The organism is Microcoleus vaginatus HSN003, assembly GCF_022701255.1.
GTDB classification, from domain to species: domain Bacteria; phylum Cyanobacteriota; class Cyanobacteriia; order Cyanobacteriales; family Microcoleaceae; genus Microcoleus; species Microcoleus vaginatus_B.
On sequence record NZ_CP031705.1, the window covers coordinates 4,100,168 to 4,157,294 of the forward strand.

General features: G+C 46.5%; 57 protein-coding genes, 1 tRNA gene and 1 pseudogene (2 of these 59 cut by a window edge). 28 read left to right on the top strand and 31 right to left on the bottom strand.

All coding sequences use genetic code 11. The annotated features are described in order from the left end of the window. Positions 1-1,259: the 3' portion of a transglycosylase domain-containing protein gene (locus D0A37_RS17825; RefSeq protein WP_242725596.1), read on the top strand. 997 nt of this gene lie to the left of the window's left edge; only the last 1,259 of its 2,256 coding nucleotides appear in the window; its start codon lies beyond the left edge, outside the window; its stop codon occupies positions 1,257-1,259. Positions 1,260-1,709: 450 nt separating this feature from the next. Here the strand turns inward: D0A37_RS17825 and D0A37_RS17830 are convergent, their stop codons facing one another. From D0A37_RS17830 to D0A37_RS17850, 6 genes are all read right to left on the bottom strand, one after another. Then, a complete protein-coding gene (locus tag D0A37_RS17830) occupies positions 1,710-2,291 on the bottom strand; it encodes a cytochrome b (RefSeq protein WP_242716317.1) in 582 nt (193 codons plus the stop codon). 649 nt (positions 2,292-2,940) lie between these two features. Beyond that, positions 2,941-3,750, bottom strand: a complete 810-nt coding sequence (gene cobA, locus D0A37_RS17835) for a uroporphyrinogen-III C-methyltransferase (RefSeq protein WP_242716319.1) — start codon at positions 3,748-3,750, stop codon at positions 2,941-2,943. Further along, entirely contained in the window at positions 3,747-4,490 is a 744-nt protein-coding gene (locus D0A37_RS17840) for a sirohydrochlorin chelatase (RefSeq protein ID WP_242716321.1), read from the bottom strand. The genes cobA and D0A37_RS17840 overlap by 4 nt, the downstream gene beginning before the upstream one ends. Positions 4,491-4,730: 240 nt before the next feature. Next, on the bottom strand, positions 4,731-5,414 hold the full coding sequence (locus D0A37_RS17845; RefSeq protein ID WP_242716323.1) for a manganese catalase family protein: 684 nt from the start codon (positions 5,412-5,414) through the stop codon (positions 4,731-4,733). A gap of 190 nt (positions 5,415-5,604) precedes the next feature. Beyond that, positions 5,605-6,021 (bottom strand): GUN4 domain-containing protein, encoded by a 417-nt coding sequence (locus tag D0A37_RS29500; RefSeq protein ID WP_445242413.1) that lies wholly within the window; start codon positions 6,019-6,021, stop codon positions 5,605-5,607. Between the two features lie 81 nt (positions 6,022-6,102). Beyond that, entirely contained in the window at positions 6,103-7,140 is a 1,038-nt protein-coding gene (locus D0A37_RS17850; protein ID WP_445242414.1) for a protein kinase domain-containing protein, read from the bottom strand. 622 nt (positions 7,141-7,762) lie between these two features. On the opposite strand from D0A37_RS17850, the gene D0A37_RS17855 reads away from it, so the two are divergent. From D0A37_RS17855 to D0A37_RS17870, 4 genes are all read left to right on the top strand, one after another. Further along, positions 7,763-7,835 (top strand) — tRNA-His (locus D0A37_RS17855). A gap of 304 nt (positions 7,836-8,139) precedes the next feature. Next, entirely contained in the window at positions 8,140-12,444 is a 4,305-nt protein-coding gene (locus D0A37_RS17860; RefSeq protein ID WP_242716325.1) for an AAA domain-containing protein, read from the top strand. After that, a complete protein-coding gene (locus D0A37_RS17865; protein WP_242716327.1) occupies positions 12,422-13,312 on the top strand; it encodes a hypothetical protein in 891 nt (296 codons plus the stop codon). Before D0A37_RS17860 ends, D0A37_RS17865 begins: the two co-directional genes overlap by 23 nt. Before the next feature lie 209 nt (positions 13,313-13,521). Continuing rightward, a complete protein-coding gene (locus tag D0A37_RS17870) occupies positions 13,522-13,857 on the top strand; it encodes a XisI protein (RefSeq protein ID WP_242716329.1) in 336 nt (111 codons plus the stop codon). Between the two features lie 69 nt (positions 13,858-13,926). Here the strand turns inward: D0A37_RS17870 and D0A37_RS29100 are convergent, their stop codons facing one another. The 4 genes from D0A37_RS29100 to D0A37_RS17885 form a co-directional block, all read right to left on the bottom strand. Next, the gene (locus D0A37_RS29100; RefSeq protein WP_278187082.1) at positions 13,927-14,055 is read right to left on the bottom strand and encodes a hypothetical protein; all 129 of its coding nucleotides are present in this window, start codon (positions 14,053-14,055) and stop codon (positions 13,927-13,929) included. Between the two features lie 68 nt (positions 14,056-14,123). Beyond that, positions 14,124-14,465, bottom strand: coding sequence for an S-layer homology domain-containing protein (locus D0A37_RS17875; protein WP_242716331.1), 342 nt, complete (start codon positions 14,463-14,465; stop codon positions 14,124-14,126). 70 nt (positions 14,466-14,535) lie between these two features. Continuing rightward, the gene (locus D0A37_RS17880; RefSeq protein WP_242716333.1) at positions 14,536-15,297 is read right to left on the bottom strand and encodes a DUF3747 domain-containing protein; all 762 of its coding nucleotides are present in this window, start codon (positions 15,295-15,297) and stop codon (positions 14,536-14,538) included. Between the two features lie 433 nt (positions 15,298-15,730). Further along, positions 15,731-16,723 (bottom strand): ribose-phosphate pyrophosphokinase, encoded by a 993-nt coding sequence (locus tag D0A37_RS17885; RefSeq protein ID WP_242716335.1) that lies wholly within the window; start codon positions 16,721-16,723, stop codon positions 15,731-15,733. A gap of 908 nt (positions 16,724-17,631) precedes the next feature. Here D0A37_RS17885 and D0A37_RS17890 point away from each other — a divergent pair. From D0A37_RS17890 to D0A37_RS17905, 4 genes are all read left to right on the top strand, one after another. Then, positions 17,632-18,090 carry a GatB/YqeY domain-containing protein gene (locus D0A37_RS17890; RefSeq protein WP_242716337.1) on the top strand — a complete coding sequence of 153 codons (459 nt, stop codon included), beginning with the start codon at positions 17,632-17,634 and terminating at the stop codon, positions 18,088-18,090. A 375-nt stretch (positions 18,091-18,465) separates the two neighbouring features. Then, on the top strand, positions 18,466-20,172 hold the full coding sequence (locus tag D0A37_RS17895; protein WP_242716339.1) for a serine/threonine-protein kinase: 1,707 nt from the start codon (positions 18,466-18,468) through the stop codon (positions 20,170-20,172). A gap of 60 nt (positions 20,173-20,232) precedes the next feature. Further along, complete coding sequence (gene bioD, locus D0A37_RS17900) at positions 20,233-20,940, top strand: dethiobiotin synthase (protein ID WP_242716341.1); 708 nt, start codon at positions 20,233-20,235, stop codon at positions 20,938-20,940. 279 nt (positions 20,941-21,219) lie between these two features. After that, positions 21,220-22,434, top strand: a complete 1,215-nt coding sequence (locus tag D0A37_RS17905; protein ID WP_242716343.1) for a M20 family metallopeptidase — start codon at positions 21,220-21,222, stop codon at positions 22,432-22,434. Between the two features lie 69 nt (positions 22,435-22,503). On the opposite strand, the gene D0A37_RS17910 is transcribed toward D0A37_RS17905, so the two are convergent. Together D0A37_RS17910 and D0A37_RS17915 are read right to left on the bottom strand one after the other, a co-directional pair. Continuing rightward, positions 22,504-22,728 carry a hypothetical protein gene (locus tag D0A37_RS17910; protein ID WP_242716345.1) on the bottom strand — a complete coding sequence of 75 codons (225 nt, stop codon included), beginning with the start codon at positions 22,726-22,728 and terminating at the stop codon, positions 22,504-22,506. A gap of 139 nt (positions 22,729-22,867) precedes the next feature. After that, complete coding sequence (locus D0A37_RS17915) at positions 22,868-23,848, bottom strand: aldo/keto reductase (RefSeq protein ID WP_242716347.1); 981 nt, start codon at positions 23,846-23,848, stop codon at positions 22,868-22,870. 309 nt (positions 23,849-24,157) lie between these two features. Between D0A37_RS17915 and D0A37_RS29105 the strand changes: the two genes are divergently transcribed. Next, positions 24,158-24,289 (top strand): hypothetical protein, encoded by a 132-nt coding sequence (locus tag D0A37_RS29105; RefSeq protein ID WP_278187083.1) that lies wholly within the window; start codon positions 24,158-24,160, stop codon positions 24,287-24,289. Positions 24,290-24,404: 115 nt separating this feature from the next. Here D0A37_RS29105 and D0A37_RS17920 read toward each other — a convergent pair whose 3' ends face one another. Next, a complete protein-coding gene (locus D0A37_RS17920; protein ID WP_242716349.1) occupies positions 24,405-25,805 on the bottom strand; it encodes a glycoside hydrolase family 10-like protein in 1,401 nt (466 codons plus the stop codon). A gap of 229 nt (positions 25,806-26,034) precedes the next feature. Here D0A37_RS17920 and D0A37_RS17925 point away from each other — a divergent pair, with 229 nt between their 5' ends. The 3 genes from D0A37_RS17925 to D0A37_RS17935 all read left to right on the top strand — a co-directional run bounded on the left by D0A37_RS17925 (position 26,035) and on the right by D0A37_RS17935 (position 29,059). Further along, complete coding sequence (locus D0A37_RS17925) at positions 26,035-27,282, top strand: FAD-dependent oxidoreductase (RefSeq protein ID WP_242716351.1); 1,248 nt, start codon at positions 26,035-26,037, stop codon at positions 27,280-27,282. 131 nt (positions 27,283-27,413) lie between these two features. Continuing rightward, positions 27,414-28,073 carry a DUF2834 domain-containing protein gene (locus D0A37_RS17930; RefSeq protein WP_242716353.1) on the top strand — a complete coding sequence of 220 codons (660 nt, stop codon included), beginning with the start codon at positions 27,414-27,416 and terminating at the stop codon, positions 28,071-28,073. A gap of 236 nt (positions 28,074-28,309) precedes the next feature. Next, positions 28,310-29,059, top strand: a complete 750-nt coding sequence (locus D0A37_RS17935) for a gamma-glutamyl-gamma-aminobutyrate hydrolase family protein (protein WP_242716354.1) — start codon at positions 28,310-28,312, stop codon at positions 29,057-29,059. 7 nt (positions 29,060-29,066) lie between these two features. Here the strand turns inward: D0A37_RS17935 and D0A37_RS17940 are convergent, their stop codons facing one another. The 7 genes from D0A37_RS17940 to D0A37_RS17970 all read right to left on the bottom strand — a co-directional run bounded on the left by D0A37_RS17940 (position 29,067) and on the right by D0A37_RS17970 (position 34,074). Further along, positions 29,067-29,255, bottom strand: coding sequence for a CPXCG motif-containing cysteine-rich protein (locus D0A37_RS17940; RefSeq protein WP_006635525.1), 189 nt, complete (start codon positions 29,253-29,255; stop codon positions 29,067-29,069). Next, positions 29,239-29,700, bottom strand: a complete 462-nt coding sequence (locus tag D0A37_RS17945) for an SRPBCC family protein (RefSeq protein WP_242716355.1) — start codon at positions 29,698-29,700, stop codon at positions 29,239-29,241. Before D0A37_RS17945 ends, D0A37_RS17940 begins: the two co-directional genes overlap by 17 nt. Positions 29,701-29,713: 13 nt before the next feature. Further along, positions 29,714-30,436 (bottom strand): helix-turn-helix domain-containing transcriptional regulator, encoded by a 723-nt coding sequence (locus D0A37_RS17950; protein ID WP_242716356.1) that lies wholly within the window; start codon positions 30,434-30,436, stop codon positions 29,714-29,716. Positions 30,437-30,447: 11 nt separating this feature from the next. Further along, positions 30,448-30,861 (bottom strand): helix-turn-helix domain-containing protein, encoded by a 414-nt coding sequence (locus D0A37_RS17955; RefSeq protein ID WP_242716357.1) that lies wholly within the window; start codon positions 30,859-30,861, stop codon positions 30,448-30,450. A 20-nt stretch (positions 30,862-30,881) separates the two neighbouring features. Next, positions 30,882-32,522 (bottom strand): B12-binding domain-containing radical SAM protein, encoded by a 1,641-nt coding sequence (locus D0A37_RS17960; protein WP_242716358.1) that lies wholly within the window; start codon positions 32,520-32,522, stop codon positions 30,882-30,884. 211 nt (positions 32,523-32,733) lie between these two features. Then, positions 32,734-33,249, bottom strand: coding sequence for a signal peptidase II (gene lspA / locus D0A37_RS17965; RefSeq protein WP_242716359.1), 516 nt, complete (start codon positions 33,247-33,249; stop codon positions 32,734-32,736). Positions 33,250-33,495: 246 nt separating this feature from the next. Continuing rightward, positions 33,496-34,074 carry a biotin transporter BioY gene (locus tag D0A37_RS17970; protein WP_006635529.1) on the bottom strand — a complete coding sequence of 193 codons (579 nt, stop codon included), beginning with the start codon at positions 34,072-34,074 and terminating at the stop codon, positions 33,496-33,498. Positions 34,075-34,456: 382 nt separating this feature from the next. Here D0A37_RS17970 and pstS point away from each other — a divergent pair, with 382 nt between their 5' ends. The 4 genes from pstS (at position 34,457) to pstB (ending at position 39,161) form a co-directional block, all read left to right on the top strand. Next, positions 34,457-35,632: a phosphate ABC transporter substrate-binding protein PstS gene (pstS, locus tag D0A37_RS17975; RefSeq protein ID WP_242725599.1), complete on the top strand. Its 1,176-nt coding sequence runs from the start codon at positions 34,457-34,459 to the stop codon at positions 35,630-35,632. A 715-nt stretch (positions 35,633-36,347) separates the two neighbouring features. Then, complete coding sequence (gene pstC / locus D0A37_RS17980; protein WP_242716361.1) at positions 36,348-37,304, top strand: phosphate ABC transporter permease subunit PstC; 957 nt, start codon at positions 36,348-36,350, stop codon at positions 37,302-37,304. Positions 37,305-37,338: 34 nt separating this feature from the next. After that, the gene (gene pstA / locus D0A37_RS17985) at positions 37,339-38,232 is read left to right on the top strand and encodes a phosphate ABC transporter permease PstA (protein ID WP_242716363.1); all 894 of its coding nucleotides are present in this window, start codon (positions 37,339-37,341) and stop codon (positions 38,230-38,232) included. 128 nt (positions 38,233-38,360) lie between these two features. Beyond that, on the top strand, positions 38,361-39,161 hold the full coding sequence (gene pstB / locus D0A37_RS17990) for a phosphate ABC transporter ATP-binding protein PstB (protein WP_242725602.1): 801 nt from the start codon (positions 38,361-38,363) through the stop codon (positions 39,159-39,161). Positions 39,162-39,392: 231 nt separating this feature from the next. Here the strand turns inward: pstB and D0A37_RS17995 are convergent, their stop codons facing one another. After that, on the bottom strand, positions 39,393-39,563 hold the full coding sequence (locus tag D0A37_RS17995) for an NblA/ycf18 family protein (RefSeq protein WP_242716365.1): 171 nt from the start codon (positions 39,561-39,563) through the stop codon (positions 39,393-39,395). 228 nt (positions 39,564-39,791) lie between these two features. Between D0A37_RS17995 and D0A37_RS18000 the strand changes: the two genes are divergently transcribed. Further along, entirely contained in the window at positions 39,792-40,388 is a 597-nt protein-coding gene (locus D0A37_RS18000) for a phycobiliprotein lyase (RefSeq protein ID WP_242716367.1), read from the top strand. A gap of 23 nt (positions 40,389-40,411) precedes the next feature. Here the strand turns inward: D0A37_RS18000 and D0A37_RS18005 are convergent, their stop codons facing one another. Next, positions 40,412-40,693: a hypothetical protein gene (locus tag D0A37_RS18005; RefSeq protein ID WP_242716370.1), complete on the bottom strand. Its 282-nt coding sequence runs from the start codon at positions 40,691-40,693 to the stop codon at positions 40,412-40,414. Between the two features lie 126 nt (positions 40,694-40,819). Here D0A37_RS18005 and D0A37_RS18010 point away from each other — a divergent pair, with 126 nt between their 5' ends. Then, positions 40,820-41,578: a phycobilisome rod-core linker polypeptide gene (locus D0A37_RS18010; protein WP_242716372.1), complete on the top strand. Its 759-nt coding sequence runs from the start codon at positions 40,820-40,822 to the stop codon at positions 41,576-41,578. Between the two features lie 142 nt (positions 41,579-41,720). After that, a complete protein-coding gene (locus D0A37_RS18015; protein ID WP_242716374.1) occupies positions 41,721-42,578 on the top strand; it encodes an NERD domain-containing protein in 858 nt (285 codons plus the stop codon). A gap of 248 nt (positions 42,579-42,826) precedes the next feature. On the opposite strand, the pseudogene D0A37_RS29505 reads toward D0A37_RS18015, so the two are convergent. After that, positions 42,827-42,964, bottom strand: a pseudogene (locus tag D0A37_RS29505) (RluA family pseudouridine synthase); the annotation flags it as partial. A gap of 38 nt (positions 42,965-43,002) precedes the next feature. On the opposite strand from D0A37_RS29505, the gene D0A37_RS18020 reads away from it, so the two are divergent. Beyond that, on the top strand, positions 43,003-44,040 hold the full coding sequence (locus D0A37_RS18020; RefSeq protein WP_242716376.1) for a protein-L-isoaspartate O-methyltransferase family protein: 1,038 nt from the start codon (positions 43,003-43,005) through the stop codon (positions 44,038-44,040). 53 nt (positions 44,041-44,093) lie between these two features. Here the strand turns inward: D0A37_RS18020 and D0A37_RS18025 are convergent, their stop codons facing one another. From D0A37_RS18025 to D0A37_RS18040, 4 genes are all read right to left on the bottom strand, one after another. Continuing rightward, positions 44,094-45,056: an RluA family pseudouridine synthase gene (locus D0A37_RS18025; RefSeq protein WP_242716378.1), complete on the bottom strand. Its 963-nt coding sequence runs from the start codon at positions 45,054-45,056 to the stop codon at positions 44,094-44,096. Between the two features lie 195 nt (positions 45,057-45,251). Continuing rightward, positions 45,252-46,700 (bottom strand): RecQ family ATP-dependent DNA helicase, encoded by a 1,449-nt coding sequence (locus D0A37_RS18030; protein WP_242716379.1) that lies wholly within the window; start codon positions 46,698-46,700, stop codon positions 45,252-45,254. 37 nt (positions 46,701-46,737) lie between these two features. Beyond that, a complete protein-coding gene (locus D0A37_RS18035; RefSeq protein WP_242716380.1) occupies positions 46,738-47,103 on the bottom strand; it encodes a DUF4087 domain-containing protein in 366 nt (121 codons plus the stop codon). 175 nt (positions 47,104-47,278) lie between these two features. Further along, positions 47,279-47,662 carry a hypothetical protein gene (locus D0A37_RS18040; protein WP_242716381.1) on the bottom strand — a complete coding sequence of 128 codons (384 nt, stop codon included), beginning with the start codon at positions 47,660-47,662 and terminating at the stop codon, positions 47,279-47,281. Positions 47,663-47,677: 15 nt separating this feature from the next. On the opposite strand from D0A37_RS18040, the gene D0A37_RS18045 reads away from it, so the two are divergent. Further along, complete coding sequence (locus tag D0A37_RS18045; protein ID WP_242716382.1) at positions 47,678-47,968, top strand: hypothetical protein; 291 nt, start codon at positions 47,678-47,680, stop codon at positions 47,966-47,968. Between the two features lie 177 nt (positions 47,969-48,145). Next, on the top strand, positions 48,146-48,700 hold the full coding sequence (locus tag D0A37_RS18050; RefSeq protein WP_445242552.1) for a M23 family metallopeptidase: 555 nt from the start codon (positions 48,146-48,148) through the stop codon (positions 48,698-48,700). Between the two features lie 162 nt (positions 48,701-48,862). Here the strand turns inward: D0A37_RS18050 and ftsH are convergent, their stop codons facing one another. Beyond that, positions 48,863-50,797 carry an ATP-dependent zinc metalloprotease FtsH gene (gene ftsH, locus D0A37_RS18055; protein WP_242716384.1) on the bottom strand — a complete coding sequence of 645 codons (1,935 nt, stop codon included), beginning with the start codon at positions 50,795-50,797 and terminating at the stop codon, positions 48,863-48,865. 444 nt (positions 50,798-51,241) lie between these two features. Here ftsH and D0A37_RS18060 point away from each other — a divergent pair, with 444 nt between their 5' ends. Then, positions 51,242-51,787: an NADPH-dependent FMN reductase gene (locus D0A37_RS18060; protein ID WP_242716386.1), complete on the top strand. Its 546-nt coding sequence runs from the start codon at positions 51,242-51,244 to the stop codon at positions 51,785-51,787. A gap of 173 nt (positions 51,788-51,960) precedes the next feature. Here D0A37_RS18060 and D0A37_RS18065 read toward each other — a convergent pair whose 3' ends face one another. Further along, a complete protein-coding gene (locus tag D0A37_RS18065) occupies positions 51,961-52,191 on the bottom strand; it encodes a hypothetical protein (RefSeq protein ID WP_242716388.1) in 231 nt (76 codons plus the stop codon). 132 nt (positions 52,192-52,323) lie between these two features. On the opposite strand from D0A37_RS18065, the gene psb32 reads away from it, so the two are divergent. Then, on the top strand, positions 52,324-53,046 hold the full coding sequence (gene psb32, locus D0A37_RS18070; protein WP_242716390.1) for a photosystem II repair protein Psb32: 723 nt from the start codon (positions 52,324-52,326) through the stop codon (positions 53,044-53,046). 59 nt (positions 53,047-53,105) lie between these two features. On the opposite strand, the gene D0A37_RS18075 is transcribed toward psb32, so the two are convergent. Then, positions 53,106-53,489 (bottom strand): DUF4346 domain-containing protein, encoded by a 384-nt coding sequence (locus tag D0A37_RS18075; RefSeq protein ID WP_242716392.1) that lies wholly within the window; start codon positions 53,487-53,489, stop codon positions 53,106-53,108. 28 nt (positions 53,490-53,517) lie between these two features. Here D0A37_RS18075 and D0A37_RS18080 point away from each other — a divergent pair, with 28 nt between their 5' ends. From D0A37_RS18080 to D0A37_RS18090, 3 genes are all read left to right on the top strand, one after another. Beyond that, positions 53,518-53,751, top strand: coding sequence for a hypothetical protein (locus D0A37_RS18080; RefSeq protein WP_242716394.1), 234 nt, complete (start codon positions 53,518-53,520; stop codon positions 53,749-53,751). A 76-nt stretch (positions 53,752-53,827) separates the two neighbouring features. Then, positions 53,828-54,880: a DNA (cytosine-5-)-methyltransferase gene (dcm, locus tag D0A37_RS18085; protein ID WP_242716396.1), complete on the top strand. Its 1,053-nt coding sequence runs from the start codon at positions 53,828-53,830 to the stop codon at positions 54,878-54,880. An 88-nt stretch (positions 54,881-54,968) separates the two neighbouring features. Beyond that, the gene (locus D0A37_RS18090; RefSeq protein WP_242716398.1) at positions 54,969-55,409 is read left to right on the top strand and encodes a DUF29 family protein; all 441 of its coding nucleotides are present in this window, start codon (positions 54,969-54,971) and stop codon (positions 55,407-55,409) included. Between the two features lie 118 nt (positions 55,410-55,527). Here the strand turns inward: D0A37_RS18090 and D0A37_RS18095 are convergent, their stop codons facing one another. After that, positions 55,528-57,127 carry the 3' portion of an aspartate kinase gene (locus D0A37_RS18095; RefSeq protein WP_242716400.1) on the bottom strand. The gene runs 209 nt beyond the window's last position, so 1,600 of the gene's 1,809 nt are visible here — the last part of the coding sequence; its start codon lies off the right edge, out of view; it ends in the stop codon at positions 55,528-55,530.

The following is a 57,127-nucleotide window of genomic DNA, read 5'->3' on the forward strand; positions in this document are numbered from 1 at the left end:
GCAAATCAGCGAAGGATTTAACTTTGTCAGAGGCGGCAACTTTGGCGGGAATTTTGCCTGCTCCCAACAGTTTTAATCCGATTCAAAATTATCAGTTAGCGGTGCAGTATCGCGATCGAGTAATCGAACGAATGCGCGCTCTGGGGACGGTTTCTCAGGAAGAAGCCGATCGCGCGAGGCGATCGCGAATTGAGATCAATCCCAAAGCCCGCCAATATCTGCAAAGTACGATCGCTCCTTATTTCTACAGTTATGTATTTGACGAATTGGAGTTTTTGCTGGGGGAACAGTTAGCCCGAGAAGGCAATTTTATTGTAGAAACAGGTTTGAATCCCGGGTTGCAAAAGTTGGCGGAAAGTTCCCTCAGAAATGCTGTTGAAAATGTGGGAGCCAGTGCAGGTTTTTCTCAAGGAGCCGTGGTTACTCTCAATAGTACAACCGGGGAAGTCTTAGCTTTAGTTGGGGGCGTAGATTATTTAAAAAGTCAGTTTAATCGGGCTACTCAAGCTTTGAGACAGCCCGGTTCTACATTTAAGATTTTCACCTATGCAGCCGCCCTAGAACGGGGAATCTCACCCGATAAAACTTATTCTTGCGCCCCCCTTTCCTGGGGAGGACAAAGTTACAGTGGTTGCGAAAGAAGCAGCGGCAGTGCTGATATGTATCGGGGTTTAGCACAGTCGGAAAATGCAGTTGCTTTGAGAATAGCGCAACAAGATGTCGGTTTAGAAAATGTAGTGCAAATGGCTAGGCGTTTGGGGATTACTTCTGAACTGCGTTCTAACCCGGGTTTAGTATTAGGTGAAAGTGAAGTTAATGTGTTGCAATTAACCGGGGCCTTCGGGGTTTTGGCGAACCGGGGTTTGGGAAATCGCCCCCACGTCATCAAGCGAATTATTGACAGCAGCGATTGCAAAGATCGAAATGATTTTAACAGTTGCCGGGTGATTTATGACTATCAAAAAGATGGCATTGCCAATCGGCAGTTAGTTTCTGAAGCGGTAGCGGATACGATGACTGATATGCTGCAAGGTGTGGTGCGCGGAGGTACGGGTAGCAGTGCTGCTTTGGGGTTAGGAGAAGCTGGAAAAACAGGCACAACTAATGATAATAGAGATTTGTGGTTTGTCGGTTATATTCCGAGTCAGCAACTGGTGACAGGAGTTTGGTTGGGAAATGATGATAATTCTCCGACTGCGGGAGGTAGTGGAAATGCCGCTCAGTTGTGGGGGGAGTATATGCGGCAGGTGGCGCGTTGAAATCATTAGTCATTAGTCATTAGTTAGTAGTTAGTAGTTAGTAAGGTGTGGTGCATTTAAATTGTATGTGGAGGGCTGGCTTTCCTGCCCAACCTCTACTTCTCATATCGTTTCCGGCTGCATCGGAATGATAAATTAGACGGCAATTTATGAATGATTTTTACAAGTCGCCACCTATCTCGGCGCAATTTTCAGTTGTTCGATTCACAGTCAACAGTCAACAGTCAACATCATTCCGGTGCAACCGGCATTGATATCACAAGAGTAAAAGTTTATTTGACCATGCAATTTAAATGCGGAGTAGCTTAGTCATTTTACTTATGACTAATGACTACAGATGCAATATTTAAATTTATTCTACAGTCTGAGAAACTGAGCTAAAGCTAAGGCTCCCCGCGAGCAATGAAATCAATAGGTTATTGATTTCCAGGCTAATTAGGGTTAACTGAGCTATGATTTTTTCATGGCTTGGGTTGTTCGTCTCCAAAGCGATCGCACATATTTTCGTTGGTCGATCGTGTGCAGTACAATAAAGGCCAGGAAAGTATAAGCAATCCAGAAATGTAAATCTCCTGCAAAATCTACAACCGCTGCATTTTTAGGAAAGATATCTGGCAACGTTGCAACCCAGAAGAAAGGGACATTCCCGCTCTTATATGAATTAGAGAGGAAAAATCCGCTCAGAGGAACCGCTACCATGAACAGATAAATTGCCGTGTGCAATAGAAACGTGCGAATCCACTCGCCTGTAAACTTGGGAAGCCGGCGCGTGTACTTACGCCACCAAACCCGCTGCAAAATGAAAATCCGCCAAGTTAGCAATGCCATTGTCAAGACTCCAATCGATTTGTGGAAAGTATAAGCGTTACCTCGTAATGGTATAGTGTCTGGCATTTTTACCATCCCAAACCCCCCAACCCACAGCAGCAGATAACAGGTTGCCATCACCGCGTGCATTGACCATAATTGCTTGAAGGCTGAATTTGCTCTAGGCTGGGGCTTTGTTTCTTGGGGAACTAATTGGGAACTCATCGAATACCTGCTAAACATTGAATGGTGTTTGGGTTCTGTCAGTCGATTTTAGATTTTAGATTTTAGATTTTAGATTTACTCCACAGATGAATTTGAGAGCTGGAACTAGGGTCTAAAATATTTATATCTCCACGATTTAAGTCGGAGGCTTGTATCCATTTTTGGGCGGAGTCATTCAATATATGCAAGTTCTATCAATCTGAGATCAACTATTGATTAAGATTCTGTAGGTTTCTGGTGACCAAGGCGAAGGAGAAAATACTCTATCTTGCAGTACAGGAATCGAAACCCACATTTATGCAACCGGAACTCAGGAAGCAAAGCCTCAAAAAACGTCCCAGAAAAATACTATCAAATTATCCCCCAACAACACGCGATGATTGCCCACAAACCGCGAGATTTTCCGCCTGCTTGCGGTGACATCCAGTGCTGGAGGCAAAACCCATGAACAACAGATGCTGCGATTGCTTTCCGTCGCCACGCGAAAGCTAACGCTCAAGAGTGAGCTATGACATCGATATGTCATTGATGCGTCCTGGAATGACATCGGAATGACACCGGCGGGCCCTGATCCCCGCTGGCGAGCCAAATCAGAGGGAGCGAAATCAAAGCGATCGCAATTAGATCGCTTCTGACCCCATCCTCCCCCTTATTCTACAGTCTGAGAAACTGGCCGACAGCCAGACAATATTGAATGCAAGTTGACGACGTTTCCGATTACCGCGATCGCAGGTGCTGCAAATCCGGCCGCCTCAACTTGCTCTACAATTGTACCCAAAGTTCCGATCAATTCTTCTTGTTCCGGCCGCGTTCCCCAGCGCACTAATGCTATGGGCGTTTCTGCACTCAATTCGGCCGCGGTCAACTGACCGATAATGTAAGGCAAATTGTGGATTCCCATGTATACTACAATGGTTTCGGAGCCACGGGCGATCGCCTGCCAATTTACCTCCGGCCGATATTTTCCCGCTGATTCGTGACCGGTGACAAAGGTGACAGAGGAACTGTACGATCGATGTGTTAAAGGAATTCCCGCATAAGCAGGGGCCGCAATCCCAGAAGTTACGCCGGGGACGACTTCTACCGACACTCCAGCTTTTACCAACTCTTCCATTTCTTCGCCGCCGCGGCCGAAGATAAACGGATCGCCGCCTTTGAGACGAACTACGATCGCATTATCTCCAGCTTTTTCTATCATTAACTGAGTTGTTTCATCTTGCATTAACGAGTGACGGCCTTTGCGTTTTCCGGCATCAATTCGTTCTGCTTGGGGGTTGATTGCTGCCAAAATTTGAGGGCTGACTAAAGCGTCATAAATCACCACATCCGCACACTCTAACAGAGCTTTTCCCTTCAAGGTCATCAAACCCGGATCTCCAGGCCCCGCACCTACTAAATACACTTTTCCTAAAGACATTTTTCTTTCTTCCTTTACCTCTTCTGTGCCTCGGCGGTTCATTTTTGAATTAAATCCCTAATTAAGTCTGCTAATTCTACACTTGGCCCTAGAGGATTTGCGAGATGAAGTTCCGCGGCAGGAAATTGCTGCTTTAGCTGTGCGACATTTTTGGCGATCGCATCTGTAATTCCTCCATTAAATAAGAAGTATGGCACAATTCCTATTTGCTGCTGTCCACCACGAACCAAACTCTCAATTTGCTCTGACAAACTCGGCTTTACCGACCAATACGCTGTTTGTACACCGAGTTGGCTGGCGATTTCCTCAACAATCGAGTTACCTCCGGGGCGACGGCTGCCGTGAGATAATAAAATCCATTTTGGCAATAGCAGATTGGGCAGAAAAGTCACCTCTTGCATCTGACTTTTTACCAATTGTGTTAAGCCTGCTTTCTGGGAACCTAAATGCGGGCGCAATTCAATTTTTAGCTTGTCACCAAAAGTTTTTTGGGCAAGTTCCACCTCTGCCGGTATGTCTTCGGCGACGTGAACTCCCGGCAATAAAAATACAGGCATGATTTGCAATTCTGTCACTCCCAGCGACAGGGTACGTTCGCCAAAACTGCAAATTTGTTCGTGCAGCGGTGCGGGCCCGAGCTCTAAGGTGGCGGTTGCTACTGCGGGGAACGATTCAGCCGAATTTTGAGACAGCAGTTGACCTAGGTTTTCCAAAGCTTGTTGGGGTCTGGGGTCGCGGCTGCCGTGAGAAACTAATAAATAGGTGGATGATCGCAATTTCAATATAGATTGGATGTTAATGTTCGATCCGGATTTCAAATAATTATAACACCGTGGGGCGCGTCACTTAAAAATTACTCAACACAAAAGTTCGATATCCTAGGGTGCGCGGCTTAAAAATTACTCAACACTGGGCTTAAAATTTATAAGCCGCACACCTTACAAAAGAAGGTGCGCGGCTTAAAAATTACTTAACACTGGGCTTAAATCTTCACTCGCCACCCAGGTTACACAAATCTTAAATTAAGCTTTGGGAGCGGGATCGGCAATGTATTGGAAAGTAGGTTCCGAGTTCCAAGGCCCGCGTTCATCCTTGCCATTTGTGGACAAGTTAAAGTAGAGATCCACAGTGGAATCGGGGGGAATATTGCCGAACATCGGATCGGTGAGTTTGCCCACCGATTCCAAAGCTTTCATGAACATTTGAGTGTGAGAAATTTCGCGAGTCAGCAGGAACTGCAGCGTCTTTTTCGTTCCCATATCCGGTGCTAGTTTAATCAACTCTTCGTAGGTTTGGCGAGCTCCTCCTTCGGCAGCGATATTAGCGCGCAAATCGCGCACCACTTCTCCGCCTTCGTTGATATAAGCAGCCGTCCAAGCTTGACCTTGGCTGTCTAACAAGTGTGGGCCTACGCCGCGCACCGCAAACAAAGTGCTTTTATAAGCTTCTGTTTGGTCAGAGTTTTTGGTGTGCATTTCGATGAGTTGACCCACCATTTCTAAGTGGCTGAATTCTTCGAGCGCAATATCTTGAAGCATATCCTTAATCCCTGCATCTTCACAGTGGAATGACTGCACCCAGTATTGCAGAGCTGCTGTCAGTTCTCCGGTTGCTCCGCCAAACTGTTCTAGGAGCAATTGGGCAAAACGGGGATTGGCTTCGTCTACAGTCACCGCCGCCATTAATTGTTTTTTGTGAAAAAACATGGATTGATACCTCTCTTTAATTCTGTTGTGTCTCAGGATCGCAGACTTTATCTGTGTTCGCCTTCAGCATCCATTGTGCGACAAGCGATCGCACCGAGCCTCGGTCAATGGATACATCTCTCGCGACAAATTTCTCTGCTTTCAGGTAGAGTTTAAAGTTAAAATTTTAGTTAGTTAGTCGGTACAAATACTACAATTTACAAGCTGCATTATTGTCGCACTCGGTTAATTTTGCCGATAAAGCATCGAGATGCCGCAGCCACTGAATGCCACCAACCCAACTGCGAGAGGGGAGGTGTCCGATTGGTGCTTGCTGATTAAATTTAATCGGCCCTAAAGTAGTAGTAGAATTGTAGGTTTGCCAATTGACCCGATCGCAAAATCTGATATAGTCTCCCTTAACGCTTTCGTAAATCTGCTTTTGGACGCTGAAGCCAAACCGACCTTGACTGTAGTGCAGCCACAGGCGATCGACTGTTTGCAAATCTTCGCAGGGTATCTGGTAAATTTGGCTTATTTCTAGCTGAGTTTCCGGTGGCTGGGAAAGAGATTGACACATCAAGCCCCAAGTTTCGCGATCGGCTTCTTTCCACTTTTTGTTAGACAAAAAATCGCGCAGTTTGGTATAATCAACTCCCCATGCAGAAATTAGGGTGGGCTCGATATTTGAAGTATTTGAACTAACCGATTAGGAAAAATGTTCTGCACAATGGGCGACGGCATTGGTCGGTAAAATTGGGGAATCAGGAGCTTGTAGTGCGCTGATATCGGTTGAGTTGTCGCTATTACCGAGAGCAGGAGCGATCGGTTTTTGGGGCGACAGCAAATTTTGATGACGAATATCTAAAGCTGCTTGGATATCTTGCAAAACTTCCGCAGCCAAACTGTACCGCTGATTGAGAGGAGTTTGCAGCAATTTATCTAAAATTTCGCCTAACTCATCGCTAATACTCGTGGCTTTGGGGAGAAACTCGCGCCACCACCAGCGCTCGTTGTTGCAGTCGTACATATCCAAGGGAGGAACTTGCGTCATTAGGCGAATGCAAGTAACACCTAAACTGTAAAGGTCGCTAGCAGGAAATACTTTGCCACGCATTTGTTCGGGAGCTACATAATCTTGACTGCCAATGAGCGTTGCTGGACGAAGCATGGCTGAATCAGTCAGCAGTTTGGCAATGCCGAAATCGATCAAGACGAGTTTGTTGTCCGATTGGCGGCGGATAATATTTTCTGGTTTGATGTCGCGGTGAATGACGCGCTTGTCATGGATAAATTGCAGCACTGGCAATAAGTCTTGCAGCAGTTGCCAAATTTGCTCTTCATCGTATACACTGTTGTCTAATTCTTGTTTAAGAGTCGATCCCCCTATAAACTCTTGAACTAAATAAATATGACCTTCTTGTTCAAAGCAGGCTAATAATGTAGGGATTTGCGGGTGTTTTCCGAGTTCGTCTAAACGGACGCCTTCTTGCCGAAATAATTCAACGGCTTTGTTAAAAATTTTGGGATCGCGGTCGTAAAAATAAAATTGCTTGACTGCACAGGGGGGTAGAGATGGGATGTCTTCATCAATGGCTAGGAAAGTTTTACCAAATCCGCCTCTACCTAAAAGTTCAATCGGGCGATATCGCTGTCTCAGCACCAGGTTAAAGCCGCAGTTTAAGCAAAATTGTGCGGCGTTGGAGTTTTGAGGATTTTGACATTCAGGGTTCACACAGTAGCTCATATTGATTTTAGATTTTATATTGCGGACAAGACTTTTTTTTAAACGAACCGCGAAGATGTGAAGCTGCGCGAAGGAAGAGGGAAGAGAGAAGAGAGAGAAGAGGGGTGGTTGAGAACTCATGCGGTGTGGGATAAGCTGTCCCGCTTCTTGTGTTGCATTTTTCGGGCGGGCGGGAAACCCCACAAGCATTTCATCTGAGATGTTGCACCATTCTCAATAAGGCTTTTAGGGGCGGGCTAGAAGAGCCATCCTACAAGAAATTCATTCTTTGTGGAACAGGCATCTTGCCTGTTCTTGAGAATGGGGCAAGATGTGAGTTTTATTCAACTGGAGTGTAAAATTTAGATGCGCCTGGGCTGATAAGGCTATTTTAATGCGCTGGATCGAATCGGGACGCTGCCAAAGCTACCGAACCCAAGCCGCATGGCTGCTGGGGGCGATATAATTGCCGATCGCACAGGCCGATCGCGCAGACCGAAAATTGTGCTAAACTCTTACTGTGCTTGGAATTTGACGCACAATCGATCTGTCTGGTTCAGGGACGCTCAGAAATATTTCAAAATATTTTTGCCTTACCCCTAGACTTGTGCTGAGATCTGATGCTATAGTTAGAAACGTTATGGCGAGTGTAGCCAAGTGGTTAAGGCAGTGGTTTGTGGTACCACCATTCGTGGGTTCAATTCCCATCATTCGCCCTTTTGATTCTCAACTGTTTAATACGATCGCCCGTCGCCTGTACGGTAATTTGCGATCGTCGTAGGGTGTGCATTGCACACCTTAATTTTTTTTGGGAGGTCGCGGTTCTGTCGCCACAAGTTCCGATGTGCTAATCTTAAATCCGGCGTTGCTGAATACAGGTAGGAATTCCGATTTCGGAATTGCTATAAGCCCTCGGAGGGTGAGTTTTGTGAGATCAAGCGAAAAGTTGATTCATACCGTGAATCAGCAACACCCTTAAATCCAATCTAAAATCTAAAATCTAAAATATAAAATCAAAGTATGCCATCTTTAGTAACAGAAGATTGGGGATATAAATTTAGTGGCGATCGCACAATTAATAAGTTTATTCGGGATGTAGAAGGGGAAGCAGCTTTAGGGAAATATTGCGCTTGGGAATGCAAAGAACGTGCGGAAATTCTGATGTCGGATATTGCTGGGAAATCCCACAATCTTTTCTACGTGCGCCGCCAAAAGGTAAATGAGAGATTTTCGGAAGAAGAAATCTGGGAATTGCTGCTTGCTACGGATGGAGATGATTTTGAATTACCTCAATTGTTGCAAAAAGCCGATCGCACTTTGCGGTTGTTAGCAACTGTACGCTGTGAAGACGGAATCGGCGGTTTAAAACTGCTGGATGCTGGTTTGGTGGCGGTTCCCAGAGGAAGGAAAGATGGGTATGCTTTGCCGGTGCAGTTGCGACTTTTGGCTAACAGTCGATCGCCAATTCCTGTAAAGTCGATCGCCCGCGTCCAACAAATGCCATTTTGGGACGACAGACACATACCGACTACCGAACAGCTAAAAGTTTGGCACACTTTTTTAAATGTTGAAAAACGCATCGCGGAAGCGCGTCAATTTTGTGTACCTTTCCGAGGACACAATTACGGTTCCGGCTTCAAAATCGTCACTTTTGAAATCGAGCGTAATTCCGCCACTCTTGACGGCTACGAGGAAAATTTCTTAGAATTGGGCGACTTTCGCGAAAGGCTGAAAAAAGCCAGAAATGAAGAAATTATCCTGTTTGATTCGCCGCCCGGAAGCAGAAGCAGCCGCGATGGAGAGACATTAGGTAGCATCGCTGAAATTGACTTTGAACATGGTAAATTACGCATTAAGTTAGATGTTGATTTAGGCGATCGCATGGCGGGCGGCAGATATCAACTTCCCAAACAAGGATTTTTATATTTTGAGGCGGCGGGCGATATCAGTCAGATCGAACGCAAGAAAAAAGCTTTAAAAATGCTGACAGACGGCCGCGCTCAAAATCCCTATTTGAGTGAGTTTTTATTCGACTCTTCCCAGGCGAGAATGCCCGAAAAACTTATTAAATTGGATAGGGAAAACTTATTAAATCGCAATGCTAATGACGACCAACTTGCCGCCGTAGAAACGGTGCTTTCGGCGCGGGATTTAATTTTGATTCAAGGGCCGCCGGGAACGGGCAAAACGACTGTGATTGCGGAGATTTGCTATCAAATTGCCCGTCAGGGTGGCAAAACGCTCATTGCTTCGCAAGCAAATTTGGCTGTAGACAATGCTTTGAGTCGGTTAGTTCACAATCCGGCGATTCGGGCTTTGCGAAAGGGAAAAGCTCATAAGGTGCAGGAAGAAGGGCAGCCGTTTTTAGAGGAAAATGCGATCGGCACTTGGCTGCAAAATACGGCGACTGACTGCGAAGAAAAGCTCTCGCAGCGCCTGACTAATGTCAAATCTTTGCGGCAGTTGGTGGCAGAATCCGAGCGATTTACCGCCTACTGTGCCGCCGAGAGAGATTTTTTTAATGAGCTCAAACACCTGCACGACAGTAAAGCAAATATTGAGGAAAAATGCAGTCAGCAAGCAGCAGCTTATGAAGAGGCTTTAACCAAAAAAAGCGAGATTGAATCTCTAGTTAGTGGGCTAGTAAATTTGCTGGATGCGCCGAAGATCAACTGGGAATCTCCAGAAGTTGCCGAGTTTATGCCCCGACTCAAACCTTATTCAGAAGGGAATGTTTTAGTAGAAAACTTTATGGCAAATGTTCGGGTTGCCGCTAGCAATGCTATTCAAATAGGCTTTGAGCGCCCTGCTTGTGGTGCCTTTGGGATTGCGGTTTGGCTTCAGGAAACTGTAGCAGCGCAAATATCGGAATTTAAGACAGCATTCGATCGCGCTGATGATGTTTGTCACGCTATGTCGGCGGTTGCGGAGTCGTTGCGGGTGTCGCGGCAGATGTCGGAGGCTGTGAATCAACTCGAATTGGGCGATCGGCAAAATCAGACACACCGCCACAATCTCGAACAGAAAATCAAGAATTTGGAACTGCGAAAAGCGGAAATTGCAGCCGTTGTCGTCGCCGTTGCACAGTGGATTGAGACGGCGGATACGGGGCTCTATGAAGTCGTGAAAACTTGCTGGGAAACGGGCGCAATGCTCACGGATGATATGGTAGAATTGCCCGCAGGATTGCTGAAAATTGCCCGATCGCTCAAATTGCCGATCGTGCCTCCCAAATGCAAAATCAATTTGCCCGATTTGGATCGGCTGCAAAAGGCGATATCCCACGAAGAAAGCGCAGGTTTTAAGGACTTACAAGGGCAACAGTTCCGGTTTAGCGAGTTTCTGCACCTAAATTTGAGTCAAACGCCGATCGTGCTCTCTGCGGGCGATCGTGCACAGTGGCAACAACTAGCCAAAGACTTCGCCAGCTATTCCCAAGTCAGCCAAAGTCAGCGCAAATTTATCATCGAAAAAGCTCGCACTTTCTTAGGTAGCATTCAACAGTTTTATAGTGAATCATTGCACCCAAATCATGTCCAGGCTACCTTCGATCGCCTAGTCAAAGAATTGCTGCACAGTATCCTCGCAAATGCCCGTCAGTGCGTCGTTCCCCTGAAAACCGAAACCGAACAGCAGCTTATCAAACAGCAACAATTATTAGATAAAATAGGTCAAACCTTGAACCAGCAGCAAATATCCGCCGCTAAACTTCAGGTAGAAACAGCGCAGCAAGAGGCCAACTTAAAAATTAGCGAAGTTACTAATTTGTTGCAAGCAATTGTCCAACAGCCAAACGTCCCTGAGAAGTTGCGGATTTTAGCCGAACAATATCTCGCGCAAAAATCGAATATCTGGGAGCAACCGCAGCAGTTTGTCAAGCAAGTTGAGGCTTGGAAAGCAAGCACGATTCAGCTTGAAAAATCCATTGCTGACTTAGATCCTTTTGGGGTTTTGGAGACAATCAAAAACACTCTTGACGAGGATTTATCGCCGCTGCAAATTGCGGCTGCAACTTCGCAGCAGCAACTCGCCGAACTTCAAACAGAATTGAGCGAAATTACCGCTCAACTGCAACAGCAGCAACCAACAGCAGCATTACTTGTTGAAAGAAAGTGGTGGGAGTCAGCATGGCAAACTATCCCGACTCAATATCAGCCAGAAGTTCCGACTACAGGATTGTTCACCGTAGCTTTTTTAAACAAAATTAAGCGTTTATTCAAAACTTGGCAACGGAAATTAGAACAAGAAGAAATAGCACTAAATCGCTCTCAAAACTTTGTGACCGATTGGATTCAAAAACTCCGCAATCCATCAGAAAAAGACCGCAACGATTTAAAGCAAATTTATATTGACAATGCCAACGTGATCGGCATTACTTGCGTGCAGGCTGCTAGCTTCGATTTTACTAAAAACTTTCCCAGCTTTGATGCAGTCATCATTGACGAAGTTAGCAAATGCACTCCGCCAGAGTTATTAATTCCCGCTTTGAAGGGCAGAAAGTTAGTATTAGTGGGCGATCACAGGCAATTGCCGCCGATGTTTAATCAAAGTACGATCGACGATATCGCCGAAGACATCGGCTGTACCGGAGACGAACTTAGCTTCATCAAAGAATCGCTGTTCAAAGTTTTGTTTGAAAATGCCAGCGACAGCATCAAAAAAATGCTGACAACTCAGTATCGAATGCACCCACAAATCATGGGCGCAATCAATCAGTTTTACCAGCAAAAACTCAACTGTGGCATTCAGGAAGCTGACACCAAACGCGCCCACAACCTCGCAGGTAGAATCATCCAAGAAAATAATCACATTCTGTGGGTGAAAACGCCCATCGGACAAGGATTTGAAGAGGAAAAACAGGGTACTTCGCGGTTGAATGTCAAGGAGATTGATGCGATCGAGCGTTTGTGCGAACAAATGCAGACAGCTTGGCAGCCCAAAGTTGCCGACGGTGAACCACCGAAAGAAATCGGAATTATCACTTTTTATGCTGCTCAATTAAATGCAATTAAAGACAGAATCGAAGGCGAAAGATTTCCTGCTTTGAGCATCCGCACTGGTACGGTTGACATATTTCAAGGCATGGAAAGACCTGTAATTATTGTCAGCACTGTGTGCAATAATGTTAGGGGCGATATTGGATTTGCGAAGGAGCCGGAACGGGTGAATGTGGCATTTTCCCGGGCTCAAGAATTGCTGGTAGTTGTCGGCTGCCACGATTTATTTACTCAACAAACAGGTACAGTGGGAAAAATGTATCAGGAAGTTTCAAAAACGGTGCGTCACTGCGGAGGTTTTGTAGATGTTTCTAGCGTCCTCAACTAAACCAATAGACTCGAATTTAAGTTCGCTAGCCGAACAGATTGAGCAACAAAATCCGGGTTTGTCAGTGTTGGCGGCGCGTCAATTCCGCTTTGCAATCCGGCAAACTCCGCTGGAGGTGGCGGTTAGCGAACCGCGCGAGTTTAACGTGTTGGAAGAGTTCATTTTGCGGGCGGGCGTTGAGTTTGAACCTGCGCCAACTTTGAAGGAATTGGCGGATTTGCTGGGGTTGGACGAGATTTTTGTGAAGACTACGGCGGCGACTCTGGTTAGTTTGGAAAGCTTGGAGGTGGCGGAAAATGGCCAAATTGCGATCGCCCCGCAAGGCAGAGATTTTTTCGAGAAAGGTGCAGTTAGTCGATCGCAAATTCAATCAATTTACGCCATTTCCGATCCTTTAAATCAAACTCTTACCTTTAAATTCGATGCTTTAGCCGCAGAATCGGTCAACTTACCCGATTTAGCAGATTTAGTATCCCTCGAACATAAAATTAGCGACCTGGCGAATTTAAGTCTAGCAGAAATCCAGCCGTTAATTCAAGATTCTGGCTTAGGAATTCACGCCCCACAAAACGGCAAAATTGTCTCTGCTTGCGATGTCGTGGGCGACGATTTAGATATTTGGCAAACAGTCTCGATTTTTGTGTTGCTAGATGCGATCGAAAATAAAACTACTATTCAAGTCCGACAGGGAAAACAAATATTAGAAACAGCATCAAACCGACTCAACGAACTTGAATCCCAGCAAAAACTTTCCTTAAATGACTTGTGCAAATTAACCCCCGACATCGCACAGCAAGAATTAGAGACAATACCCGTCCAGAAAACTCCTAAAAAGCCATCTAAGAAGAAACTCAAGGAAACGATATGATGAGGGCTAAAGTCCTGATTACAAACTGGTTTGTAGTAAGGACTTTCTTCCTGATTAACTGATAGCTTGCACCATTCTCAATTACTTGTTTAGGAACGGGCAAGATGCCCGTTCCACAATAAAATCAAGTTTTGTGGAACGGGCATCTTGCCCGTTCTTAACAACAGTACAACATATAACTATTAACCAACAAATGAGGTAATGATACAATGGACAAGTTAGCTCAATATCGTCAATACGTTCAGACATTAATGAGCCGTTATGCCGAAGATGATGTTTCCGATGATGAAGTCGAAGTGCAACTAATTTTGGACACAGAGCGAGATCATTATCAGTGGATGAATGTCGGCTGGGAACACTTAACTCGGATTTATCAAACCTTCATTCACATTGACATCAAAGATGGAAAAATCTGGCTTCAGCAAAATTTGACCGAGGAAAATCCTGCGGAGGAATTAGTTGCAATGGGAGTACCGAGAGAGGATATTATTTTGGGATTGCAACCCCCATACAAACGGCAGTATACTGATTACGGCGTAGCGTAAAATGTCCAGCTAAAAAAACAAAATACTCAGATTCCCAACTTCTTGAAGAAGTCGGGTATCTAATTCGCCCTACTGAGCCTTAACGCATTTCAGCATCCGCAAAGTAGCAGCCGCGTAATTCCGCTTTGCAGAATCATTCGGAGCAAACCCATCGCCCATTTCGTTAATAGCGGCAGCAACAGAACAATAAGCAGACATTTGAGTAATAATAGACGCAGCCCAATAATTCTGAGTTTCTGAAAAAGTTTTAGACGGTTATTTAGCAACTAAATTGGCTGCTTTCCCGCCGACAAATTGAATTCCGCTGCTCTTGGTAGCACCGCCATCAATTCAGCGCGAGTGACGGGCTGGGTAGGTTGAAAAGTTCCATCTTGATAGTAGCTAACTATCTTGTTGCTCCGCGCCAATAGAAGTTTTCCGGCACTCCAGCGCGAAATATCAACGTCGCTAAATGGACGGATAGAAACATGGCTAGGAAAGGTGATATTAGCACCTGGTATTCCTTTTAAAGATTTCCAAACTAAAGATACCAATTCCTCTCTGGTAACAGCAAGTTGTGGCCACAAAGCATTATTTTGAGAAAACGGGGCTACAAACCCAAGGCCCACAGCTTCTTTAATTTCCGAAGCGTAGATCTCATTGGTAGCTATCTCCGAATTGTAGAAGCGTCAGTATTGCCTATGGTATTTCCACCGGTATTTCCACTGGTATTTCCTGGGGTACTGGCTGCGGTATTGGCTGCGGTATTGGCTGCGGTACTGGCTGCGGTACTGTCTGCGGTATTGGCTGCGGTATTGCCTGCGGTATTGGCTGCGGTATTGGTATTGGTATTGGCTGCGGTATTGCTTCGGTATTGCCTCCGGTATTGCCTCCGGTATTGCCAATTTCTCCCGGTGCGGATTGATTGGTAGTGAAATAAAAGTGGCCTAATGTGCGGCCTTGGTAAGCTCTTTTACTCAAGCGCCAAGTAGGATCGAGACTGATTTTCATGAAGTCGTTAACATCGCCGTTTGTGCGACCTATAATCACCGATTTACCTTGGTAATCTACCGGAGTTCCAATTAGTAGAACATTTCCATCAACACTTTCCAAAGTCAGGGTGTATTTTAGTGCTAAATCGGTGCCTGCCATGCGAATTGAAAAGCCGTTGCTGTCTGTTGCGCGGCCACAAATACCCGTGAAATCAAAAGTAACTAATAATGGATCGACTTTCACGGGATTAGAGCCACTTTCGCTCCAGCATTTTCGCGTGTCAGAGACTTGTTCTAGAATTAGCAATTGGTAGCCGCCGGAAGGGCGGGGTTGGGCGATGACAATTACTCGGTCTTGGTTAATTTCGCTTTCGTCAAAAGTAAATGCTTTAGCCGAACCGATCGCGCCAAGTGTTAAAATTGCTGAACCTGCCAGTGCGGCCACTGTTCGTACAAGTGAATGTTTCATGATTTTTCCCTATGGGCCCCTTATTGTGATGAGACTTATCTAGAATATAAAAAATTCGCCCTGTTCCAACAACAAGATAGAATTTTACCATCTCTTGTTCCGGTGGTACCAAGTGCGATCGATCGCCGATCGTCACATTGCTTCGTAGTGAGAACTCAAGCCCGAGCCAATTTTATGAGGAGTTGAGTCCTCCCTACAAAGTTATAACCGTTATTTTAGCGAGGAACTTGATAAGCTGTTCGACCTCTAAATTGTATTTTCCGGGCGGGCGCGACGCCCACTCCACAAGAATTTAAGGGGAGTTGACAGTAAAATTTAGATGCGCCTGGGCTTATTACTTGCGGGAAACGATCGCACTATTCACAAAAAAAACGGTGCGTTACACTCTTGTTAACGCACCCTAAAACAAACATTCAAAAAGTGTCTTTGCTGTCTAGCGGAACATACTGCTAACAGAACTATCTTCGTGAATCCGCCAAATAGTTTCTCCGAGCAAATTGGCTACCGAAAGCACCGTCAACTGCTTAAAACGGTTCTCTTCCGGCACAGGAATTGTATTCGTAACAATTACCTCTTCCAAAACCCCGCTAGACAAACGCTCGATCGCCGGAGGCGAAAACACCGCATGAGTAGCACAAGCATAAACCTGCCTCGCACCCTCGCGGCGCAACAATCGGGCGCCCTCAGAAATCGTGCCGGCAGTATCGATCATGTCGTCCACCAACACGGCTGTTTTGCCCCTGACATCACCGATGAGGTTCATCACTTCGGCGACATTGTGAGCTTGGCGGCGCTTGTCAATAATTGCCAGGGGAGCATCGCCCAGCTTTTTGGCAAAAGCTCTCGCCCTAGCGACTCCGCCAACATCCGGCGAAACCACAACAATATCCGTCAATTGCTTGCTCGCCAGATAATCCAAAAGCACTGGCGAACCGTAAACGTGATCGAAGGGAATGTCAAAATAACCTTGAATCTGAGCTGAGTGCAAATCCATCGCCAAAATGCGACCGGCCCCAGCTTCCGTAATCAAATTAGCCACTAATTTTGCGGTAATCGACTCTCTTCCGGCCGTTTTGCGGTCAGCCCTAGCATATCCGTAATAGGGAATGACAGCAGTAATTTGTCTAGCCGAAGCGCGGCGACAAGCATCGATCATAATTAACAATTCCATGAGGCGATCGTTTACCGGACAGCAAGTTGGCTGAATCAAGTAAACATCGCAGCCCCGAATCGATTCTTGAATTTGAACGTAGAGTTCCCCATCAGCAAACCGCTTGCGAACCATCGGCCCCAAATCGATCCCCAGATAGCGAGCCACCTCTTGGGCGAGGGGAATATTAGCAGAACCGGAGAACAGCCGCAGACGGTCATGAGCGGAAACCGGCGGCTCGGGAAGCGGAAGCGGTAAAGTAGCAGAACGGATCACAGCAGGCCTCTTGCAGGACGTTTATTCCATCGCTATCTTACCATCTGAAACTAGAAATATTCAGCCAAATTTTTGAGAGATTTAACTTTCGGGGCGGCCACAAGTGTTAAGTTAGGCGAATTGAATAGGACTGGCAAAAATATGTCCGAGAAACCCAGTTTCTACCCCACTTTCGGCACCCTCAACGGTCACAATCGGTTTTTACTTATTCTTATCCAGCAATCAAACTCTAAAAATTATACTACAATACCGTATATTAACGGATAAATTACTTTTTAAAGGCATAATTTATTACTTTAAAGCCCACATTCGGCATCTTCAAGGGTCACAATCGGTTTTTACTTATTCTTATCCAGCAATAAAACTCTAAAAATTATACTGAAATACCGTATATTAACGGATAAAGAACTTTTTAAAGGCATACTTTATTACTTTAAAGATAGAGTTTTCTGCGTAATTATGCTGTGTGACACCGCAAGGTGCAACATCTCACTTAAATAGTCCTGGACGCAGGTACTACGATTTTGTGTCAGAAGAGAACGTAGTGAAGGAATCTCAAACCCTTGATTTAACGCGCTTGAGTGCATAAGTTCTGTTAAAAATAGAGTTGTCTCCGTAATTATGCTGTGTGACACCCCAGGATGCGAAATTGGGGTTCTCGCGATCTGTGTACTGGCAGAAGTACGATCGCACCTGTGCCCCTGCATCTAAAAATTCTGGCCTGAGTCAATTTGGGGCTGAGGCTGGAAGTGCAGCCACCCCAAATTCAGTCGAAAGCTGAAGGCATCCGGGTTCAATGCGATAAAAATGCCACCAACAGGCAATAAACTTGAAAAATACTGTAAAAAAGTCAAGAATCGGAAGCATACTTCAGATTTTTGATATCGGGCAAAGCAAGGTAGAAATCGATGAGCTTAAGAGAACGCATTGACGAAGAAATCAAAGCAGCCATGAAGTCTAAGGACAAAGTTCGCTTGGAAACAGTTCGTGGCATCAAGAAATTTATTCTCGAAAAAGAAGTCAGCCTCCGTCCTGCCGGCCAAGACACGCTGACAGAAGCTCAAGAAATGGAAATTTTGATGCAAATAGCCAAACAGCGCCGGGATTCGATCGAACAATACCGCAAAGGCGGCCGCGAAGATTTAGTGGCACAAGAGGAGGCGGAGTTGGCAATTGTTGAAGAGTATTTGCCGCCGCAGATGTCAGACGAAGAGGTGAGTCAAGTCGTTGACGAAGTGATTGCTTCGGTTGGCGCTACTTCTGCAAAAGATATGGGCAAGGTGATGGGCAAGGCAATGCAGCAGCTTAAGGGCAAAGCAGACGGTAACAGAATTCAAGACATGGTGAAAGCAAAGCTTAGTCAGTAGTCAGTAGTCAGTAGACATCTCCCATAAATAATCTCCAGCTTTATAGAGATGTATGGCCTAGACCGAGGGGCAACAATTTATTAGGCCTAAGGCCAAAAAACCCGGTTTCTACGAAAAATCGTGCATTTCTCCCTTGAGATATTGACGCCGAAACCGGGTTTTTGATCGGATCTGCGGGTTGCAACCTCTGTATTTTCGTGAAAAAACCCGGTTTCTGACCATCATTGCGTCTAAGAATGTCAAAAAAATGTAAAATACTAACTTTGATCGGGACTGGGGACTACAGATAGTGAAGTATGCTCAAGAGCATTAAAGACATAGCATTACTAACTCTGTGATCGATCGTCTATTTTTTAACAGTTTCTACTTAAACTTATGCAGCCACCTATTGCTATTGGAACTCTCCTACAAAACCGCTACCGCTTGGTGAATATTTTAGGTCAAGGGGGATTTGGCCGGACTTATTTAGTAGAAGATTTGGGGCGGTTTCAAGAACGCTGCGCGCTGAAGGAATTGATTCCGGTGCAAAGCGGGCCTTACGTTTTGGAAAAATCGAAGGAATTGTTTCAAAGAGAGGCGGCAATACTTTACCAAATTGGGCACCCACAAATTCCCCAGTTTCGGGCAATATTTGAAGAGAACCAGCGTTTGTTTTTAGTGCAGGATTACGTGGAAGGGATGACTTACCGCGAACTGCTGCTCGATCGAACTTCAAATGGTCGCACCTTCACCGAAGCCGAAGTCTTGGTATTTATCCGGCAAATGCTGCCGATACTCGCTCACATCCACGCCCGCGGCATCATCCACCGCGACATCTCCCCAGAAAATATAATTCGGCGCGAAAACGACCAAATGCCGGTGCTGATTGACTTTGGAGTGGTGAAGGAACTCGCCACCAAAGTCCAGTCTCCCGAAGGAACAGCCCACGCGACAACTGTCGGTAAAATCGGCTACGCGCCGATGGAACAGTTGCACAGCGGGCGAGCAACTGCCAGCAGCGACCTCTACGCTTTAGCCGTAACGGCGATCGTCCTGCTGACAGGCAAAGAACCCCAGGAATTGCTCGATCAAACAACGCTGCAGTGGAATTGGCAGCAGCGAGTGCAGGTGAGTACGGGTTTGGCTTTGGTGCTGAATCGGATGTTGAATCGGTCTCCGGGCGATCGATATCAATCTGTCAGCGAAGTCGCCCAAGCACTCGACGCCCAAACTAATCCTAAGCCTAGCCAGCCAACTGTACCGCCCGCGCCGCCAGCAGTGGTGCCGACAAACCCTTCGCTAATCGCAACGGTGGCCGTGGGCAGGCCGCCAGAGCCAGCCGCCCGGAGTTCCCCCCCGCCAAACCGGCCAGTCGCCCCGAGTTCCCCCCCGCCAAACCAGCCAGACCCGTTAAGTGAGCCTGCTGGCGACACTTTTTGGGACAATCCCATCGCTGCGATCGCTCTGCTGGCGGGCTTAGTCATCTTGACTGGCTTCGGTTCCTGGGCTTTAGTCGGCTCATTTCTCAACAATTCGCGGCCAAAACCCACTCCGACGCCGCCAGCACTTACAAATCCGACGCCGACACTAACTCCGATACCAAACCCGCTACCTTTGCCAACCCCAACCCAGCAACCTTTGGCAACCCCAACCCCAGAACCTTTGCCAGAACCAACCCTAGAACCTTTGCCAGAACCAACCCCAGAAGCTTTGCCAGAACTCAGCCCAGAACCTTTGCCAGAACCAACCCCAGAACCTTTGCCGGAACCCAGCCCAGAACCTTTGTCGGAACCCAGCCCAGAACCAAGCCCAGCGCCAACTCCGACCCCAAAACCGACACCCGCGCCTACTCCCGCGCCCAAACCGACGCCCGCACCCAAACCAACACCCGCGCCGTCGCCAACACCAGCACCAACTCCCGCACCAACACCAGCACCATCGCCGGAACCGGAACCAACTCCCGCACCGTCACCGGAACCGGAACCAACTCCCGCACCGTCACCGGAACCGGAACCAACTCCCGCGCCGTCGCCGGAACCGGAACCAACTCCCTTACCGTCACCGGAACCGGAACCAACTCCCGCGCCGTCGCCGGAACTCTAAACTTCTGGCAAAATTCCCCTAGACTGATGTTGATGCCAATTACTTGTTAGCTATTTGCCAATGAACTCGCTGCTAATTGCTGGAACTGATACCGACGCGGGCAAAACTGTTTTGACCAGCGCTCTGGCTGCTTATTGGCAAATGTATTTTCCCGATCGCAGTTTGGGAATTATGAAACTCTTGCAAACGGGAATGGGCGATCGCGAACTCTACACCCGTTTGTTTTCCCTCGACCAATCCCCCGAAGAACTCAATCCGGTGCACTTTGATGCGCCTCTAGCACCGCCGATTGCTGCGGAACGGGAGGGGAGACGTATCGAACTCGAAAAGGTCTGGACGGCTTGGCAAAGCCTCTCTGAGCGCAAGGATTTTGTGTTGGTGGAAGCTTTGGGAGGACTGGGATCGCCTGTAACGTGGGAACTGACGGTGGCGGATATTGCCAGGGATTGGCGGCTGAGGGGGGTTTTGGTAGTACCTGTGAGGTTGGGGGCGATCGGGCAAGCCGTGGCGAATGTTGCTCTCGCCAGACACACTGGTTTTAAGCTCAGAGGAATTGTGCTTAATTGTGTTAAAGCTTATTCCGAACAAGAAATTGCCGATTGGGCGCCCATAGATTTAATCCAGTCGCTGACTCAAATACCTGTGTTGGGTATTTTGCCGCATTTAGATGACCCGACTGACCTGGCTAAATTAGCTAAAGTTGCTTCAGATTTAGATTTGGAACGCTTATTGCCGGGGGTTAATCTAGTTGCTCAGACTTCTAAATAACCCTCGGAGTTGTCATCTGGGGAAGCGGTAATTGGGAATACGGAATGGCCATTTATTAACAAATCAACACATTCAAGTTGCACGTTAAATTTTAGCTTTCCTCTTGTGGGATGGGCGTCCCGCCCGTCTAATTCTGGGATGATTCCAAATTGTGGGATGATTCCGAACTGTGGGATGGGCGTCCCACCCGTCTAATTCTGGGATGATTGCTATAATTACTAATGAGAATTTATTAACTGATTCGAGCTAAAACCGAATTAAAAAAAAGGAGAATAAAACATGGTTTCTACTTTACCGAATTTAACCTCTGTCGATTTATCTCAATTGCGGCTGGAGATTAGAAATTTGCAGCCTCAGCTAGTCGAATGGCGTCGCCTTTTGCACCAAAAGCCGGAGTTGAGTTTTGATGAAAATTTGACGGCGCAGTTTGTCTCGCAAAAGTTGCAGGAATGGGGAATAGATCATGAAACTAATATTGCTAAAACTGGTATTGTCGCAACTATAGACAGCGGCAAACCGGGGCGGGTTTTGGCAATTCGCGCGGATATGGATGCTTTGCCCATTCAAGAAGAAAATGAGGTGGATTATCGATCGCAGCATGATGGAATTATGCACGCTTGCGGCCACGACGGCCACACTGCGATCGCCCTTGGTACTGTTTGTTATCTCGCAAAGCACAAACACAGCTTTTCGGGTAAGGTAAAATTTATCTTTCAGCCCGCCGAAGAAGGGCCAGGGGGCGCAAAACCGATGATTGAAGCGGGAGTTTTGAAGAATCCTGATGTTGATGCGATCGTCGGCTTGCATTTGTGGAACAATCTACCTTTGGGCACTGTAGGCGTCCGCAGCGGCGCGCTGATGGCGGCTGTCGAAGTTTTTGACTGCACGATTTTTGGCAAAGGTGGGCACGGCGCAATGCCACATCAGACTGTGGATGCGATCGTAGTTACAGCCCAAATTGTCAGCGCTTTGCAGGCAATTGTCGCGCGGAACATTGACCCGATCGACTCAGCGGTAGTAACTGTCGGCAACTTCCACGCAGGCCACACCCACAACGTGATTGCAGACACCGCTCAAATCGGTGGCACGGTGCGCTATTTCAACCCAGCATATCAAGGTTATTTTGCCAAGCGAATCGAGCAACTAATTGCCGGAATTTGTCAGAGTCACGGGGCAAATTACCAATTAGATTATTGTGCGCTTTATCCGCCAGTTATTAATGATTCAAGAATAGCTGAATTGGTGCGCGGCGTGGCCGAATCAGTTGTCGAAACTCCGGCGGGAATCGTGCCGGAATGTCAAACAATGGGCGGCGAGGATATGTCATTCTTTTTGCAAGAAGTCCCCGGTTGTTATTTCTTTTTGGGTTCAGCAAATCCCGAGAAAAACTTGGCTTACCCGCACCATCACCCGCGTTTTGATTTTGATGAAACTGCGCTGGGGATGGGTGTAGAAATGTTTGTGCGGTGTGTCGAAAATTTTTGTGCGATGTAAATCAGGCTTTCAGGGGCGGGCTAGAAGCCTACCCCACAAGAAAATTTAGTTTTTGTGGAACAAGCAAATTCATGTCTTGTGGAACAGGCATCTTGCCTGTTCATGAAAATGTACGGGCGGGCTAGAAGCCCACCCCACAAGAAAATTTAGTTTTTGTGGAACAAGCAAATTCCTGTCTTGTGGAACAGGCATCTTGCCTGTTCGTGAAAATGGTACGGGCGGGCTAGAAGCCCACCCCACAAGAAAATTTAGTTTTTGTGGAACAAGCAAATTCCTGTCTTGTGGAACAGGCATCTTGCCTGTTCATGAGAATGGTACGGGCAGGCAGGATGCCTACCCCACAAGAAAATTTAGTTCTTGTGGAACAAGCAAATTCATATCTTGTGGAACAGGCATCTTGCCTGTTCAGGAGAATGGTACAACATCTCAGATATTACCGAGTTTGAAAAATATTCTGCACCATTTTCTTATCTACACTCGCCGCCGCTTTATCCAATTCGGCAATCTCCCCGGAGTCTAACTCCCAGCCCAAAGCACCAATATTATCCCTCGCCTGTTCCACAGATTTAGCCCCTGGAATAGGAATAGTTTCTTTGCAGATAGACCAGTTGATTGCTACCTGCGAAACACTCTTGTTTCTGAAAGCCGCTATTTCTCGCAAACACTCCAAAAGCGATCGCATTCCCGGAAGTAGCTGCTTGCACGCCAAACCTCGGATACCTTTAGGAAGAGAGCCATTTTCCGAGTATTTACCAGTCAGCAACCCCAAGGCTAGAGGACTGTAAGCAATCAATTTTATCCCCAATTCATCGCAAACATCTTTCAATCCGAGTTCTGTTACCGGATAGGTAGAAAGTAGCGAATATTGCACTTGTAAAGTAACAATAGGAATTTGGCGATCGCTAAATTTCCGATGCACCCATTTCAGCCGTTTCGGCCCGTAATTAGACAAGCCCACTCCCTTAACCAATCCTTGCTCGTAAAGGTCAGCCAAACCATCCAAAAGAGCCCCCTCTTGCCAAGGAGCGTAATTAGCTGTAGACCAGTGCATTTGCACCAAATCTACATTTTTTCCGAGGCGCGCAGCAGAGGCTTTGCAAGCAGATATCATTGATTGTCGCGTCAGTCTCCAAGGATAAGCCGCCAGTTTTGTCGCAATACAAATATTGTCTTTATTTGCACCTTGATATTGTTGAGAAAACTGCCCCAAAAGCTGCTCGCTGCGTCCGTTTAATTTGCCAGTTCCGTAAGAGTCGCCGGTATCGAATAAAGTGACACCGTTACTAACAGAAAGATTGAAAACAGCTTGCAATTCCTCGTCCATGCTTTCATTGTATCCCCAGAGCAATCTGTTGCCCCAAGCCCAAGTGCCGCAGCCCATTTTTGGCAGTAACATTGTTTGCTTTGTTTGCATTTTTATTCAGGGTAGTTGTTGGTAATACGGATATTTTATAGGAACATAACTCGGTATCCCCTAGGCTCCAGCAGAGCTGTTTCATTCTGCCACGGGCCGCCAGGGACTCAAGTCCCTGTCTAATAGCATAAGTCGGTTAAAACTCACATCTTGCACCATTGTCAAGAACAGGCAAGATGCCTGTTCCACAAGAGATGAATTTTATTGTGGAACAGGCATCTTGCGTTAAAACTCACATCTTGCACCATTGTCAAGAACAGGCAAGATGCCTGTTCCCCAAGAGATGAATTTTATTGTGGAACAGGCATCTTGCCTGTTCCTAAACAAGTAATTGAGAATGGTGCAACATCTCAGTTAAAACCGACTCAAGTAGTAATCTCAATTTTGAAAATTAGAGTTACACATATATTCTGGGCTAACTCTATACAAAAACAGCTTTGATAGAATTGCTACAGTCGTCTTTAGACGACTTCAGCTATGAGACAGGGGTTTAAACCCCTGTCGGACTGTCGGACTAATGGCACACCTTACAAAATTACCAATGACTGATGACTCTTTAAATCTTGTACGTGGTTGGCGAGGGCGAAGGTGGGCTGTTTTTGGTAGGTTGCTCTGGCTTAGCTTTCGGGTCTGGTTTTGGTGCCGGCGACGGAGGGAAAGTAGCCGCGCGTCTGGGTATTTGTAGTGCTGTTCGGAATGCAGAAGACGGGAAGAAAGCACTAAATTGAGAAAGTCGATCGGCGGTGGGTTCTGGCGCATATTCCCACAAGCTTTCGTAGTAGAAGAAAGCGACGCCTAAGCCGTATCCTTGGACTGCTTGCACCTGAGATTTAATTTGCTGAATCGGTACTGGGTTATTTCTCAAACCTGTCATAATCCCAACTCCGGTGGGAATTTTTTGCTGTGCTTCTTGCATTTCGGGACGGTTAATCTTGCCCACAAAGGATTCTAGATTGGGACGATACACTTGCACTATTAGCTCGTCGGCAATATCCAAACGCACCCAAGCCAGCCAATCTTGCAGGTGATGTTTGTAAGCAAACTCGTAGTAATTGGGAGAAATTGAGAAAATGGCATTGGGTTTTACTGCTTTGACGGCTTGATTTAGCTGCGACATAAAAGCGGTAATTTTATTGGCGCGCCACTGCACCCATGCTGGATTTTGAAAATCTTTGGGCGGCGCTTTTTTTGTTTCTTTGGTATACAAAGCAACTGTGTAGTCATCGTATCCAAATTCCGACGGCAAACTCATGTGGTCGTCAAATTGAATGCCGTCGGCGTTATATTGAGTGGTGATTTCTAGTACGAGTTCGGTAATAAATTGTTGCACTTCGGGATGAAAGGGATTGAGCCAAACTACTTCGCCACCTGCGCCGTTTGATGTTTGGCTGCCGTCCTGTTTTTGTGTCAGCCACTCGGGATGATTTAAGGCTAATTCTGAGGTGGGAGGAGCCATGAAACCAAACTCAAACCAAGGAATTACTAGCAGGCCTTGGCGGTGAGCTTTATCAATTAAATCGGCGATCATATCTTGTCCGTCTAACCCTCTGTAAACAAAGGGTTGAATGTCTCTTTGCTGCGCTACATAGCTGGGATACATTGCATAGCCAGAATTCCAGACTACAGGATAAATAGTGTTGAAATTTAACCGCTTTAATTGGCTGACAGCATCTCCTAGTTTTCGGCTATCTCTGAGGATGTCTTTGTCGTTTGTCGTCATCCAAACGCCGCGAATTTCCTGGCGGGGTTGCTGCGCGATCGCCGGAATGGAGTTGTTCGTCAGCAATACTACAATGAATGACAGGGCAAACAGAAGCGGGAAAAGAGTTTTAATCGATCGCTGCCAACTGCGCGGAATGATGCGTAATGTCATAGTTTTGAATGGTGAGTTAGCTATTGAAACACACCCCGGCATAATTTGGTGAGAAAATTTGCTCGCTCTACAGTCTACAGCCATTTGCACTGAATGTGGAATAGGTTAAGTGCACTGGGTGGATTGATGTTATGCGATCGCAACTGAGCCCAGTATAATCTCTGAGACAGAGGGTAAGTGACAGCATTCTGTCTAACTGCTGGGAAATCATTCATTACGCACTGCAAGCTCTCCTTACCGGACTTTGTGGCCCAAGGAGTGCGAGTGCTGTACAATATTGGTGCTGGAACATTTCGAGCGAACATCTGTAATTGTGAAACATTTAGTGTTAATTGGCGGCGGTCACAGTCATGCTATCGTATTAAAAATGTTCGGTATCAAACCGCTGCCTGGAGTGCGTTTGACTCTGATTAGCGATGTCCTGCACGCGCCTTATTCGGGGATGCTGCCGGCGCACGTTGCCGGGTTTTACAATTATGATGAATGTCACATTGATTTGCGATCTCTCGCGGAATTTGCCAGGTGTCAAATAGTGGTCGATCGGGCGATCGCGATCGACTTTAACAAAAATTTAGTTATTTGTCAAACTCGCCCTCCGGTTAATTTTGATTTGCTTTCTGTGGATATCGGCAGCACTCCTGCGACTTTATCTGTACCGGGTGCCGCAGAATATGCAATTGCAGCTAAACCCGTACCGGAGTTTTTAGCTAGCTGGAATCAGTTAATTTCCGAAAGGCAAAACCATCCCCAAAAACCGCTGCGGATAGCGATTGTAGGCGGCGGTGCAGGCGGCGTAGAATTAGCATTAAATATGCAATCTCGATTGGGGAAGGAAGAGGGAAGAAGGAAGAGGGAAGAAGGAAGAGGGAAGAAGGAAGAGGGAAGAAGGAAGAGGGAAGAAAAATTAGAAAACTTATCATCAGAAATTCATTTGTTTCACAGCGGTGCTGAATTGATGCAGGGACACAATCAGCGGGTACGCCAACGCCTTCAAGAAATTCTCATCAGTCGCGGCATTCAATTGCATTTAAAGGAAAAAGTCTGTGCTGTAAAAAAGATTGAGAGAGAAACCAATCCTCAATTCCCTACCGATCACCAAATTTTCTGTAAATCAGGTTTAGAATTAGAGTGCGATCGCATTTTTTGGGTAACACAAGCATCCGCCGCCAATTGGATCAGAGAATCCGGTTTAGCAGCCGACTCAAACGGCTTTATCCAAGTCAACGATTGCCTGCAATCAGTCTCTCACCCCAACGTATTTGCGGCTGGAGATATCGCCGCGATGGTTAATCATCCCCGTCCCAAAGCAGGCGTGTTTGCCGTGCGTCAGGGCAAACCACTGTTTGAAAACTTGCAGCATTTTTTATTGGAAAAACCGCTGAAACCCTTTGCCCCGCAGGAACAATATTTAGGGTTAATTGGTACTGGGAATAAAAGGGCGATCGCATCTCGCGGTAATTTCATGTGGGAATCACGGTTGTTGTGGTATTGGAAAGATTGGATCGATCGCCAATTTATGCAAAAATTTAGTAATCTGCCAAAAACAGGTGATACCCAATAACAATACATTCAGAGCTAACAACCTTCTCTTCCTCTGTGTCAATAGCCCCAGCGGCGGTTAATTTTAAAAAGTATTATTCAAAAACCCTTTAAGATTGTTATAGTAATATTCAGAAGTAAAGAAAACTAACTATGTTCAGAAAAATTGGATTTGGGCTGCTTTGGATTGCATTTAGCACCTACGCCTTTGTATTTGCACCACCCAATAGCCCAGACACTATCACACTAATTACAGATCTTTCCACAGGGAAAATAGCAGACATCAACCCTTTAATTGTAGCCTTGTTCTACATCATGGGAGTTTGGCCGCTCATCTACAGTTGCGTCTTATTTGCTGACGGCAGGGGGCAGAAAATACCTGCATGGTTGTTTGCCACTTTATCCTTTGGCGTCGGCGCCTTTGCCTTGCTGCCTTATTTAGCCCTGCGCGAAGCGAATCCCGAATTTCCCGGTCATAAAAATATCTTTTTAAAGATATTAGACTCCCGTTTTACTGCCATTGTTCTAACATTAGGCGCTGCTGCTTTAGTTGCCTTTGGCTTGACAAAAGGCGATTGGTCTGATTTTATTGGGCAGTGGCAGACTAGCCGCTTTATCCATGTAATGAGTTTAGATTTTTGTATGCTTTGTCTGCTATTTCCTGCCTTATTAGGAGACGATATGGCGCGCCGAGGAATGCAGAACTCTAAAGCATTTTGGGCTGTAACATTAGTGCCGCTGTTCGGGCCGCTGGCTTATCTGTGCACGCGCCAACCGCTGCCGGAAACTACTACTGAAACTGTTACAAATTAGACAGCAGTGCAGGGAATGCTCAGTTTAATCTAGAAATCAATCACAAGTAATCAGACAAGAAACAGGCAAGATGCCTGTTTCACAATAAGTAAGTTTTATTTTATTGTGGGGTGGGGTTCTAGCCCGCCCAAAGAAACAGGCAAGATGCCTGTTCCACAATGAGTAAATATTCTTGTGGGGTGGGCTTCTAGCCCGCCCGCACCTTCCACAATTAATTATCTCCCGCCCTGTAGCAAATGAAAAAATTTCCTATCGTTGGCATCACAACATACAACCGCTGTCCCGCAGGCGAATATCGCTTAAATGGAACTTATATTGATGCAGTTCAGGCGGCTGGTGGCATTCCGATTTTACTGCCCCCCAATCAATTAGATCCGGCTAGTATTTTGGATGCAGTAGATGGTTTGATTTTTTCTGGGGGCGGAGATATCAACCCAGAACTTTATGGCGGTTATGTCGATCGCACAGTTTACTCGGTTAATGCAGAACGCGACAATTTTGAATTAAGCTTAGCAAAGCTAGCTTTGAAGGCTGACATACCTGTGTTGGGGATTTGTCGGGGAATGCAAATCCTGAACGTAGCCAGCGGTGGCAGTTTGGTGATTCATGTACCGGATGCTTACGGAGACGAGGTTAATCACGGATCGGGAATTCCCCCGCGTGCGATCGAGCATACCATTGAAATTGAGCCAACCAGTCGGCTAGCAAAAATTATGGGAAAAACTTCAACAACAGTTGTTTCCTGGCATCATCAAGCAGTGCGGAAGGTAACATCCGATTGGCGGATTGTAGCCGATGCACCTGATACTTTGGTTGAAGCAATGGAACACTGCTATCACCCTTGGATGATAGCAATTCAATGGCATCCGGAAATGTCGCCCAACTGTTCGTTCAACTCTCGAATTTTTAAGGCTTTTGTAGAAGCAGCAGCTTCAAGATTTATGAATTCTACCAAGTCTGCATCAAATGCAATTCCTACATTTTGATAGTCACTTATTCTTGATAGTCCGTATCTATTTCAATATCCAGGGTATCTTCATCTATTCTGACATACAGAACATTGGGGCGACAGCAAACCTGACAATCTTCGATATAAGATTGCTCCATACCACCGCTGATATCAACAAAAGTTGTACTCGGTTCGCCGCAGAAAGCACAGTAATATTCAGCCGTTGTTTGCATCTTTCTCGCACTCTCTTTTTGTGACTTCGTGGCGGTAGCGAAACATATCTGTTAACCGCATTTCCACCCACCAACCTAACAACAAATCGACAATCGGGCCGCCCGGTATCGAAAATGCGATCGCATCCGTCAATCTAGTCTTGCCATTTTCTGAGGTAAACTCGTGTCGGTGAATCCAACGTGCCATGGGCCCCTCAGTTTGTTCATCAACAAACAAGCGATATTGTTCGCACTCAGTGTGAGTCGCCACCCATTTTACAGGAATCGGCCCCAATAACAGGCGAAATTCCGATACAGCACCCACATCGAGTCCCCCTTCGCGGCGAATGATTTTCACCGGTTGCCAAGGCGGAGTCAAAAGTTGCAGAATATCCGGCCTTTCGTGAAAGTTCCAGACTGCTTCAACGGTGGCATTAATCAGCGACGAATATTTAAAATTAGGCATTTTTTGAATTTTGTTAAACACTTAATTGTGCGGGAATTTCAGCATTTGCAGTATTATCCTCTGTGTCAGTAAAAATAGCAACTGTTAGTTTCAATCCCAAAGCATTCAGCCAAGTTCCCAGATTATAAATCGCATCACTTCCTTGCTGCGACAGCAATTCATCCAGTTTTTTTAAGTGCAATTCATATTCTTCAGGAGTCATTTTTGGTTGACCTAGAGCTTCAGCTACATCGCTGAGAGCTCGTTTCAGCAATGCTTCGTCAGGTTCTTCGCCTTCATCTAATTCAAAATGAGTTTCAATATAAGTTGCTGCTAGTTCCGGCTTTTTTCTTAGAGATTCAATCAAAAATGGACGATAAGGTAGGCTTTTAGGCATTTTTGGGTTTTGGTAAACAGTTAATTCAGAGCGGCTTTCAGTCCTTTTTATGCTGTTTTCGGGCTCGCAAACAGTCACAGTAAGTTTGAACCCCAAAGCCTTCAGCCAAGTTCCCAGATTGTAAATCGCATCGCTACCGGCTTGTGACAGCAACTCATCGAGTTTTTCCTGATTAATTCTAGCCTGTTCTGGGGCTATCTGCTTTTTGCTAAGAGCTTCTGCTACATTGCTGAGTACCATTTTTAGCAGTTCCGCTTCGGGGTTTTCTTCTTCAAAAAAAGCCTCTAGATACATAGCAGAGTCTGTTGGGTTTTTGATAGACTGTATTAGAAAGGGATGGTAAGGTAAACTTTTAAGCATTGTCTTAACTCCTAGTTATACTCCAGAAAAGACACTGGCGAAAGATGGAAAAACTTAGCTAACTTTTGAATTTGACTCGCCGTCAGTTCCCGCTTTCCATCCATCATCTCAGATACCCAAGACTCGGATTCAAAAATATCAACCAAATCTTTTTCTTGAATATTGTCTTCAACCATCAATGCTTTCAGTAGTGCGATACCTTTCAAGACTGGCATTGGCTCATGTTTTTGTTCGTAATCATAAACAAGAGTACCCAACACGTTTAAGTAATCCCGATCGTCCTGCGTGAGATTGCTCTGACTCACAATAGAATCAATCCGATTTTGTGTAGCGATTAACTCAGCTTCACAAGTAATTGGACGCGGAGGAAAACTTGTGATTATTTCAATATAGTAGCTACTAGGAGTTTTTAAACTCGTCGTCATTTTTCCAGTTCTCCTTTTTACTAAACCGGAATTAGTGAATCTTCACATCCTTTTGTATGAGTCATCGCCTCAGCCAAATGCTTCTTCAAAGTCGCCTCCGGTAGCGGCCCTTTTAAATGACTCCAAGGCAAAACCTGCTCCAATTCCCACTCTTGAAAAACATAAAAATCCATCTCCGGCAACTGTCCGCGCAACTCCTTAAATGCCCGCCGATAACTGCCCAAAGTATCGCCGTAATGCCGCACTAATTCCAACAGCCGAGACAACCGCCGATCGCCCTTTGACAACAAACCCTGAATCACAGACCAGTTATAGCTTTCAGGTCTAAATTCTAAACCTAACTTACGCAATTCTTTATCTAAAAACTTCAGCCTCTTCTCCGCATCTTTATTCACTCCAAACCACTGAAAAGGAGTGTGAGATTTCGGGACAAAAGTGCTGCATCCCAAAGTCAACCGCAAACCGGGAGCGGCTTTTCTAATCGCCCGCATCATCTCCACCGTCTCCTCTAAATCCTCCATTTCTTCGCCGGGAATTCCCGCCATCCCGTAAAGTTTAATTCCCTTTAACCCGCCCGCCTTAGCATTGATAGCAGCTTGAATTATTTCGTCATTTGTGAGTTTTTTGTTAACGATTTTGCGGAGGCGATCGCTGCCGCTTTCCACCGCAATTGTCACAGATTTGCTGTCTCTGTTTGTCAAGATTTCTGCCAATTTAACTGTCACCGTATTCGTCCGTACCGAAGAAAGACTCAGCCGCACGCCGTCGTATTTCGGGTGATTCAAATGATCCAGCAACGCTTCAAATTCCGGGTGCTGAGTGACCGAAGCACCCAACAAACCCAAACGATTAGTCACAGCTAAACCGCGATCGATCGCCGGAATTAGCGAAGCCTCCAAACTCGCAGTTCTAAATGGCAAAGTCAGATAACTTGCCAAACAAAAACGGCACATTTCTGGACAACTCCGAACCACTTCCACCATGTAAATATTTTCCCAAGCCGCTTTTTCTGTCACCACAGTGGAAGCAGATAAAGTATTGCCGCGATAAGTCTGTTTTTCAACCATACTAGGAATTCCTGAATCGACAGGCTGGATCGATTTAATACCCTCAGCCGCATCCAGATAAGTTACTTCGTACAAACTGGGGACGTAAACTCCCGGAACTTGGGCTAAATGCCGCAATTTAGTTTGTCTGTCGGCGGTACGGACTTCTTTATAAGCATCAATAAAATTGTCAATGAGATGTTCGCCATCTCCCAGCAAAATTACATCAAAAAAATCCGCAAAAGGTTCGGGATTAGCCGTAAAAACCGGGCCACCGCCGAATACTATCGGATGATTATCCGTTCGTTTTGACGCCCAAATCGGAATTTCTAGAGATTCCAATAAATTGAGAATATTTACATAGTCTAGTTCCCAAGAAAGCGAAAAACCCAGTAATTCTGGATGTCGGGGAAGTTGTTCGCGGATATCAGTAAATAAACGGCTGACTTCAATATCCGATCGCACAGCCAAAGTTGCCCACACTATCTGATAGCCGAGACTGGTAATACCCACCGTGTACTCGTTGGGAAAAGCAAAAATAGTCGGGATAGCATCAGCATCGGGGGTTGCTGGAGCAAATAGTAAGCGTTCTTGAGCAAATGGATTAGGAGTCACGGGCAAATTTAGTTTTAACAATAGGTCTGTTCTTATCTCATTTTAAGCCATTTCCAAAGTCATTGTAGGGTGCGTCAGGGTTGAATGTGGCGACCACAAACTAAGAATCTCCCCCCTGACGCACCCTACCGTTAGTTAGCTGTTACATCCCTGACATCCCAATAATGCCAATCCCTTGGCTAACTTCCTTCTTGCTTCTTGAAAGTTACTCTTAAATAGAATCGCGATCGTCCTGAGTTCTCGGAGTAGTCGGAGTAGGCGGTGTACTGTGAAAAGTTGCAATCAGCAAACAGATAATCCCAGCATTAATAAAAACATCGGCTAGATTAAATACGGGGAACCGAATCAGCCGAAAATCGATAAAATCTACAACATGGCCCGAAACAAATCGATCGATCCCGTTCCCCAGTGCTCCCCCCAAAATTAAACCGTAGCCAGCTTGTTCCCAGCGGTTAATTCGCGGCCCGAACCAAGCCAGCACTATCAATCCCACACTAACGCCCAAAGACAGCCACCGCAACCAAATCGCCCCGCCATTGCTGAACAGACTAAAAGCGGCACCCGTATTAACAACATAAGTGAAGTGGAACACCCCGGGTAACAGCGGCTGCGTCTGCGGAGGAACCGTCAAGTCAAAATTTTGCACCACCCAAAACTTAGTCAGGTGGTCTAAAACTAAACTGATAACAGCAGCAACCCAGAACAAGGGATTTCTTTTAAAACGCATGAATTAAGCAATAGAAAATGGGGCATCGGGCATGAGAGAATTTACTCCAATCTCACTTGTCATGGCGAGCAGAATGCAGTGTATCAAAGCAATCTCAGCCGCAGCGATGACTCTCCCGTTGGGCAATGATAGTATAACCTTATTTTGCACAATTACCCGTTACCTCTTCCTTCTTCCTCCTTCCTTCTTCTTCCTCCTTCCTTCTTCTTCCTTCTTCCTTCTTCCTTCTTCCTTCTTCCTTCGCCATTAATAAAACATCAAGCGGCGTAAAGTAAATGACAGCACTGCGATCGCACAAACTACCGCCAATTGTCCCGGCAGGGGATAAACCGAATATTTAAGAATCTCATCGAATAAAGGTGTTTTTTTTGCCGGAGGTAGCCAGTAAGTAAAAATTAGATAAATTAAGCCGATCGCGTGAACAGTGAACAAACCACACAAACAGCTAAAAGCCATAGATTCCAGCCGCGAAGCTACCTTAAAAGCCACCCAGCCACACACCCAAGCACCAGGCACAAAACCCAGCAAATACCCAAAACTCGCTTCTTTGAGATAGCCGATGCCGCCGCCTTGAGAAAAAACTGGCCACAAAGTTAATCCTAATGCCAAATAAGCAATTTGCGAGAGAGCCGCAGCATTTTTTCCCCCCATGCAGCCTACTAGCAAGACGGCTCCAATTTGATAGGTAACACCTAAAGAGTACGCCTGAAGTCCTCGATCGTCCCACAACCCGATCGGAATTGTGACAGATGCAGGCAAAAAAGTGCCTCCTATCGTCAGGAGCAAACCAATAACAGCCCAGATTAATTCAATAGGAGCAGGCATTATCATCAAACGGCATTCGTCAGAAGGTGTAAGGCAGAAGGCATTTGTCAGACGCAAGCTTCAAGGCCTGCAGCTTTTAAATTCTTAATACTAGCACTACTGTCAAAAAAACCACCATTGTATGGTTTTCTGGTTCTCAAGGCTGGATCTTGTGATAATTTAATGGGGAATTTTTCGCGAGCGGGCGATCGACTGCTTGTTTCCCTACAACTTTATCTGGTCACTATCTTATAAACTCACTATTGTCAAGCTCATCATTTAATTAATAATATTAATTAATATTAAATTGCGATTAAGTGTAAAGATTCTTAACCTAATCTTTACTTTTGCGCGCTATGCTGATGCGGGACACCCATATAACGATCGCAGATTTTTTATACCTATGCTTTTTCGTCTCAACTTGATTAATCCAAAGCGTTTGACTACTGCTATTTCCGCTATGGCGATCGCCCTCAGTGTAGCAGCTTGCCGCAGCGAGACCACAAACACAGTCAGCAGCCCCAGCCCCGGCGACACCGCAGCATCACCCGTTGCAGCCACCGGTACAGCACCAAACACCAAACTCGCCCTAGCCTCAGACGTAGCCCTGACGGGTGCCGGCGCGTCATTCCCAGCACCCCTTTACCAGCGCTGGTTTCAAGATTTCAACACAACCAATCCCAAATTACAGATCAATTATCAGTCAGTGGGCAGCGGCGCCGGAGTCGAACAGTTTACCAAAGGTACGGTAGACTTTGGAGCCAGCGACACCGCCATGAGTGACGAGGAAATTGGGAAGGTGCCAGCGGACAAAGGCGTGCTCTTGCTGCCGATGTCGGCTGGCAGCATCGTCCTCGCCTACAACCTGCCAGACGTACCCGAACTGAAGTTGCCGAGAGATGTTTACACAGATATTTTCTTGGGAAACATCACCAAGTGGAACGACCCCAGAATTGCTGCTGCTAACCCGGGTGCTAAGCTGCCAGACCAAAATATCACAGTTGTACACCGTTCTGACGGCAGCGGTACGACAGACGTATTCACAAAACACCTCAGCGCCATCAGTCCAGAATGGAAAGAAAAAGTAGGGGAAGGCAAGACAGTAGAGTGGCCTTCTGCCGGTAAGATTGGTGGCAAGGGGAATGAAGGTGTCACGGCTTCTATTCAACAAACCGTTGGCGCCCTTGGCTACATTGAGTACGGCTACGCCAAAAACAACAATATCAAGTTTGCTGCCCTGGAAAATAAAGCCGGCAATTTTGTAGTCTACAACGACGCAGCGGGGGCCAAAACCCTTGAAGCAGTGGTACTACCGGAAAATCTCCGGGCGTTCATTCCCGATCCGGAAGGGGCAGACTCTTATCCTATTGTTAGCTACACTTGGCTGCTCGTCCCCAAAACAGTTGCTGACCCCAACAAAGCCAAATCAATCGAGGCTATGATTGAATACGGCTTGAATCAAGGTCAAAAAGTTAGTTCCGAATTGGGCTACGTTCCTCTCCCCCAAAACGTTAAAGAAAAAGTAGCAGTGGCCGCTGACGGCATCAGCCCTGACTACAAGATTGAGGTTGCCCAATAGTAATTGTTGACTGTTGACTGTTGACTGTTGACTGTTGACTGTTGACTGTTGACTGTTGACTGTTGTCAGAGGGAAAAAAGCCCTTCGGCATTGCGCGTGCGGGTAAAAATCAGGAAGAACGAAGAGAGATATTTCTGTGGGGCGGGTTTTACCAGAAATATTGGTTAAAAAGTCAGGGGATTAATAAATCCGCCCCTCTTCTATGTAACAATCGGTGCATCTGTGTAGGGGTGGGTTTGACCAGACATACTTGTTGAAAAGTCAGGGGATTAATAAACCCGCCCCTCTTTGATTTTATTTATCAAAAAAATGGGTTTAAAACCCCGTGCTTTTAGCACGGCTTTGTATTAGAATATAGATGGTCACAGACCCGCCCGGATTTAAGATACTCCAAAATAAACAGCAAGGTTGAAAGTCCTGTCAGAGTTGCGATCAGAAACACGGGAAGCAAAAAGGGCAATGAAAAAACAACCCTGAAAGCAAACAAGTATTTTACTTGCGTACAAAACAGAAAAGTCGCCATAGGGCATTGGGAGACTTAAAACGGACATGGAGAGAAGGTAAGACTGGCTTCTTGCCAGCACATCTCGATGAAGTGTCAAGAATCACCGCTGAAGAGAGCTCGGTGAGTATGTCAAGGTCTTTCTTTCTGCTTCCTTCTAGCTTTTTCCGAAACAGGCTATTTTCGGCTACTATATATTTGGTTTTTTTTTCTATGATTTCAGATAATCACAGCGCTCAATCAGAGAGCCGATCGCGCTCTGGGGCAGAAAAGTCCTTAGACCAAGGCTTTATCTGGGTGACGCGGATTTTGGGAATAGGGGTTGGTGTAATTTTGCTGCTAATCGCGCTCACGGTTGCTTACAGGGCTTTACCTGCGATTCAACAGTACGGTTTGGGATTTCTATTTAGCAGTAGCTGGAATCCGGTTAAGGAAGAGTACGGTGCGCTGCCGATGATTTACGGGACGATCGTCAGTTCGGCGATCGCGCTCCTAATTGCTGTACCATTAGGAGTAGGCACTGCCATCTTCTTAAGTGAAGATTTTTTGCCGCTGCCAGTGCGTACAGCTTTGGTTTTTTTAGTAGAACTTTTAGCCGCCATTCCCAGCGTAGTCTATGGTTTGTGGGGAATTGCTGTATTGATTCCCATTATTACCAGTCTCGGCAAGTTTCTCAACAGCACTTTGGGATGGCTGCCGATTTTTAGCACCCCGCCCGTTGGCCCGGGAATGTTACCAGCCGGAGTAATTTTGGGAGTCATGACTTTGCCCATTATTACTGCTATCTCCCGCGACTCTTTGGCAAGTCTCCCCCCCGAATTGCGGCAAGCCTCTCTAGGTTTAGGAGCCACTCGGTGGACAACAATTTTTAGAGTGCTCGTACCGGCGGCTTTTTCCGGCATTGTCGGCGGAATCATGCTCGGTCTTGGTCGCGCCATGGGAGAAACAATGGCTGCAACTCTGTTAATTGGCAATTCCAATCAGTTAAGTCTTTCTGTGCTAGCTCCGGCAAATACTATTGCTTCTCTGATGGCCAATCAGTTTGCGGAAGCTTCGGGATTGCAAGTATCAGCTCTGATGTACACTGGGCTAATTCTGTTTATTATGACACTGATTGTTAATATTTTGGCAGAATGGATTGTTTCTCAAGTAAGAGCGAAGTACAACTAGAAGTTAGCCGCGATTTCCTACATAGTTTTAGTTTATGTCAAATAGCGTCTCCGACGAGAATCCTTTGGTATCGAAAACAGGCAGTTTAAAGAAGGTAAAAAACAGCCCGCAAGCGCTGTTTAATCTGGCGATGACGGTACTAGCTGGAGCTAGTCTGACCCTCTCTCTGCTACCTTTGTTTGCAGTGCTTTCCTACGTCACGGTACAAGGTTTTAATCGCCTGAATTTAGACTTGTTTACCAAGCTGCCACCGCCGCCCGGACTATCGGGAGGCGGTATTGCTAATGCAATTGTCGGTACGTTAATGACCGTAGGAATTGCTTCTTTAATTGCTGTTCCGTTTGGTGTATTGGCAGCAATTTATTTGTCGGAGTTCAGCAGCGGGCAAATTGCTCGCTGGGTGCGCTTCGCTACTAATGTCCTCAGCGGCGTTCCTTCGATTATTGCCGGGGTATTTGCCTACGGTTTGTTCGTGGTAAATATGGGAGGTTTTTCGGCAATTGCAGGGGGCGCGGCGCTGTCTGTGCTGATGTTGCCCACGATTGTGCGGACTACGGACGAAGCTCTACAAATCGTCCCGCAAGATATTAGATGGGCGTCGGTTGGTGTGGGTGCTTCTAATTATCAAACGGTGTTGCAGGTGGTTTTGCCTGCGGCAATTCCAGCTATTTTAACGGGTGTGACACTGGCAATTGCTCGCGCTGCGGGAGAAACTGCTCCTTTGATTTTTACGGCGCTGAATTCGCCTTTTTGGCCGGGAGGATTTGATAAGCCAACTCCGAGTCTTTCGGTTTTGGTGTACAACTTTGCAACGGTTCCTTTTAAGGCACAGAAAGAATTGGCCTGGGCGGCATCTTTGATTTTGGTGCTTATGGTTTTGCTGACGAGTATTCTTTCTCGCTGGGCTACTCGCCAAAAAGTTTATTGAAGGAAGAAGACCCTTCGACTTGGCGACCGGGTAAAAAGAAGGAAGAAGGAAGATTTTCCCCATCTCCAACTTTCCCACTCTCGTCTTCTCCTTATTTTGTAAAAAAATTCGATTGGATAGTTAGCTGTATGATGATGGATTTAGACCAGCAAACGGAAACAGTTTTACGGACAGAAAATATCAATATTTTTTACGGCGCTTTTCACGCGGTTAAAAATGTTTCAATGGAGATTCCTAAAAATCGCATTACTGCCTTGATTGGGCCGTCTGGCTGCGGTAAAAGTACAATTCTCCGATGTTTTAACCGCCTCAACGATTTAGTTAACGGTTTTCGTTTAGAGGGTAGAATTGATTACCACGGTCAAAATCTTTACGATTCTGATATTGATGCTGTGGCGGTGCGCCGCAAGATTGGGATGGTATTCCAAAAGCCGAATCCTTTCCCCAAGTCGATTTATGACAATATTGCTTACGGTGCGAGGGTAAACAATTATAAGGGGGATATGGATGAGCTGGTTGAAAAATCGCTCAGCCAAGCTTATTTGTGGGATGAGGTGAAGGATAAGTTGAAGCAAAGCGGTTTTTCTCTTTCGGGTGGCCAGCAGCAGCGTTTGTGTATTGCTAGGGCGATCGCGATTAATCCTGATGTAGTGTTAATGGATGAACCTTGCGCTTCTCTTGACCCGATTTCTACGATTAAGATTGAGGAGTTGATGCGGGAACTCAAGGAGAAGTATACCATTGTGATCGTTACTCACAATATGCAGCAGGCTTCTCGGGTTTCTGACCTGACTGCTTTTTTCAATGCTAAACTTTCTGACGATGGGAAGCGGTTTGGCTATCTTGTGGAGTGTGACAAGACTGAGGTAATTTTCCAAAGTCCGAAAGAAGAGTCTACTTTGGATTATGTGAGTGGCCGTTTTGGTTGATTCCGCGACAGGTTTTAACCTATCGTTACCCAAACGAAGTTTCTTTCTAAGAGACTAAAAATGTTTAATTTGCTGAGTCTGGTACCGACAAAAAAAACCGCGTAAAACTTTTCAGAATTTAGAATCCCGCTTTCTTGGAGAAAGCGGGATTCTGGATTTTATGATTAAAAGCTCGATCGTACTTTTTGCAGATACAAGCCAGTGATTTTTGTGAAGAAATGCTCGAAGAGTTCACATATTCTTCATCCAATGCTTTAACAGGTTTTCTTTTACCATGTTTTGCCGCATAACTTCGAGCAAGTATTCCTGAGCTTGGTCTTGGCTTAACCTTTTGACTTCTTCGCGCAGCACTTGAAGTTTGAACTGCTGTTCCATGCTGAGGCTGGTTGTAGGCATATCCATAAATCGCTCCTCCAGTTTGCTGAGATTGATGCGAAATTGATCGGAATGACGTTTCGCAGGATTTGTTATGTCTCCTACATTGTAAACTATCATAACATTCCCTTGACAATATGTCCAAAGTACACATTTTGAAACTAATTTGTGTCGCAAAAGTACATCTAAGTGGGGGGAGCTCTATCATAAAAAGGCGTCAAGACCGGGAAGCCTAAGCCAAAGGAGATAGTTTGTATGGATGCAATGGAGTTTTTTCAAAGCAGTGCTGGGGAGTGGCGTTCTCAGCGCAGCACTCACCACCTCGCTTTCCGCCAAGCGGAGATTGGGGATTCAAATATTCAGGTAACAGCCCTAGCTGCGGATGACGCGAGAGTCGCGGAGATTTGCAAGATGCACGAAGTCGATCCGAGCCGGGCTGCTGGGGGGGCTTTTGTGACTTGGCACGGCTCGATGGCGTGGGATAAGGATGATGAGAATCATAAAGGGTCTACGGTGTTCGCGATCGTCCCTGATCCTGAAAATCCCCGGCAGGGCTTGATGTTGCGCGAACGAGGCTATGCGGAAATTGTGCCGGTAGCTGGCCGTTTTGAGATGGATGATGAGGATGGGCTGCTGCTGATTACCGAATACGAGACGATGAGTTCGATCGAGCGTTTCTGGTTTGTTAATCCGAACGTGCGGATGCGGACGAGTACGGTAAAACGCTTTGGCGGTTTCAGCACATCGACTTTTTGTACCGAAATTCGGGTCGAACCCGACTCGGATGCAACATCAGAACCCGCAGCAGCTCAAGTGGCCGCCAGCGAGTTTTATTCGGCTCTGGGCTGGTAATTTGTAAGCTCGTTCCCCGGCTCTTAAGCTCGTTCCCCCAGCTTTGCCTGGGAATGCTTGGCGGGAGCCGTTTGCCTCCTGTTTGACGAGGCAGAGCCTCGCCGAGCGGCGTTCCTGCCCGCTTCCGGGGAACGAGCCTTCTTTCTGCATAACTTCCCTCTCCCCTCTTCCCTCCCCCCTCTTCCCTCCCCCCTCTTCCCTCCCCCCTCTTCCTTCTTCCCTCTTCCTTCTTCCTTCTTCCCTCTTCCTTCTTCCCTCTTCCTTCTTCCTTCCCCAAAGTCAACAAATGTTACAGATTGTTGCAAAAATTCAGGAAAATCAGATTTAGATTGCGGGAATCCCCTAATCTGTATGTTGGTTAGTTGTATCCGTTATGCTGGCAGCTCACGGTGTCAACTATTTCTGAAATTTGAGATAACGGAGATTTTAACGTGGCGCTTCCTTTATTAAGCTACGCCCCCAAGAGCCAAAACCAGCGCGTTGCTGGTTTTGAAGTAGGCGGCGACGAGCAGCCGAGAATTTTCACAACTGAAAATGTGCTCTCGCCTGGAGACATGGATAATTTGATTTGGGCTGCATATCGCCAGATTTACAGCGAACACCAAATCCTCAAGAGCAACCGCCAAAAGTCTTTGGAGTCGCAACTCAAGTTCGGCCAAATTACGGTGCGGGACTTTATTCGCGGTTTGGCAACTTCTGCTCCTTTCCTAGAGCGGAATTATCAAACTAACAGCAATTACCGGTTTGTAGAAATGTGCGTGCAGCGCGTTTTGGGCCGGGATGTGTACAGCGAGCGCGAAAAGATTGCTTGGTCGATCGTGGTAGCAAATAAGGGGCCTCAAGGCTTTATTGACGAGTTGGTCAATAGCGAAGAGTACCTGGAAAAGTTCGGCTACGATACCATACCTTACCAGCAGCGCCGAATTTTGCCTCAGCGAGTTGGAGGGGATACTCCTTTCAACTTGAAAACGCCCCGCTACGGTGAGTACCACCGTTCGCAGCTTGGCTTCCCGCAAATCATCTGGCAGACAAGTGTCCGCCGTTTTGTTCCTCAAGAACAGCAGCCCAAGGCTGGCGATCCGTCGAACTATTTGGGTATGGCGCGCAATATGCCCATTCCTACTACTCCGCCGCAGCGCGTGCCTCTGGCTAATATCAATATCGACTCGATGGTTCCCCGTCGCCGGTAATTGATGCTGTCTGATGCAATTATTTGTGTCGGGCGATCGACTGAATCGATCGGCTTTTAGGCTGAGAGAGTTTTGAGTCTTGAGTTTTGAGGTTTGAGTTTTTTGCTAAACTTGGAATCCAAAACTCAGGACTCATAATTTTTTGTCATTAGGAAGAAGGAAGAAGGAAGAAGGAAGAGGGAAGAAGGAAGAAGGAAGAGGGAAGAGGGAAGAGGGAAGAGGGAAGAAGGAAGAGGGAAGAAGGAAGGAGGAAGAAGGAAGAGGGAAGAGGGAAGAAGGAAGAAAAATAATTCGACTTTTTCTCAGGGTCAACTATAAGTGCAGAGGTGCATTGATGCAGCCGCAATATAACGAAGATGCTGGAAAACCATTGCGCCGCCATGCTAAACAGCTTCGTACCAAAGCCTTATACAAGTACGGTGCCGCAACAGGGTTGATGTTGTTGCCACTGCTGGTATACGGGGTAGCACCTTTTGCTCCTTTATTTTTGGTCGCGGCTCTTTTGATAGGGGCATTAATAGCCCTTCCGTTGATTGGGGAGGGGAAAACGTTTTGGAAGTCGTCTCAGAGATTTGACCAAGGGGCCTGTGGTGAAGAAAAGATTCAGCAAGTTTTGGAGTCCCTAATCCAATCTGGATGGATAGCTGAGTACAACTTAAGATTGCCGCAAGTAGGCGATATCGATGTGTGGCTGCGATCGCCTAAAGGAGTCAATTTTATCCTTGATGTGAAGTCTCACTCAACCGTAGTTCTGTTGGATGGGGATGTGCTCAAGCGTCTATCTTACGGGAAATTGAGAGATTTTGAGAAAGACTTTCTGGCACAGATTGCCAAAGAAGTCACGGCTATCAAAAAAGCTAAGAAGTTAACCAAGGTCACTCCAGTAGTTGTATTTAGCGATGCCAAGGTGAGTTTTAGCAACACAAAGAAGATTAGGGGTGCTTACGTCATGGAACTGGGCAATCTGGTGTCAGGGTTGCAAGAACTCGATCGCACCTAGAGGAGTAGATAAAAGTGGGAGAAATGAGAACAACGGCTACATCAATATGTTGGACACCAACAAATTTGCACAGAGCATTACCATCCCAGACTTGCACTAGCATCTAAGTGACACTTGTGCTATTAAAAAAAGTTAAGGTAGAAACAATATCCTGGAGGGAATGTTGAACAAAGCAATCAAAGTAGATAAAATTCTCAACGCCTGATGGCGAGTTGTCATAACAGCTTTGGCGACGGCTATACCAATTATCAAATATTAGCCCGTAACCGCAATATTTTTAGCAGGGTGTTGAATTGATCGGGTAAAGGTGCGATCGCCTCTATTAATTCTCCAGTTACGGGATGCTGCAATTGTAGCCGCTATCCGTGGAGGGCTTGTCCGGTTAAAAGAGATACAGCAACATATTTTAAGTGAGAGAAAAACCATGAGCGATGCAGTGGATTATGCCTTGACGGATGTTGTGATGGATGCCTATGTTTTAGAGCCAGATGGGCAACAGATTCCCCAAACTTCTTCTCCAAGAGTTATTGCTGCTGCATTACGGCTTTTACAGGTTCCGCCAGGTGCGAGGGTTTTGGAAGTGGGGACGGGTTCAGGTTACAGTACGGCTTTGTTGGCTCACCTTGTTGGCTCTGACGGCTTTGTCGTCTCTTTGGATGTAGACTCAAATCTGGTTAAACGTGCCAGCAGTTTATTCGCCAAAAATAATTTAGCTAATGTAAAAGTTGTGGTGGCAGATGGCCGAGAGGGCTACTCAACAGAAGCACCTTTTGACCGCATTATTGTTTGGGCAACTGCCGATATACTCCCAAAAACCTGGATTGAACAATTATGTCCAGACGGGTTAATTGTTACACCTGTCCGATTAAGACAATTACCTAATACTACGGCGATCGCGCTGGTGCGTCTAGATACCAATAAAAACCTGGTTGGAGAACGAGTAATTCCTGGGGCATTTGTCCCCTTGACAGACAAACCCTTAACTCGTTGGTATGCTTATCCTCAAGATGCCGACATTAAGGCTGAAATTAAGATAGAAAACGCTGAAACGGAGACAGATGTAATCTGGGCTAGTGCTGAGTGGTTGCGGCAAGAACAACAGAGGGGGGAAGCAGAACAAATCCTTGAGTTGATGCAAGTAGCTTCACACCAGGACAGCCCTCTCTACCCCGATGAGGATGTGGAAGCTTTGCGCGCTTACTTCTTGGCTACCTATCCAGAAAATCTGACAACTGCATATACACACACTCTCGGACCAGCTATTGGCTGCAGTCAACCTGGAAGTCTTGCTTTGCTGTCTCGGCGCGGCGAAGGTTATGCTGTGGCAGGGGAACGCGAGGCGGCAGTAAAGGTTTCAGACTGGATTTCGAGTTGGCGCGCCAGTGGGCGACCGGGTTTTGAGCAGTTGCGACCTGTTTTAAATTATGTTCAGTGCGGCTATCAAGTAGGGGTAACGCTGTAGTAAGGAGTTTAGTCCTTCTTTCTCAATAAAAAAAGATAGGAGTGAAGTCCTTACTATAAACGGCGGAGGCGCAAGATTTTTAACAGGGTGTTGAATTGATCGGGCAAAGGTGCGATCGCCTCTATTAATTCTCCTGTTACGGGATGCTGCAATGTCAGCCGCCATGCGTGGAGGGCTTGTCCAGTTAAATTGACGCCGATGGAACGGTTGGAACTGTACATCGGGTCGCCCACAATCGGATGTTTTATTTCCGCTGTATGCACGCGAATTTGATGAGTGCGGCCGGTTTCTAATTGATAGTGCATTAAGCAATAGTTGCCGATTCTTTCTTTGATTGTCCAGTGAGTAACTGCGGGGCGACCGCCTTTTTCTACTGGTACTACTGCCATTTTTTTGCGGTCTGTGGGATGCCGTCCGATGGGTAGGTCTATTGTGCCTGTTTCGGTGTTGGGAGCGCCGTAAACTATGCCTAAATATTCGCGGCGGGCGGTTTTGGCTTTCAGTTGGGCTTGCAGGTGTTGGTGCGCGATGTCGGTTTTGGCGATCGCGATCGCACCTGTTGTATCTTTGTCTAATCTGTGCACGATTCCCGGCCGCTGAACTCCGCCTATTTCTGCTAGGGGACAGTGAGCTAAGAGAGCGTTGACTAATGTACCGTCTTGGTGTCCGGCGGCTGGGTGGACGACTAATCCGGCTGGTTTGTTGATGATAATTAGGCTGTCGTCTTCGTAGAGAATGTCGAGGGGGATTGCTTCGGCCTGCAAGGAAGTGGGCTGGGCTTCGGGTAATGTGAGGTGGATGCGATCGCCCGTTTTTACTGATATTTTTTTCGAGGTGCAGGTTTCGTCGTTGACTTTGACGTTGCCTTGTGATATGAGGGTTTGGATTCGCGATCGGGATAAGTCCGGTATCTGGTTTGACAGCCAAATATCTAATCGCTGATTGACATTACTGCGATCGAATTCCTCTGTATTTTCTACTGTGTAAATCTGTGCCGCAGTGTCTGTTTCTATCATTTACTTTTTACTATTTTTTGCCAAGTGTGTAAAGCAAATATCCTCATCATAACATCTGTGAGTTAGTTCGCGATCGCACGGGTAGCGAGAAACCGGTTTTTTTCACCGCAATACTTCCTTTGGGCCCGCCGACTGGGTAAAAAATCCGGTTTCTTTGGTCGGGGTGGTTAAGTCGTTTGAGTATAATCGTCTTTTCTATCGACAATTATCGCAGTGGCCGCACTGCATAGATTTCGCCTCATTTGCAAACCCAAAAGCTTGCAGTAAAAATTGCCACCTGCACTCGCGATGTTTGAGATATTTGGCCATTTCTTCCGCTGCGGTAAAGTTGGATTTTGCGGCTTTTTGCTGGGGAGATTTATTGATCGCATAATTAAAAGGATCTTGCCATGTTAATTGTCCGCTGCTGTGCAAGATTGAAAGGGCGAGTTCGCTTTCGGGAAATTCGCGGGAAACAGCTTCTATATCACCTTTAACTGGCAGTTTTTTGGCTAATTGCTGAGCTTCTCGGTATTGCGATCGCAATTTCTCTTGAAAAAATTCCTTTCTTTGTTTATCTTCGGGATAAAGCAAACCCGTCGGTTCGCTAATCAATGTCAGGGCGATCGCCGATTTGCCGTCGCGTCCGCCTCTACCAATTTCCTGAATGTATTCCGATAATAGCAAAGGTGCTTGAAAGTGAACAACCCACCGGACATCTGGCTTGTTAATTCCCATCCCGAATGCTGAGGTACAAGTCACAAATTTAAGGTCATTGTTCAGCCAAGCTTTTTCTATTTTTCGTCGTGATTCTGGACTTAAACCTGCATGATATGCTGCTGTTTCATAACCTGCTTCTTTCAACAAATCCGCCAAGTTCTCGCTATCTTTTCTAGTGCGGACATAGACTAAACCTGCTTGTTTTGGTCGAGCTTTGATAAAATTTAATAACTGCTGCTTGCGTCCTCTGGGCGTCCAGACAGTCTGCACTTGCAGGTGCAGGTTAGAACGGTAGGGACTTAGCAGAAATGCTTCGGGTTTTTGCAGTTGCAAAACGTTTTTGATTGTCTGCTGTGCGTCGGGGTTGGCGGTAGCGGTGAAAGCTGCGATCGCAATTTTACTGTTTGCTGGTTTAGCTTTCAACAAAGCCGGCCGCACTGTTCCCAAACGACGGTAAGCTGGTCGGAATGTATCGCCCCACTGCACTAAACAGTGAGCTTCATCTAATATTAAACCGTTGATTTGGATGTGTGGCTGACTGATAATTTCCCAAACAGGTTTGCTGAGTAATGTTTCGGGAGACAGGTACAGCAATCTTAATTTGTTTTGTTGCAGCGATTGCATAGTTTGTCGGCGCTGCGCTGTTGGCAATTGACTGTGGAGGAGGGAAGCGGGGAGATTGCGATCGCGCAATTCTTGCACTTGATTTTCCATCAGTGCGACTAACGGCGAAACTACCAAGGTTAAGCCTGTTTGTAACAAAGCTGGCAGTTGAAAGCAGATTGATTTGCCACCACCTGTCGGCATAATTATAATTGTATCTTTTCCGGCTAATAAACTACCGACGATTTCTCCTTGGGGTGGCCGAAAGTCGTCGTATCCCCAGATTTTTTGGAAGGCGGCGCGGGCTTGATTTAATGATGTTGGTTCGGGTTGAAAGTTCATTTGACGGAGTTAAAAAAATTGTATGGTTTCGCCACAACTAACGAATTTTTGGCAAATTCGGATCTTTTCGACAAGTCGAGAGTGGTAATTGTTCACCACCTTGTATCGTGGTAATTCTCATTCGATTTCTATCTGTCACCACATTTAAACAAGCACAGCCATATCCATAATTAACATTAGTTTTGACATATTCATCGTCGTTAAAAGGAGGAATATTGTTCATTCCTCCGGCTTGATATCCACCTTGCGCCGAGATAGTCCACTGAGCATCTTTGTCTTTGAGATACCAATTAGCAGGGGTGGGATTTATTAACCATCCGCACCTGGTTTCAGCCGCTTTCGCAGGAATAACAACGATCGAAAAAGATGAGATAATTGCAGGTATCAACCACTTTAGTTTCATAGCTTTACATCCTAATTTTTGAGCGACAATCATACAGGAATTACGCGCTTCCAGAAAAGAAACAGAAACCGGGTTTTTTAGCGAATCTGCGGGTGACAACGAAATATTGTCGCAAAAACCAGGTTTCTAACTACCTGCGCGTAAGTCCTGTCCAAAATCTAAAATCTAAAATCCCCTAAGACTCCTCGCCGTCACGGCGGCCGAGTTCGTAAACGCCGCCGCCAATACAGGCGATCGTACCCATAGATACCGCCCAACCAGTGCCCAGAGACAATTCAACGCCCCAATTACACAATCCGCCCACAATCAAAAAGGGCAGAATGCTCAACAGCGAAGCGTAAAACGCATTTTGGGCTTCTCTGGCTTGGCGGGTTCTTTCAAACTCGGTTTCGGAGGTGTAGAGGGATCTCTCGGCAAAATTCATCCAGCGGTTGAGTTGCAGGATTACCCATTCTGTCAGGGGGGACAGGCCCCAGTACAGGGCCAAAGACCATAAGGACGCACCGGCGATCGCAGTTGCGTCTATGGCAAAACTAAAGGGAAAAATTTCAGTAAGCATTGCTTGATGTTTGTGATGAATTTGAGATTTTGGATAACATCCAAAATCCCCGAACTTCACTATAGTGTCAAGCAAAAGCTCGATCGAGTTCAACCGCAACACGAATTCCTCGGCCAATTTTTTTTTATCATCCCTGGGCATTTACCCGGAAGCCTTGACACGGGTTTTGGATGGAGTAAGATACACGTTGTTATTAAACTGATTCGCGATCGCGGGGAGAGCTCAAAGCCAATCTTGCAGCGAATTGGCATAACTTACATCTTGCACCTCAGAAACGGGCTCTCCGGCCCGTTCTACAAAGAATAATTTTTTTGTGGAACGGGCCGGAAAGCCCGCCCCTGAAAGGTTTATTGACATTGGTGCAAGATGTGAGCCTAACAGACAACGCACACTCCCACACACATTTAACTTTGAGCCGTGAAAAAAATCCTGCAAGACTCTAGAGGCCCGCTGACGGCAAAACGCTTTTTTCGTCTCAGACAGATGCTGCTGCTGGCACTTTCGATCGGCATTGTGTTGATCAGCCCTTATTTGCAGCAGCAGGTGGTCCAAGCTCAGTCAGGCTTACCAAGCAGAGTAGCGACGGGTAATTTGTGGCAAGAAGCTTCTTTTCCAGTCGAAAACTTTGAAACATACACTTCCGCCTTCGGCCCCCGTGGCGGCGATTTTCATTACGGTTTGGACTTGGCCGCCCCGGAAGGCAGCTATATCCGCAATTGGTGGGGCGGGCAAATTGTGGAAGTTTGGGAAGATGGCCGGTGCGGCACTGGTATGGTGGTGCGATCGGGAAATTGGGAACACATCTACTGTCACCTCAGAGGCCGAGTGCTAACGGCTAACGGCGGGCGTTATTATACCGATCGCGAAGGTACCGTGCAAATTTGGCAGGGTCAAACAGTGCCTGCGGGTGCGAGAATTGCCAGAGTTGGGATGACCGGCCGCACGAGTGGGCCTCACTTGCACTGGGGATTGAAGTACGGTGGCCGCTGGGTAGACCCGGCTTTGGTACTCCGGGAAATGTACGCGCAACAATCTTAATTAGTCATTAGTTAGTAGTCATTAGTTAGTAGTCATTAGTCATTTTTTTGTGTTTGTAGTAATGACTAAAGTCCTGATTTTTTCGAGAATGAGGAATAAAGTCATCACTACAAACTTGAATAACTAATGACTAATGACCAATGACTAATGACTAATGACTCTTTACGTTGGTGCCAGCTCTTTTTTGGTCAACTCGGTGTACCGCTGGACAATTTGGCGGAATTCGTCGCCGTCGATCGTTTCTTCATCCAACAGTGCTTCGACAAGTTTGTCTACCAAAGCCCGATTTTCGCGGATAATCCGACGAGCTTCTTCGTAGCAGTCAACGGCAATTTCCCGGACTTGCCGATCGATCTTGATTGCCATGTCTTCGGAATACTCGGATCGCGAATTCCAGTTTTGGCCTAAAAACACCTCATTGTTCGGACTTTCAAAAGCCACAGGCCCCAAATCCGACATTCCATAAAGCGTTACCATCTCCCTCGCGAGACTGCTAACTTTTCTGAGATCACTACCGGCACCGGTGTCGATTTCAGCATCGCCATAAATTTCGGCCTCCGCCGCCCGTCCCCCCAAAGCTACTTTAATTCGGTTTAACAGCAAAGCCCGACTCCTCAAACCTTCGCTGTCGAGCATTTCGTCGTCCAGCACAAAGCTAGTAAAGCCTTCGACCCCGCCGGAACGCGGAATAATCGTTACTTTTTCAACCGGGTCGGCATTTTTGAGCATTGTCGCGACTAGGGCGTGTCCGACTTCATGGTATGCTGTCATCCACTTTTTCTTGCTGTCGAGCAGCGGGTTGAGGGTAAGCCCGATCGTGATCCGGTCGATCGCGTCGTGAACTTCTAGGTTAGTAATCGTGTCTTTGCGACGCCTCGCTGTGAGAATAGCTGCTTCGTTGAGCAAGTTTGCCAAGTCGGCGCCGGAAAAGCCGGGAGTGCGACGGGCGATCGTGTCTAGGGCAACTTCTGGGTCGAGTTTTTTGTTGCGCGCGTGAACTTGCAAAATCCCCAAACGCCCTTTGTAACTGGGTAAATCTACCGTTACTTGGCGATCGAACCTGCCGGGCCGCAGCAGGGCGGTATCGAGTACGTCGGGTCGGTTAGTAGCTGCAATCACAATCACGCCACTGTTACCCTCAAAGCCGTCCATTTCTGTCAGCAACTGGTTGAGAGTTTGTTCGCGTTCGTCGTTGCCGCCGCCGATACCAGCGCCGCGCTGCCTTCCTACGGCGTCTATTTCGTCGATGAAGACGATGCAGGGCGAATTTTCTTTAGCTTTCTTGAACAAGTCGCGGACGCGGGAGGCGCCGACTCCGACAAACATTTCGACAAATTCCGAACCCGAGATGCTGAAGAAGGGGACGGCTGCTTCGCCTGCGATGGCTTTTGCGAGCATTGTTTTACCGGTTCCGGGAGGCCCGATTAACAGAACTCCTCTGGGAATTTTGGCGCCGATGGCGTTGAAGCGTTCGGGTTTTTTGAGGAAGGTTACGACTTCTTGCAGTTCTTCTTTAGCTTCTTCGATGCCTGCTACGTCGTCGAACATCACGCCGGTTTTGGCTTCCATTTGGAAACGGGCTCTGGATTTGCCGAAGTTCATGGCATTTCCTTGAGATTGGGTCGATCGGCGCAGGATTGCCATCAACACTGCCAACACTGCAAAAATCACTAGCAAGTTTACTACTAAACTGACTGCGGCGGCGTTGTCGGCTGTTTGTTTGACTTCAAAGTCAATCTTTTTGGCACGGATTTGCGAGTACAGTTCTCGGTTGTTGTAGTCGAACAGACTAACTGATTGGGTCTGATCGCTTTTTTGATTTTTTAGCCTAACCTTGGCAGTTCTTTGAGTTTCGTCTACTTCGACTCTACTGACTTGCCCTTTTTCTATGTTGTCGATCAGTTGACTGTAACTCATGGTGTTTGGCGTGCTCTCGGCAAACACCGGGGTCGAGAGCAATATTCCTTGAGAAATCACCAAACTGCCCAGGATGCGCCAAAGATTCCGTCCTGGAATTGATTTTTTAGGATTCTGGCTCGATTTGTCTTTCTTTACAGCTAGATGCCCCAGCCATGCGTGTTTCCAAGAATTTTTCATATTGCTTTGCCCAAGGTTGAAGACTGCCAAGATTGATCGCTTGTGGTTTGCTACGTTCATTTATTTTAACAAGAGGGCGGGTGTTCAATGGGTTGATCTCTCGCTGGTATTTCAATACTCCCCTCAAGAGGGGGGGGTTTTGAATCCACTGCTCCTCAAGAAACCGGGTTTTTTACCTAATCTGTTGGCTATAACCAAGGATTTTGCTCAATAAACCCGGTTTCTCGGCCCCCTCCACTGAACTTACCCACTGCTCCTCAAGAAACCGGGTTTTTTACCTAATCGGCGGGCTATAACCAAGGATTTTGCTCAAAAAACCTGGTTTCTCGGCCCCGTCGGTAAATCTAAAATCTAAAATCGATTGACAGTTGCCGATCGAACTTGCTACCTTAATCATAGTCGTAATGAGTACGCTTTAGCAAGCAGTTATTGTTTTTGAGTTTTATGGTAAAGATTGTCGGAATTGGCGGAAGTTTACGGGCTGGCTCCTACAGCCAGTTAGCATTGAATGTGGCAGCAGAGCGGGCGCAGACCCTGGGCGCGGAAGTTGAAATATTCGATTTGCGATCGCTTAATCTGCCCTTTTGTGACGGAGAGAATGATTATCACAAGTACCCGGATGTGGAAAAGCTGCAGAATGCGGTTAAGCAAGCCGACGGCTTGATTTTGGCAACGCCGGAGTATCACGGTAGCGTCAGCGGTGCTCTCAAGAATGCCTTGGATTTGATGAGCTTTGAGCATTTGGACGGGAAGGTTGCGGGTGCGATTAGCGTTTTGGGAGGGCAAGTTAACAGCAACGCGCTTAACGATTTGCGCGTGATTTTGAGATGGGTTCACGCTTGGGTAATTCCGGAACAAATTGCGATCGGACAAGCTTGGAAAGCTTTTAGTCCTGAGGGTAAATTGTTGGATGAAAAACTGTCTGAAAGGTTCGACGAATTTGCTCGGAGTTTGGTAGAAAATACGCGGAAATTGCGAGGAATTTCATAATTGTATCTCATGACAAATGTAGTCCGGGACGCAACTGGCATAGTGTGTGGGTGCGTCTGTTCCAATAATTTCTCGATTTGAAGACGTTTTGTCTCTAGCAGAGCACCCTAAAAGCTGTAATGTTAACAGTTAACAGTTAACAGTTAACAGTTAACAGTCAACAGTCAACTGAGTTAAAAAGGCATATCGATCATGTCTCCGAAAGGATGGGGTACGTCGAGCGCCATTCTGCCGGGTTTTGACTCATATTTCTCAATCCACTTTTTGGCCAATTCCAAAGCTTCCTCCTCAGTCTTGGCATTTTGGACGGCGACGTGGCGGTTGCCGCGGCTATCCCAAACCTCGACGTAGAAGACTTTCTGGGATTGAATAATCCAACCTTTATAAGTGTCTGCTGGTTCCATAGTTAGAATCCTAAAATAATCGGGCGGGGAGTTCCACTGGCGAGCTAATTGTAAATATTGCCCTGCATAAAATGAATTTTACGAGGGTTTCTATAGTATTTTTGGAAAAAAGTCAGTTTTACGGTTAACCTCATGACCAGACTCCTGAAGCAATTATTTAGCTGGAGAAAATATCTCCAACCTTTGGCGGCGACGATCGCGATCGTCCTAATCGCATCCCAGATGGCGGTATTGCCGGCATTGGCGACTGGCGTTTACGAAATACCGGTGTTGTCGGCGGGCGATCGAACTTGGGTGTTCGACAAAGGCGACGTGCTCAGCCGCAGCAGCGAAAGCAATATCAGCAGCGTTCTCGACAACCTGGAAAACCAAACAGGGAAACAAGTCAGGTTTGTCACCATCCACCGCTTAGACTACGGTGAAACGACTGCCACTTTCACCGACCAACTGTTTGAACAGTGGTTTCCCACAAAAGAAGACCAGACTAATCAAATTTTACTCGTTCTCGACACTGTTACCAACAGCGCGGCAATTCGGACGGGGGAAGGGGTGAAATCCCTGCTAACCGATGAAATTGCCCAGAGTGTGGCTGGGGAAACCGTGCAAGTGCCGCTGCGGGAAGGCAATAAATACAACGAGGCATTTGCGGCTGCAGGTACGCGCATTGCAACTGTTTTGTCGGGCGAACCCGATCCGGGTGCTCCTAAAGTTGTTGACAACATTCAAGTTGAAGGCACGTTTAAAAAAGCGGAAGAAACAGACCAAGGCAATGCCACAGTTGTTGTGGTTGTGCTGTTGGTATTGGCGACAGTGATTCCGATGGTGACTTATTTCTGGTATCAAGGTTTTTCGTGATCGGGTGCTGCTAAATCTGATAAGTTGCCGTTTTCTCAAGAAAATCTGGCAGGGCTGCACTAATCTTGAACGTATTCTCGATCGCTCAACAATGCAATTTCTGCCCGTACAAATTCCCGTCCCAGATAAGCCGCGTGATCTAACATTGTCACCGGACTGGGGCGGGTTTCTTCTAGAATTTTGACACAAAGTTCTTTGGCGGTTCTGCCGGTAAAAAGTGTGACCTCAGTGCGTTCTACTTTGCCACGGGCGGGGATGGGTTTACCAGTTTCGGGATCGACGGCGAGGCCTCGATCGTTGATGATGTTGGTGAAATGTTTGGCACAAATTAAGCTGGTTTCGCGATCGAGATAGATGATGAAGTAGCCGCCGGGATCGAGGTCGATGTGGCGTTTGGATAGCTTGTCATCAATTGCGGTGAGGTTTTCCAAAGTTTGACTCATGGTTGGTGAAAGAAAGTAGACAATAGCTGTGATTTTTTCTGCTATTTCTAGTTTAGTCGGCTGCGGGACAAGTTTGGCAGGTTGGTGGGTTGAATGCGGAGGAAGTTTCGGGCGATCGACAATTCCTGCAATTTGCCGATCGCTCCTATGCTACAGTCGATCGGGCTGGACCGAGAAATTGATGAGTGAACTTAAGACGCGATCGCTGTTAGAGCCCCGACTTTTTCAAGAAGTCGGGGCTCGGGGTATTATGTTTTTTTAGTCGTTGCTCACTTATCTATGATGCAAAATCGGTTATTATTGTATATAGAATTTGTTTGTTTTAAAGCTAAGCAAAAATGAAATTTATAGATTTGTTTTCAGGAATAGGAGGTTTCAGACAAGGGTTTGAAAGCATAGGCTTTGAATGCGTATTTTCCTGCGAAATTAACAGAAAATGCCGACTCGTTTACACAAAAAATTTCGGTGAGGTTCCTTTTGCAGACATCAGTAACATCAATCCCACAGATTTAGCAGACTTTGATATTTTAGTCGCCGGGTTTCCGTGCCAACCTTTTAGCATTTGCGGCAAAAAGTTGGGTTTTGAAGATACTAGAGGCACGCTATTTTTCGAGATTTGTAAAATTATCAAAATCAAGCAGCCTAAAGTTATCCTTCTCGAAAATGTCAAGCACTTAATCCATCACGACAAGGGAAATACCTTAAAAGTAATTATTGCCAGTCTTGAAGATTTGGGATACAGCGTGAACTACAAAATGCTGAATGCTAAAGACTTTGGAATTCCTCAACATCGTGAAAGAATATTCATTATTGCAACTAAAGGTAAACCATTCAATTTTTCTCGGCTTAAAAACCAGTTGACTCCAAAACTCAGGGAATTTCTAGACAAAACAGGGGATTTTGAAATATTGGATAAATCCGAGTATACTTTAATTGAGTCTCCGAGAAAGCAAGATTCGGGACTGGTATTTGTAGGTTACAGAAATAAAGGTACTTGGAAAACTGGCGTGAGGCCGAATACAGAACATTTATCGAGAGTTCACAGACAGCCTAATCGCATTTATTCGGTAGATGGAGTGCATCCCACAATTCCTTCGCAAGAAACATCTGGCAGGTTTTTTATCTACATTCCTGAGCAAGATATGGTGAGAAAGTTGACGCTGAAGGAATGTTACCGTCTTATGGGTTTTCCTGAAGATTTTAAAAGTTATCCGAGTGCGGGGGAAAGTTACAAGCAAATTGGCAATTCGGTTTGTGTACCGGTGGTGGAGGCGATCGCGCAAGAAATATTAAGTCAAAATTTGTTGTATGATGAAAAGAAGGAACTACAAAGATGTCCCGATTCCCGACTTCTGCAAGCAGTGGGGACTCTAGTTAACACTATTACTTAAGATTAATTTTCTTATTAAACAATTTTAGCATTAACCAAGCGCTAACTTTGAGCTATAATATAAGTCACCCAAGATAGATAGAGTTGTCATGGAAGAATTACTCACCTTAAAAAGTTTACTGCTAAAAGGGGATATACCTGGGTCATTAGCTATAGTTGAAGAACTAGAAGAAATGAGCAAAAAAGACATCATTAAAACTATTCGCAGCTATGCAGTGATTTTACTATTGCATCTAATTAAACAGCAAGCTGAAAATCGCACAACTCGCTCTTGGGATATCTCGATTCGGAACTCGGTTCTAGAAATTCAGGAGGAAAATAAGCGACCGAGAGGCGCGGGATTTTACTTACCTCTAGAAGAGTTACTCATTGTTTTAGAAATGGCGTATCGACAAGCTATTAACAAAGCTTCCCTAGAAGTGGAAGAAGGGCGTTATGAACCAAGAGAATTGTCGCAGTTAGTGAATCAAGAGGCACTTATTAATCAAGCAATGACTTTAATTTCACAAGAAGCTGAAGATAAGGACTAAAGTTACCCAAAGTCAGGAGACGGCAATGCCGTTTCCCTACCTTAACTAATTGTAGGGAAACGGCATTGCCGTCTCCTCGATTTTTGTAAGGACACGGCAGTGCCGTTTCCCTACTTGATTAGGCTGGAACTTGGATTCTTTCAGTGCCGGCAAGTTCAAAGGCTGCGTGAATTGCCTTCAAAGCAGTTACGCCTTGTTCCTCATCCACAACGCAGCTAATTTTAATCTCGGAAGTGGCAATCATTTGAATGTTGATTTGCTGGCGGGAAAGCGCTTCAAACATCTTTGCCGCTACTCCTGGATGCGCTACCATCCCGGAACCGACAACGCTAACTTTGGCTATCTGTGTATCGACTGCTACTTCGCCCCATCCAAATTCGGGGGCGGCTTTTTCGAGGGCGTTTTTAGCAGCTTCGGCGTCAATTTGTGCTACGGTAAATGCAATGTCGCGAGTTAATATGCCGTCAATATTGTGACAGCGCTGCGACTGAATGATTGTATCTACGCTGATATTTTCCTCGGCTAAAAGTCCGAACAGTTTTGCTGCTACTCCGGGTCGATCGGGCAATTGGCGAATTGCTAGACGCGCTTGATTGATATCCAAGGCAACGGCGCGGACTGCGGGCGGTTTTTGGGATGATGAACGCAGCCCAATAGGGGAGTTGGCGACATCAAATGCTTTGCAGAGTTCGGCAACGGCCCGATCGCAATCTTCGGCATCGATCGCACAACTAACTTTCACCTCGGATGTAGAAATCATTTGAATGTTAATCCCCGCATCCGCTAAAGTCTTAAACATCTGCGCGGCTACCCTCGGACGACCGATCATTCCCGCACCCGCAATGCTAACTTTAGCTATTGGCCGCTCTTCTGCTTTCACTTCCGGTTCTCCCAATTCTGGGCGAGAATTCTTGCCGAGGGCGGGGATAATTGCATCTGCAACGGCGGTGGCTTGTTGCAGAGATTTTCGCGTCACTGTGAAGGCAATATCGTTAGTATTTCCTTCATGAATTGACTGAATAATTAAGTCTACATCGAGGTTTTGCTGCGCGATCGCACCAAACAACCGCGCTGCTACTCCCGGGCGATCGGGCAAACGCAGTAGCGACACCCCTGCCTGATCTAAGTCAAATTCCACCGCATCCACCGCTGTTGCGAGCTCTAAACCCTCCAAAGGCCGAAGTTTGGGGGGTGGGGACACTACCCGCGTACCGGGGGCGTCACTCCAGCTAGAAAGCACTACCAGCGGCACGCCGTAATTCTTGGCAATTTCTACCGCGCGCGGGTGCAGGACTTTTGCGCCCAAACTCGCCAATTCCAGCATTTCGTCGCAAGTGATTTCGTCCATTAATTGGGCGTCGGCAACCAAGCGCGGATCTGTAGTCAGAATTCCGGGCACGTCGGTATAAATTTCGCACCTGTCTGCCCGCAGGGCTGCAGCCAAGGCTACTGCGGTTGTGTCGGAACCGCCACGGCCCAAGGTGGTAATTTCCAATTCTCCGGCATCGGCGATACCTTGGAACCCCGCAACCACAACGACTTTACCGCTTTTTAACTGACTCTCCAGCCGATTTGGGTCAATTCGCAAAATCCGGGCGCGGGTGTGGGCGGCTTCGGTGACAATGCCAACTTGGGCGCCGGTGAGGGAAATTGCGGGCTGTCCCATTTCCTGCAATGCCATGCTCAAAAGTGCGATCGAGACTTGTTCCCCAGTGGAA

Bases quoted from the DNA above. Each gene is read 5' to 3' on its own strand.
- D0A37_RS17830 (WP_242716317.1), bottom strand. From the start codon at position 2,291: ATGAGTTCCCAATTAGTTCCCCAAGAAACAAAGCCCCAGCCTAGAGCA.
- cobA (WP_242716319.1), bottom strand. From the start codon at position 3,750: ATGAACCGCCGAGGCACAGAAGAGGTAAAGGAAGAAAGAAAAATGTCT.
- D0A37_RS17845 (WP_242716323.1), bottom strand. From the start codon at position 5,414: ATGTTTTTTCACAAAAAACAATTAATGGCGGCGGTGACTGTAGACGAA.
- D0A37_RS17850 (WP_445242414.1), bottom strand. From the start codon at position 7,140: ATGAGCTACTGTGTGAACCCTGAATGTCAAAATCCTCAAAACTCCAAC.
- D0A37_RS17860 (WP_242716325.1), top strand. From the start codon at position 8,140: ATGCCATCTTTAGTAACAGAAGATTGGGGATATAAATTTAGTGGCGAT.
- D0A37_RS17865 (WP_242716327.1), top strand. From the start codon at position 12,422: ATGTTTCTAGCGTCCTCAACTAAACCAATAGACTCGAATTTAAGTTCG.
- D0A37_RS17870 (WP_242716329.1), top strand. From the start codon at position 13,522: ATGGACAAGTTAGCTCAATATCGTCAATACGTTCAGACATTAATGAGC.
- D0A37_RS29100 (WP_278187082.1), bottom strand. From the start codon at position 14,055: ATGTCTGCTTATTGTTCTGTTGCTGCCGCTATTAACGAAATGGGCGAT.
- D0A37_RS17880 (WP_242716333.1), bottom strand. From the start codon at position 15,297: ATGAAACATTCACTTGTACGAACAGTGGCCGCACTGGCAGGTTCAGCA.
- D0A37_RS17890 (WP_242716337.1), top strand. From the start codon at position 17,632: ATGAGCTTAAGAGAACGCATTGACGAAGAAATCAAAGCAGCCATGAAG.
- D0A37_RS17895 (WP_242716339.1), top strand. From the start codon at position 18,466: ATGCAGCCACCTATTGCTATTGGAACTCTCCTACAAAACCGCTACCGC.
- bioD (WP_242716341.1), top strand. From the start codon at position 20,233: ATGAACTCGCTGCTAATTGCTGGAACTGATACCGACGCGGGCAAAACT.
- D0A37_RS17905 (WP_242716343.1), top strand. From the start codon at position 21,220: ATGGTTTCTACTTTACCGAATTTAACCTCTGTCGATTTATCTCAATTG.
- D0A37_RS17910 (WP_242716345.1), bottom strand. From the start codon at position 22,728: ATGCCTGTTCCACAAGACAGGAATTTGCTTGTTCCACAAAAACTAAAT.
- D0A37_RS17915 (WP_242716347.1), bottom strand. From the start codon at position 23,848: ATGCAAACAAAGCAAACAATGTTACTGCCAAAAATGGGCTGCGGCACT.
- D0A37_RS17920 (WP_242716349.1), bottom strand. From the start codon at position 25,805: ATGGCTGTAGACTGTAGAGCGAGCAAATTTTCTCACCAAATTATGCCG.
- D0A37_RS17930 (WP_242716353.1), top strand. From the start codon at position 27,414: ATGTTCAGAAAAATTGGATTTGGGCTGCTTTGGATTGCATTTAGCACC.
- D0A37_RS17935 (WP_242716354.1), top strand. From the start codon at position 28,310: ATGAAAAAATTTCCTATCGTTGGCATCACAACATACAACCGCTGTCCC.
- D0A37_RS17940 (WP_006635525.1), bottom strand. From the start codon at position 29,255: ATGCAAACAACGGCTGAATATTACTGTGCTTTCTGCGGCGAACCGAGT.
- D0A37_RS17945 (WP_242716355.1), bottom strand. From the start codon at position 29,700: ATGCCTAATTTTAAATATTCGTCGCTGATTAATGCCACCGTTGAAGCA.
- D0A37_RS17950 (WP_242716356.1), bottom strand. From the start codon at position 30,436: ATGCTTAAAAGTTTACCTTACCATCCCTTTCTAATACAGTCTATCAAA.
- D0A37_RS17955 (WP_242716357.1), bottom strand. From the start codon at position 30,861: ATGACGACGAGTTTAAAAACTCCTAGTAGCTACTATATTGAAATAATC.
- lspA (WP_242716359.1), bottom strand. From the start codon at position 33,249: ATGCGTTTTAAAAGAAATCCCTTGTTCTGGGTTGCTGCTGTTATCAGT.
- D0A37_RS17970 (WP_006635529.1), bottom strand. From the start codon at position 34,074: ATGCCTGCTCCTATTGAATTAATCTGGGCTGTTATTGGTTTGCTCCTG.
- pstS (WP_242725599.1), top strand. From the start codon at position 34,457: ATGCTTTTTCGTCTCAACTTGATTAATCCAAAGCGTTTGACTACTGCT.
- pstC (WP_242716361.1), top strand. From the start codon at position 36,348: ATGATTTCAGATAATCACAGCGCTCAATCAGAGAGCCGATCGCGCTCT.
- pstA (WP_242716363.1), top strand. From the start codon at position 37,339: ATGTCAAATAGCGTCTCCGACGAGAATCCTTTGGTATCGAAAACAGGC.
- pstB (WP_242725602.1), top strand. From the start codon at position 38,361: ATGATGATGGATTTAGACCAGCAAACGGAAACAGTTTTACGGACAGAA.
- D0A37_RS17995 (WP_242716365.1), bottom strand. From the start codon at position 39,563: ATGGATATGCCTACAACCAGCCTCAGCATGGAACAGCAGTTCAAACTT.
- D0A37_RS18000 (WP_242716367.1), top strand. From the start codon at position 39,792: ATGGATGCAATGGAGTTTTTTCAAAGCAGTGCTGGGGAGTGGCGTTCT.
- D0A37_RS18020 (WP_242716376.1), top strand. From the start codon at position 43,003: ATGAGCGATGCAGTGGATTATGCCTTGACGGATGTTGTGATGGATGCC.
- D0A37_RS18025 (WP_242716378.1), bottom strand. From the start codon at position 45,056: ATGATAGAAACAGACACTGCGGCACAGATTTACACAGTAGAAAATACA.
- D0A37_RS18030 (WP_242716379.1), bottom strand. From the start codon at position 46,700: ATGAACTTTCAACCCGAACCAACATCATTAAATCAAGCCCGCGCCGCC.
- D0A37_RS18035 (WP_242716380.1), bottom strand. From the start codon at position 47,103: ATGAAACTAAAGTGGTTGATACCTGCAATTATCTCATCTTTTTCGATC.
- D0A37_RS18040 (WP_242716381.1), bottom strand. From the start codon at position 47,662: ATGCTTACTGAAATTTTTCCCTTTAGTTTTGCCATAGACGCAACTGCG.
- D0A37_RS18045 (WP_242716382.1), top strand. From the start codon at position 47,678: ATGAATTTGAGATTTTGGATAACATCCAAAATCCCCGAACTTCACTAT.
- D0A37_RS18050 (WP_445242552.1), top strand. From the start codon at position 48,146: ATGCTGCTGCTGGCACTTTCGATCGGCATTGTGTTGATCAGCCCTTAT.
- ftsH (WP_242716384.1), bottom strand. From the start codon at position 50,797: ATGAAAAATTCTTGGAAACACGCATGGCTGGGGCATCTAGCTGTAAAG.
- D0A37_RS18060 (WP_242716386.1), top strand. From the start codon at position 51,242: ATGGTAAAGATTGTCGGAATTGGCGGAAGTTTACGGGCTGGCTCCTAC.
- D0A37_RS18065 (WP_242716388.1), bottom strand. From the start codon at position 52,191: ATGGAACCAGCAGACACTTATAAAGGTTGGATTATTCAATCCCAGAAA.
- psb32 (WP_242716390.1), top strand. From the start codon at position 52,324: ATGACCAGACTCCTGAAGCAATTATTTAGCTGGAGAAAATATCTCCAA.
- D0A37_RS18075 (WP_242716392.1), bottom strand. From the start codon at position 53,489: ATGAGTCAAACTTTGGAAAACCTCACCGCAATTGATGACAAGCTATCC.
- dcm (WP_242716396.1), top strand. From the start codon at position 53,828: ATGAAATTTATAGATTTGTTTTCAGGAATAGGAGGTTTCAGACAAGGG.
- D0A37_RS18090 (WP_242716398.1), top strand. From the start codon at position 54,969: ATGGAAGAATTACTCACCTTAAAAAGTTTACTGCTAAAAGGGGATATA.